A 57,671-nucleotide genomic window follows, 5' to 3' on the forward strand; every position below is an offset into this window, starting at 1 on the left:
GGTGACGGTGGAGTCTGGCACCGTGAAGGACGCGACGTGGTATCGCGTGCTGGTGGGGCCGTTCAGCAACCGTGAACAACTGACCGTGGCGCAGAAACAATTGGCTGGAGCAGGGTTTAGCAACCTGTTGTTACAACAACGCCAGAGCCGCTGATTCAGGCTCAACATGGATCAAAATGTGGGAGGGGCTTGCCCTCGATGGCGGGCTGTCAGTCGATGAATCTGGTGACTGACACACCGCTATCGGGAGCAAGCCCCCTCCCACATTGGCTTCTCGGTGTTCTCGAAAGGGTGTCAGACCAATAGACACCATTCGTCCGCACTAAGCACTCAAGGTTGAAATCACCCCCACCACCCCCATATGAGTTTCCATCAGGGCATTTTCGCCCCGCTGCGTGGAGACTCTCCCCTTGACCACCATCGTTTCAGTACGTCGCCACGGCAAAGTCGTCATGGGCGGCGACGGCCAGGTTTCCCTGGGTAATACCGTGATGAAAGGCAACGCGAAAAAAGTGCGTCGCCTGTACCACGGTCAGGTACTCGCCGGCTTCGCGGGCGCCACCGCCGATGCCTTTACCCTTTTTGAGCGTTTCGAAGGCCAGCTTGAAAAACATCAGGGCCACCTCGTGCGCGCTGCCGTCGAACTCGCCAAAGAGTGGCGCACCGACCGCTCCCTCAGCCGCCTGGAAGCCATGCTGGCCGTGGCCAACAAAGACGCGTCCTTGATCATCACCGGCAATGGCGATGTGGTTGAGCCTGAACATGGCCTGATCGCCATGGGTTCCGGCGGTGGTTACGCCCAGGCCGCGGCCAGCGCACTGCTGAAGAAAACCGACCTGTCGGCCCGGGAAATCGTCGAGACCGCCCTGGGCATCGCCGGCGATATCTGCGTGTTCACCAACCACAACCAGACCATTGAGGAGCAGGACCTCGCCGAGTAAGCCGTAGGCTTATTCCTGCTTGAGGCCGCCAAACACTATGTCCATGACTCCCCGCGAAATCGTCCACGAACTTAACCGCCATATCATCGGCCAGGACGATGCCAAGCGCGCCGTTGCCATCGCCCTGCGTAACCGCTGGCGCCGGATGCAACTGCCCGAAGAACTGCGCGTTGAAGTGACGCCCAAGAACATCCTGATGATCGGCCCGACCGGTGTCGGTAAAACCGAGATTGCCCGGCGCCTGGCCAAACTGGCCAATGCACCGTTCATCAAGGTCGAAGCGACCAAGTTCACCGAAGTCGGCTATGTGGGCCGGGACGTCGAGTCGATCATCCGTGATCTGGCCGACGCCGCCCTGAAGATGCTGCGCGAACAGGAAGTGACCAAGGTCAGCCACCGCGCCGAAGACGCCGCCGAAGAGCGCATCCTCGATGCCCTGCTGCCACCGGCGCGCATGGGCTTCAACGAAGATGCCGCGCCGTCGTCGGATTCCAACACCCGCCAACTGTTCCGCAAGCGCCTGCGCGAAGGCCAGTTGGATGACAAGGAAATCGAGATCGAAGTTGCCGAAGTGTCTGGCGTGGACATCTCCGCACCGCCTGGCATGGAAGAAATGACCAGCCAGTTGCAGAACCTGTTCGCCAACATGGGCAAGGGCAAGAAGAAAAGCCGCAAGCTCAAGGTGAAAGAGGCGCTCAAGCTGGTGCGCGATGAAGAAGCCGGGCGCCTGGTGAACGAGGAAGAGCTCAAGGTCAAGGCCCTCGAAGCGGTCGAACAACATGGCATCGTGTTTATCGATGAGATCGACAAGGTGGCCAAGCGCGGCAATTCCGGCGGCGTCGACGTGTCCCGCGAAGGCGTGCAGCGTGACCTGCTGCCGCTGATCGAAGGCTGCACCGTCAACACCAAGCTGGGCATGGTCAAGACCGACCACATCCTGTTCATCGCCTCCGGCGCGTTCCACCTGAGCAAGCCAAGCGACCTGGTGCCGGAGTTGCAAGGCCGCCTGCCGATCCGCGTGGAGCTCAAGGCCCTGACCCCGGGCGACTTCGAACGCATCCTCAGCGAACCGCATGCCTCGCTGACCGAGCAATACCGCGAACTGCTGAAAACCGAAGGGCTGGGCATCGAGTTCCAGGCCGACGGCATCAAGCGCCTGGCGGAGATCGCCTGGCAGGTCAATGAAAAGACCGAGAACATCGGTGCCCGTCGCCTGCACACACTGCTTGAGCGCCTGCTTGAGGAAGTGTCCTTCAGCGCAGGCGACATGGCTGGTGCGCAGAATGGCGAGGCGATCAAGATCGACGCTGACTACGTCAACAGCCACTTGGGCGAATTGGCGCAGAACGAAGATTTGTCGCGGTATATCCTGTAAGCCGCACACCGAACTGCTTTGCTTCAATGTGGGAGGGGGCTTGCTCCCACATTTCAGGGTTATCTCCAATGTCCAAATTTCCGACTGCCGTAAACCTGCACAAAACCTCCAACACCCTCAGCCTCACTTACGGGCCGGATGAAACCTACCAACTGCCCGCCGAATTCCTGCGAGTGCACTCCCCTTCCGCCGAGGTCCAGGGCCACGGCAAACCCATCCTGCAATACGGCAAGCTCAACGTCAGGTTGATCAAGCTGGAACCGGCCGGTCAGTACGCACTGAAATTGACCTTCGACGATGGGCATGACAGCGGGCTGTTCACGTGGGACTACCTCTACCAATTGGCCGTGCGTCAGGACGCGCTGTGGGCCGATTATCTCGCCGAGCTCAAGGCTGCCGGAAAAACCCGCGACCCGAGTCAGTCGGTCGTGCGGCTGATGCTCTAGCCCAGGCTTCTTGCTCTTTAGAGGGCATTTTCTAATTTCATCTGCTTGAATGCCCTGTCTCGTGGCCAACGATTGGCCCGCTTGCGAAAAAAATTAAACTCGGGTAACCAATGGAACTGGCAAGTTCCCTGCATTTGACGATGCGGTATCAACGGTCACCCGAGTCGCAGTACCAGGCTTGTGTTGTGTATCGAAACTTCGTACGCAGCGGTACCCGGTACTCGTCTTTCGGACAATGGAGCGTCGTAGATGAGTAACAAGAACAACGATGACTTGAAACGCCAGGCCTCGGAAAACACCCTGGGGCTGAACCCGATCATCGCGTTACGCAAAAAGGATTTATTGGCCTCGGCGAAGATGGTGCTGACCCAAGCCATCAAGCAACCGTTGCACAGCGTCAAACACGTCGCCCACTTTGGCGTGGAACTCAAGAATGTGATGTTCGGCAAATCCGCGCTGGTGCCCGAGAGCGACGACCGTCGCTTTCACGACCCGGCCTGGAGCCAGAACCCGCTCTACAAACGCTACCTGCAAACCTACCTGGCGTGGCGCAAGGAACTGCACGACTGGATCGGTGACAGTAACCTTCCCGCACAGGACATCAGCCGCGGCCACTTCGTGATCAACCTGATGACCGAAGCCATGGCACCGACCAACAGCGCGGCCAACCCGGCGGCGGTCAAACGCTTCTTCGAAACCGGCGGCAAGAGCCTGCTCGACGGTCTGTCGCACCTGGCCAAAGACATGGTGCACAACGGCGGCATGCCGAGCCAGGTCAATATGGGCGCCTTTGAAGTCGGTAAATCGCTGGGCACCACCGAAGGCGCTGTGGTGTTTCGCAATGACGTGCTGGAGCTGATCCAGTACAAGCCGATCACCGAGCAGGTGCACGAGCGCCCGCTGCTGGTGGTGCCGCCGCAAATCAACAAATTCTATGTGTTCGACCTGAGCCCGGATAAAAGCCTGGCGCGCTTCTGCCTGCGCAATGGGCAGCAGACGTTTATCGTCAGCTGGCGCAACCCGACCAAGGCCCAGCGTGAATGGGGCCTGTCGACCTATATCGAGGCGCTCAAGGAAGCGGTGGATGTGGTCACGGCGATCACCGGCAGCAAAGACATCAACATGCTCGGCGCCTGCTCCGGCGGCATCACCTGCACGGCCCTGCTCGGTCACTACGCCGCGCTGGGGGAGAAAAAGGTCAACGCCCTGACCCTGCTGGTCAGCGTGCTCGACACCACCCTGGACACTCAGGTGGCCTTGTTCGTCGACGAGCAAACCCTGGAAGCAGCCAAGCGCCACTCCTACCAGGCCGGCGTGCTGGAAGGCCGCGACATGGCCAAAGTGTTCGCCTGGATGCGCCCCAACGACCTGATCTGGAATTACTGGGTCAACAACTACCTGCTGGGCAACGAGCCGCCGGTGTTCGACATCCTGTTCTGGAACAACGACACCACGCGCTTGCCCGCGGCGTTCCACGGTGACCTGATCGAGCTGTTCAAGAACAACCCGCTGGTGCGCCCCAACGCGCTGGAAGTGTGCGGCACCCCCATCGACCTCAAGCAAGTGACCGCCGATATCTATTCACTGGCCGGTACCAACGACCACATCACGCCGTGGCAGTCTTGCTACAAGTCGGCGCAGCTGTTTGGCGGCAAGGTGGAGTTCGTGCTGTCCAGCAGCGGGCATATCCAGAGCATCCTCAACCCGCCCGGCAACCCCAAGGCACGCTATCAGACCAGCGACAGCCTGGCGGGCAAGCCGCTGGAATGGCAAGAAAACGCGACCAAGCACACGGATTCGTGGTGGCTGCATTGGCAGGCCTGGCAGGCGGAACGGGCGGGCAAGCTGAAGAAGGCGCCGACGTCATTAGGCAATAAAACCTACGTCGCAGCCGAAGCGGCACCTGGAACCTATGTACACGAGCGCTAGATTGAAATGGGATCAAATGTGGGAGGGGGCTTGCTCCCGATAGCGGTGTGTCAGTCAGTTGATCCATTGGCTGAGCAATTGCAATCGGGAGCAAGCCCCCTCCCCCATTTGGACCGCACTCCGGCTGTAACACTTCACAGGGCTTGAGCATGCCGCAACCGTTCATCTTCCGTACCATCGACCTGGATGGCCAGACCATCCGCACGGCGGTACGCCCAGGCAAGCCTCACTTGACGCCGCTGCTGATTTTCAACGGCATCGGCGCCAACCTTGAGCTGGTGTTTCCGTTCGTACAGGCGCTGGACCCGGACCTGGAAGTGATCGCCTTCGATGTACCGGGCGTGGGCGGTTCGTCCACGCCCAAGCGGCCCTACCGCTTTCCCGGCCTGGCCAAACTCACCGCGCGCATGCTCGATTACCTGGATTATGGCCAGGTGAATGCGGTTGGGGTGTCCTGGGGCGGGGCGCTGGCGCAGCAGTTTGCCTATGACTACCCGGAGCGCTGCAAGAAGTTGATTCTGGCCGCCACCGCGGCCGGCGCCTTTATGGTGCCGGGCAAGCCCAAGGTGCTGTGGCTGATGGCCAGCCCACGCCGCTACATCCAGCCGTCCCACGTGGTGCGCATCGCGCCGATGATTTATGGCGGCTCATTCCGCCGCGATTCCAAGCTGGCCGCCGAGCATGCCAGCAAAGTGCGCTCGGCCGGCAAGCTCGGCTATTACTGGCAACTGTTCGCCGGGCTGGGCTGGACCAGCATCCACTGGCTGCACAAGATCCGCCAGCCAACCCTGGTACTGGCGGGGGACGACGACCCGCTGATCCCGCTGGTCAACATGCGCATGCTCGCCTGGCGCATTCCCAACGCACAGTTGCACATCATCGATGACGGGCATCTGTTCCTGATCACCCGGGCCGAGGCCGTGGCACCGATCATCATGAAGTTTCTGGAGGAGGAGCGCCTGCGCGCCGTGATTCACCCAAGACCCGCGGTGTAAGGACCACACCGCCGCGCAACTTGCCGGGAACCGGCTATGGTTCTGAATTGGCGTGCCTGTTGATGGTTTGACGAAGGAGTGTTGGCTCATGCGAGAAAGACCCGTGACGAACCCGGCGCCCACCCCTGCCGCGTTTATCAATGCGCAAAACGCAATCACCGGCCTGCGCGGCCGGGATTTGCTGTCCACGCTGCGCAGCGTTGCCGCTCACGGCCTGCGCAACCCGGTGCATACCGCCCGTCACGCCCTGGCCCTGGGTGGCCAATTGGGTCGCGTGCTGCTCGGGGAGACGGTGCATGAACCCAACCCGCGCGACAGCCGCTTCGTCGACCCCACCTGGACGCTCAACCCCTTCTACCGGCGCAGCCTGCAAGCCTATCTGAGCTGGCAGAAGCAGACTCGCCACTGGATCGATGACAGCGCCCTGAGCGCCGACGACCAGGCCCGCGCGCACTTTGCCTTGGCCCTGATCAATGACGCGGTGTCGCCCTCCAATACCCTGCTCAACCCGCTGGCGATCAAGGAACTGCTCAACTCCGGCGGCAACAGCGTGGTGCGCGGTGTGAGCAACCTGTTCGACGACCTGCTGCACAACAATGGCCTGCCGCGCCAAATCAGCAAGCATGCATTCGAAGTGGGCAAGACCGTCGCCACCACCCCAGGCTCGGTGGTGTTTCGCAATGAGCTGCTGGAGCTGATCCAGTACAAGCCCATGAGCGAAAAACAGTACGCCAGGCCGCTGTTGATCGTGCCGCCGCAGATCAACAAGTACTACATTTTCGACCTGAGCCCGGCCAACAGCTTTGTGCAATACGCGCTCAAGAATGGCTTGCAGACGTTCATGGTCAGCTGGCGCAACCCCGACGTGCGGCATCGCGAATGGGGTCTTTCCACTTATGTGGCGGCGCTGGAGGAAGCACTCAACGTGTGCCGGGCGATCACCGGTGCCCGCGAGGTCAACCTGATGGGCGCCTGCGCCGGCGGCCTGACCATCGCCGCCCTGCAAGGCCACCTGCAAGCCAAGCGTCAGTTGCGACGCGTCTCCAGCGCCAGCTACCTGGTGAGCCTGCTCGACAGCCAGATCGACGGCCCGGCCATGCTGTTCGCCGATGAGCAGACCCTGGAAGCCGCCAAGCGCCGCTCCTACCAGCAAGGCGTGCTGGACGGCCGCGACATGGCCAAGGTGTTCGCCTGGATGCGCCCCAATGACCTGATCTGGAACTACTGGATCAACAACTACCTGCTGGGCAAGGAACCGCCGGCCTTCGACATCCTGTACTGGAACAACGACAACACCCGCCTGCCCGCTGCGCTGCATGGCGACCTGCTGGATTTCTTCAAGCACAACCCACTGACCCACGCGGGCGGCCTGGAGGTGTGCGGCACGCCCATCGACTTGCAGAAAGTCACGGTGGACAGCTTCAGCGTCGCCGGGATCAACGACCACATAACGCCGTGGGACGCGGTGTACCGCTCCACGCAATTGCTCGGGGGCGACCGGCGCTTCGTGCTGTCCAACAGCGGGCATATCCAGAGCATCCTCAACCCGCCGGGCAACCCCAAGGCCAACTACGTCGAGAACCCCAAGCTGAGCAGCGACCCGCGCGCCTGGTACTACGACGCCAATCATGTCGAAGGCAGCTGGTGGCCGCAGTGGCTGGACTGGATCCAGCAGCGCTCGGGCGTGCAACGCGAAACCCTCACCGCCCTGGGCAACCAGAATTACCCACCGATGGAAGCGGCGCCGGGCACTTACGTGCGTGTGCGCTGAGCTCAACGATCACATTAAGAAGACTGGATGAAGACCCGCGACCGTATCCTTGAATGCGCCCTGCAGTTGTTCAACCAAAAGGGCGAGCCGAACGTGTCGACCATGGAAGTCGCCAACGAAATGGGGATCAGCCCCGGCAACCTCTACTACCACTTCCATGGCAAGGAGCCGCTGGTACTTGGGTTGTTCGAGCGCTTTCAAAACGAGCTGGCGCCGCTGCTCGACCCACCGGCGGACGCACAGCTGGAGGCCCAGGATTACTGGCTGTTCCTGCACCTGATCGTCGAACGTTTGGCCCATTACCGGTTTTTGTTCCAGGACCTGTCCAACCTGGCCGGGCGCCTGCCGAAACTGGCCAAGGGCATTCGCCACCTGCTCACCGCGCTCAAGCGCACCCTGGCGTCATTGCTGGCGCGGCTGAAGGCGGCCGGGCAGTTGGTCAGCGACACCCAGGCGCTGGGGCAGTTGGTGGAACAGATCACCATGACCTTGCTGTTTTCCCTGGACTACCAGCGCATCCTCGACCGCGAAGGCGAGGTGCGGGTGGTGGTCTACCAGATCATGATGCTGGTGGCGCCCCATCTGTTGCCGCCCGCACGCCAGGCAACGCAACGCCTGGCGCTGCGTTATCTGGACGATCCGACTTGACCGGCGGTTATGCCGGCTTGCCGAACTGCTGAGTGAACTTGAACAGTTCACTGTCGCTGGAAATACCCAGCTTTCGATAAGCCGATTGTTTTTGCGTGCTGATCGTACTTGCGCTGCGCGAAAACTTGGCGGCAATTGAATTGACGCTCATCCCGTCCAGAAAACACCTTAGTACTTCCTGTTCCTTGGGCGTGAGGCCGCTACTGAGTTGCAGAGCGCTCGCCAAGTCCGCCTGTTTATTTGCAACATCACGCCCCGCGTGCAGGTCTTGCAGTGCCAATACACTACTGGGCTGTAGATAAAGACGCCCCTGGGCAACCGTTCGAATAGCCGTGAACAGGTCCGCCAGGTTTTGCGTTTTACCCAGGATCCCCCAGCACCCGGCCTTCAATGACAATGAAACGGTGGCCGGCGTGCAGTGCGAAAACACCACCAACGGCCGGCAACTGCTAAAGCGCCTGTGCAGCGCTTTGATCAGGCTGAGGCCATCGAGGTCCGACGGCGCCAGGGCGAAGTCCATGACCACCACATCCGCCAACCGCCGGGATAGCGCCTCCAGCAGGTCTCGCGCCGTGGCGAAGGAACCGATCACTTCGATATCGGACTCTTTACTCAGGCTCAGCTCAATGCCTTGGCGAACCATTTCATGGTCATCCAACAACATCACGGTATACGCAGTGGAAGTACGCATCTGAACACCTGCGTCGGTAAATACAACACGCTGAGCCCGGTATAGCTCAGCACTTGAGCGGCTTCAATATTAAGGCAGGTTATTTAATGCCGCGCCTTACAGTAATAACTGAAGGAAACAGCTGAGTCGTTTTCTTACACACAGAAACGCAACTTCAAAATCAATAAACAAAACAACACGATTTCGAACAATCACGAACGGTTATTCGTAGGTTTTCTATAGAGCGCGTTCAACTTTTGATACAAATTGTCCTCAACGCCAATCCAGAAAGATGCGATCGCCAAGACCCAGGCCGCATTAACCGGAGGCGAGTTACACCTCACTTAATAACTGGACATACGATGAACCTTTACGCTCTCTCCACCGCCGCGGCCGTTCTTGCCTTGAGTGCTGCGGCAAATGCCGCTGACGGTGTGATCAACTTCACCGGGCTTGTCTCCGATGTGACCTGCACAATCGAAAGTGCAACGGCGGGCACCCGCGCAGTGGTCAAAAACGTCAACCTGGGCGGCGTGAGCGCTTCGCGACTGGCAACCGCGGGCAGTCGCTCCAACCTGACCGGTTTCACGATTCGTATCGGTGCGCCCGGCGAGGCCAGTTGCACCAATGGGCGCACCGCCATGGTTGCCTTCGACCCCACCAGCCCGGCCATCGATGTAGCCACCGGGCGCCTGAATATCGATGGTCACGACGACCCGGCCGACACCACCACCGCCAAGAACGTGCAAGTTGAAATAACGCGCCGCGACGGCGTCCCGATCAATGTCTACACCGATAAATCCGATGGCGTGGTGATTGCCGACAACCAGGCCATCATCCCCCTGGCAGCACAAATGTTCGCCAGTGGCGCCGCGACCGAAGGCACGGTCAAGACGCGTGTCGGCTTTATGGTCGAGTACGCCGAGTAGAGCGCCGCCAGGAGCGCGAAGCGATCACCATGATGAAAATAATCACCGCCCTCGTGCTTGCCTGCTGTGCCGTTGCAGGCCTGCCCGCGTTTGCGCCGCCCGCCATGGCCGGCGTGATTGTGCATGGCACTCGGGTGATCTACCCCGCCGAGCGGCAGGAGGTGATTGTGCGCCTGGAGAACAAGGGAGACCGCCCGACGCTGGTACAGACGTGGCTCGACAGCGGTGACCGACACTCCACCCCGGCAACCGCCCAGACGCCGTTCGCCCTTTCACCGCCCTTGTTTCGCATCGAGCCCAACCAGCAGCAGGCACTGCGCCTGCGCTATACCGGCGAACCGCTGCCCGTCGACCGCGAACGGCTGTTCTGGCTCAACGTGCTGGAGGTGCCGCCGCTGTCGGCCGATGCCGCGCAGAACAACCAGCTCGAAATGTCGTTTCGCACGCGTTTGCGGGTGTTCCTGCGGCCGGCGTCGCTGCCTTATCCGGTCACGGCGGCCGCCTCAAAATTGCAGTGGCGCCTGGTGGCCCATGATCGCGGGTTCGCCCTGCAGGCCAGCAACCCCACGCCGTACCATATTTCGTTGGCCACGGTGGTATTGGTCAGCGGCGCCAAGCGGTTCAGCAAGGCACCGAACCAGGCCGCCGACGACAGCCTGATGCTGCCGGCAGGCGACGTGAAGCGGTTTGTATTGCCCCAATTGCGCAACCCCCCCAGCCACGCGGCCAGGGTGGAGTTCACCACGGTCAGCGACTTTGGCGCCCGAGTGCAGCACTCGGCTGACCTGACCTACAGCGGCGGATAACCCATGCAGGCGATGTCGGTTTTACCTGTGCTGGCGAGCATTGTGCTGATGAGCGCGCTCACGGCACACGCCGGTGTTGTCATCAACAGCACGCGGATTATTTACCCCCAGAACGACAAAGAGGTAACGGTCAGGCTGGAAAGCAAAAACCAGGTGCCGGTATTGGTCCAGGTCTGGCTGGATCGCGGCGATGAGCATTCAACCCCGGGGCTGACCGACATCCCCTTCGTCGCCACACCGCCGATTTTTCGCATGGAACCCGGCAAGCAACACGTGGTGCGCCTGGCCTACACAGGTGAAGCCTTAGCGCCTGCGCAAGAAAGCCTGTTCTGGTTCAACGTGCTGGAGGTGCCCTCACAGCCCCACGGCGCTCGGCACAGCAATCAATTGCAGTTGGCCTTCCGCACTCGTATCAAGCTGTTTTTGCGCCCACACAACTTGCCTTACGCGGTCGAGGCGGCGCCGGCAAAACTGCAGTGGCGACGCGTCTCGGGTGAGCACGGCCAAGCGCTGGAGGTCTTTAATCCGACGCCCTATCACCTGACCTTCGAACAGATCGACGTGCAGGTCTCGGGCCAGCGTCACCCCCGCAAATCGGCGGCGTCGGGCCCCGAAAACATGGTGATGCCCGGCGGGCGCAGGCGTTTCGAGCTGCCGACGCTCAGCTCTTTTCCAGGCCGCACGACCAACGTGGTGTTCCAGACCCTGGATGACTTTGGCGTAACGGTCTCCCACAACGCCGAGGTATTGCCATGACCGCGCACGGCCTTAGGGCATAGCCGGCTGGCGCCAATCATGGCCTGTCGCGGCAGGCCGGCCAGGTGATTCGCACCGCTTCGGTTGATGCCCATTGGCTTGGGCAGGGGCTCCCCATGCCCACATTTGCACAACCACTGTTTGAGTACGCTAAACATGAGTTTGAAGACAGCATCGGTGAGACACCAACGGTTCAAGCGTTCGGTGCGCGGCGTGTTGCTGGCGGGAAGCGCCCACGCACTGAGCGGCCACTGCGCCGAGCATGTCGAGTTCAACCCGGCGTTCTTCCCGGATGGCGCCGCCGGCTTGCAGGTTGATATTTCACGCTTCAACCAAGGCAATGTGGTGCTGCCCGGCAGCTATCGCACCGAGGTCTACCTCAACGGCCAGTGGATCGGCCGCGAGACATTGGCCTTTGCGGCCGTCGCCGGCCACAAGTCGGCGCAATTGTGCCTGGAGCGCGATGCGCTGCTCAGGTTCGGGATTGATCTGGCGGCGGTGCAAGCTTCCGCGCTTTCCAGCTGCGCTGACATCGCCGCGTACTTGCCAGGCGCCAGCAGCCAGTTTGAATCGGGCGAAAGCCGCCTGGACCTGCAAGTCCCGCAGATCTACCTCAAACGTCAGCCACGGGGTTATGTTGACCCCCAGCACTGGGACAGCGGCATCAATGCCGCTTTTGTGCGCTATAACGCCAATACCTTTGCCACACAGGCCGGTGATCGTTCGCTGAGTTCCAGCTACTTGGGCGTGAATGCGGGGCTCAATCTCGGCGATTGGCATTGGCGCCACAACGGCAGCTACACCCGCACCCAGACGACCTCCGGCTACCAACGCAGCGCCACGTATGTGCAGCGTGAAATCAGCGCATTGCAGGCCCAACTGACGGTGGGCGAACTCTACACGCCGGGTGAACTGTTCGACAGCGTACGCCTGCGCGGCACCAGCCTGGCCAGTGATGATCGGATGTTGCCTGACGCCCGGACCGGCTTTGCCCCGGTGGTGCGCGGCATCGCCGAAACCAACGCACGGGTCAGCGTGCGCCAGCGCGGGGTGCTATTGGACGAGGTGTCCGTGGCGCCCGGCCCGTTCGTGCTCAATGACCTGTTCCCCACCGGTTACGGCGGCGACCTCAGCGTGACGATCACCGAGGCCGACGGCCGCACCCGTGAATTCATCGTGCCGTTTGCCGCCAACGCCAACCTGCTGCGCCCCGGCTATCAACGCTACTCAGTCAGTGTCGGCACGCTGGATGAGATCGGCCTGCGCCACCCGCCTTCGCTGGCCCAGGCGACGTATCAACAAGGCCTGAGCAACCTGCTGACCGGCTACACCGGCGCGGTGCTCAGCGACGACTACCAATCGCAGTTGCTGGGCGCGGCCTTCAATACCCCGCTGGGTGCGCTGTCGCTCGACCTGACCCGCTCCAACGCTCGCCTGCCGGGCCACGGCTCGCGCGAGGGGCGAAGCGTACAGGTGCGCTACAGCAAGAACTTCGCCGACACAGGCACCCACTTTGCCCTCGGTGCATACCGTTACTCCACCGCCGGTTTCCTCAGCGTGAGCGACGCCGCCCGCGTTCGCGACCTGGCTATCGACGGGTTCAAAGGCGACAGCGTCTCGCGCCTGCGCGACCGGATGGACATCAGCCTCAACCAGAGCCTGGGCAACGGCTCGGTTTTTTTGACCGGTTCCTCGCAGCACTATTGGAACCGCACCAATGGCAACCTGACCTTCACGGCCGGCTACAGCAGCCATTGGCAAAAGCTGCATTACACCGTCAGCGTGCAGCGCACCCGCGACCTGCTCAGCGAACGGGTCGACCAGCAGTTTGACCTGTCATTCAGCCTGCCATTGGGCCGCGGTGCGCGTTCACCGACCCTGACCACCACCGTCTATCGGGGCGACCAGAGCAGTGGCGAGCGCGTGAGCCTGGGCGGCAGCATGGGTGAGCGCAGCGAACTCAGTTATGGTTTGAACGCCAGCCGGGCCGACGGCAGCGGCAACGCCACCAGCGCCGACATGAAATACCAGACCAGCCATGGCGTGCTGTCCGCCGGCTACGGCCAGAGCAATGCCTATCGCTCGACATCGTTCGGCATGACCGGCGGCATCGTGGCCCATGCGGGCGGCGTGACGTTCGCCCCCGAACTGGGCGATACGGTTGGCATCGTCCAGGCACCGGGTGCGGTCGGCGCGCGCATCAATGGCAACCACGGCGCCCAGATTGGCCGGCGCGGCTTTGCCGTAGTGCCCCATCTCACGCCCTACCGCAAGAATGTCGTGGAGTTGGACCCCAAAGACCTTGCCGTCGACATAGAACTCAAGACCGCGTCGCACAACGTGGCACCCCGCGCCGGCGCGGTGGTGAAGCTGCAATTTGCGACCGTGAGCGGCCAGGCCCTGTTGATTACTGCACGGCGCGACGATGGCAGCGCGCTGCCGTTCGGCTCGGACGTATTCGATGAGGATGGCGCCAGCGTCGGGATTGTTGGCCAGGGCGGCAAAGCCTTTGTGCGCGTGTCCCGCCCGCAAGGGCAACTGACGGTCAAGTGGGGCGCGGGTGCGCAAACCCTGTGTCGGTTGACCTATGGCGCAGGCACGCCAGTTTCCAGCGATAACACCCAGCGGTTACGCCACCTGAACGCGGGCACCTGTGAAGCCGGCGCCAACCCTGTCTGAAAAACTCATTTTGCGAGGCCCAGCATGAAACACTCGATCACACTCGTTTTGACGCTATTGGGTTGTGGCGGGTCGATAGCGGCCCACGCGGCATGCGACAGCTACCCCAGCGCCACGACCCATACCCTCACGCTCGCCGCGACGATCACCGTGCCGGACAATCTTCCCGTGGGCAGCCTGATTACCCGACAGCCGTTCAGCGGGACCGCACCCGGCCTGTTTATCCGCTGCCCCACCTCTACCCAGGTAACGGTCATTGGCAAATACCCCAACTTACGAGACCCGGGCACGCTCACCTATCTCACCGAAGTGCCAGGCATCGGCCTGCGCATCTTCATGAAAGACGCACGCGGAGTGACTACGGCCTTTGCCATACACAATCAAGCGGCCTTCGCGAACGAGGGAACCTGGGTAACCCTCACCAATGCGGAGGCGGCGTTCTACAAAATCGGACCGACGCCCGCCGGGGTCATGAACAGCGGTGAGATCTTCAGGTACTACTGGCATACGGAGCCGAACATGATCCTGCGGCTCGGCAACTCGGTACGTTTCGTCAGCCCCGTGGCCACCTGCGACTTGGCGGCCGGTGACGTCAACCGCACGGTTTCCCTTGACCCGGTGCAAGTCAGCGCCTTTCAACATGCGCTGTACACCGGTGCGCGCGAGTTTGAGTTAACGGCCCACTGCAGCAATGCCGCCACTGTGACCTTCAGTTTTTCCGGCACCCCCGCGCCAGGCGATGACCGGCTCTTTGCCAATACAGGCACGGCCGGCGGCGTTGCGCTATGGCTGTACTCGCGCGTGGGTGGGAGAACCCAGAATATCCTCGCGAACGGCACCGAAAACACACGCACGGTAGCGGTCTCCGGCAATCGAGCGGTGTTGCCGCTCGGCGCGGCTTATCACCGAAACGGCACGGTCAGCCAAGGTACCCTCGCCAGCACCGCTACCGTCACCATCACCTACAACTGAACCCCGAGAACGACCCATGAGCTTCCTTAAACTGCCCCTGCTGCTGGCAATCAATGTGAGCCTGGCGAGCCAAACGGTGCTCGCCACCACCACGGGTACGCTGACCTTTGCCGGTCAGGTCAACGGTGGCACCTGTGACCTCAGCGCCGGCGACGTGAACCGCACCATCACCTTGCCGGCCATCAAAATTTCGGACTTTGACGCAAGCCCAAGTGCGGGTTCGCTTGATTTCGAGGTCTCCGCCGATTGCGAGTCGGACATACGCACGGTGGTTTTCCAATTCGCCGGCACGCCCGCGCACGAGAACCCCATTCTGTTTTCCAATACGGGCACCTCGAGCGGTACCGCGTTGTGGCTGATACACCGGGCCTCTCCCTTGTATGCCATCCCTGCCAACGGCACGGAGGCTCAGCGCAGCCGTACCGTGACCACGAGCGGTAACAAAGCTGTGCTGCCACTCAGTGCGGCCTACTATAAAACCGGCGCAGCGGTCACCCAGGGCACCCTGGCCAGCGCCGTCACCGTGTCGATTACCTACAATTGAGCACGCAAAAAAATGCCCGGACTTCACAGGCCGGGCATTTTTATATCCTGGAAAAAATCAGGACTGACTGGAGGGCGTCGGCGTAACCGGCGTTGCAGTAGGAGCCGTAGCCGCGTGCGTCGGCGCGGAGACCGAGTTGGCCGTGGAAACGGCAGGGGTGGCAGGCTTGGCCGCGACAGCCGGCTTGGGCGCTGCTGGTTTTTTCGCGGCCACAGGCTTCTTCGCGGCAGCGGGTTTTGCCGCTGGCTTGGCGGCGGCAGGTTTGGCGGCAACCGCTTTAGCCGCAGGTTTGGCGGCAGGTTTTGCAACCGCCTTGGCCGCAGGTTTTGCAGCGGCTTTAGCGGCGGGTTTCGCGGCCGGCTTGGCAGCTGGTTTAGCGGCGGGCTTGGCAGTCGCTTTTGCAGCGACTGGCTTAGCGGCCGGTTTTGCCGCAGGCTTGGCTGCCGCGGTTTTGGCCGCTGGTTTGACGGCGGCCTTCGCGGGTGCCTTGGCCGCTGGTTTGGCCGCAGCTTTTACCAGGGGTTTGGCGGCGGCTTTAGCGGCTGGCTTGGCGGCAGCCGTTTTAGCGGCAGGCTTAGCCGCGGCGGTTTTCACTGGAGCCACTTTGGCGCCGGTGAGTTTTTCGATTTGCTTGGTCAGGGTATCGACCTTACTGTGCAGCGCCTTCAGTTCCGCTTTGCTGGGAACGCCCAAGCGTGAAATGGCACTGTTAAGGCGCTTGTCCAACGCCCCTTCGAGTTCGCCCCAAGTCCCCAATACCTGTTTCTTCGCATCGCTGATGCGTGAACCGGCGGTCGCTTTAGCAGCACCCACTTGTTTACCCACTGCGCTCTTGGTCAACTTCTCGGCCTTTTCGCCGTCTTTAACCAAAGTCTCGAAGAGTTTGCTGCCGTCACTGTCGATCTTCGAGTACACGCCTAAACCAGCGAGCCAGATTTTGCGGGAATATTCTTCAACTTTCCCGACCCACGAGCTGCCTTCTTTCTGAGTAGTCTTTTTAACAGCCATCCCGATGTCTCCTTAGTGTTTACGCGCGACACGTTCGAGCAATGCCGTCAGCTCTTCGAGCTTAGCAGAGAGTGTCTCCACGTCATGTTTAGACGCAATGCCGATTCGATTCAAGGCACTTGCAACGCGAGTATCAAAAGCTTTTTCAACTTTATCCAGCTGAACTTCTACCAGACCTTTGACAACGGAGACATTACTCTTGACTTGGTCAATCTGACTGTTGGCGGCATCAAGTTGTTCAACGGCAACTTTTTTACCTTTACTTTCAACATGTTGACCACTCTTAACGAGCTCTTTGAAGTACTCGCCGCCCTCGCTGCCGACCTTGGCATAGGCACCAAGACCCGCCAGCCAGATCTTGCGTGCGTAGGTTTTAACGTCAGTCAGGGCGCCGGTTTGTACGTCGATTTTTTTCTTCAGGATAACTTTGGCCATGGTGCACCTCACGCAGGATAGGGTGGAGGAACGGCCCGCAGGAGTTGAGGGCGTGGGCACAAAGTAGGGTTAAAAATTAGAATCGGCACCCTAAGAACACGCGCTCAGGCCAATGCCTTATCCAGGGCTTTCTCGATTTCGGACTTGATAGTGCCGCTCATGGCCGACATCAACAGGCCCAGTTCCACATCGATGCGCAGAGAATCATCGGCCACTAATACTGTGCCTTTCACCCCGGAGCGCTTGAGGTTCAAGGTATCGCCAGACCACGACGGCTCCAGGCCATATTGCTCCTTGAGTTTGAGCGCCAACTTCTCGGCCTTCGCTCGCGCCCCTTCTTTACCCAGGGCATGTGCCCGCTCAACGGTTATACGGGCCATCGCGATGATTCCTCTTTATAGGGATTTGAATACCTTCGATGCGGCAAAAGGTCTCGGTGGGTAGCTATCTTACCTGCAGCCTTGCCAAGACAAAGCAGGCCTTGGGGATTATCATGTCCCGCATTCTCTTTTGGTGACAGCGATATGACTGATCAGCGCAAAGGCAGCGATGCCGAACCCACCACTCACTTCGGCTTCAAGAACGTCCCGGAAAGCCAAAAAGCGGAAAAAGTCGCTGAGGTGTTCCACTCAGTCGCCGCCAAGTACGACCTGATGAATGACGTGCTTTCCGGCGGCATGCACCGCCTGTGGAAGCGGTTCACCATCGAGTTGTCGGGCGTGCGCACTGGCAACCGCGTGCTCGACATCGCCGGCGGCACGGGCGACCTGGCGGCCAAGTTCTCCAAGCTCGTCGGCCCCACCGGCCAGGTGGTGCTGGCGGACATCAACGGTTCGATGCTCAAGGTCGGCCGCGACCGCCTGCTCGACAAAGGCGTCGCCGGCAATATCGAGTTCGTCCAGGCCGATGCCGAAAAGCTGCCGTTCCCCGACAACCATTTCGACTGCGTGACCATCGCCTTCGGCCTGCGTAACGTCACCCACAAGGAGGACGCGATCCGCTCGATGCTGCGCGTGCTCAAGCCGGGTGGGCGCCTGTTGGTGCTGGAGTTCTCCAAGCCGACCAACGCGCTGATGTCCAAGGTCTACGACACCTACTCCTTCGCGTTCATGCCGTTGATGGGCAAGCTGATCACCAATGACGCCGAGAGCTATCGCTACCTGGCCGAGTCGATCCGCATGCACCCCGACCAGGAAACCCTGAAGTCGATGATGGTAGAAGCCGGTTTTGACCGTGTGACCTACCACAACATGACTTCCGGCATCGTCGCCCTGCACCGCGGTATCAAGCCCTGATGCTGCTGCAAGGCCTGCTCGCCAGCGTCGAACACGGCCTTAACCGTGTGCTGCGCCTGGACAGTACCGCCCTGGCTCGGCTCGCGCATCTGAACGGCAAGATCATCGCCGTCGACTGCACGAGCCCCGCCTTGCAGCTGTTTATCCTGCCCAGCGATGAAGGCCTGTTGCTAGCCAGCCACTGGGCCGCCGACGCCGACTGCACCCTGCGCGCGCCGGCGTCGAGCCTGCTGCACCTGGCGCTGAGTCGCAACAAGACCGCCATCCTGCATAGCGCCGAAGTGGCACTGGAAGGCGACAGCTCGGTGCTGATGGACCTCGCCGCCGTGCTGCAAGACCTGGAGCTGGATTGGGAATACGAGCTGTCACGCTGGATCGGCCCCGTCGCCACCCACTTGATCAGCGGGCACCTGCGCAGCCGCTCGCGCTGGTACCAGCAAGGGTTCGCCAGCCTCAACCAGAACCTCGCCGAATACCTGAGCGAAGAATCGCGCACCCTGGTCGGGCAGCGGGAAGCGCAAGCGCGCTTTCGCGAACTCGACAAGGCCAAAATCGACCTGGAACGCCTTGAGGCGCGCTTCGAGCGCCTGAGCCGTTCCCTTGATCCAAGCGATAACGCATGAAGCTGCTCGCCGTCCGCCGTTTGTTTCGTATCCAGCGCGTCGTAATCCGCTACCGTCTCGATGACCTGCTGTTCGCCCTGCCCCTGCCGTGGTTCCTGCTGGCGGTGCGCTACGTGCTGCCGTGGCGCTGGTTCCCGCGCAAACAGCTGGAGCTGAGCCGTGGCGCGCGCCTGCGCCTGGCGTTGCAGGACCTGGGGCCGATCTTTATCAAGTTCGGGCAGATCCTCTCCACGCGTCGCGATCTGCTGCCCGAAGACATCGCCGATGAGCTGATGCTGCTGCAGGACCGCGTACCGCCGTTCGATTCCAAGCAGTCGATGGCGTTGATCGAGGCACAACTGGGCAAGCCGATCAGCGACGTGTTCAGCCGCTTCGATGTCGAGCCGCTGGCCTCGGCCTCGGTGGCGCAAGTGCACGCCGCGCAGCTCAAGAGCGGTGAAGAAGTGGTGGTGAAAGTGATCCGCCCCGGCCTCAAGCCGATCATCGGCCAGGACCTGGCATGGCTGTTCATCCTCGCCCGCGCCGCCGAACGTTTCAGCGCCGATGCTCGCCTGCTGCACCCGGTGGACGTGGTCGCCGACTACGAAAAAACCATCTACGACGAACTCGACCTGCTACGCGAAGCCGCCAACGCCAGCCAGCTCAAGCGCAACTTCGAAGGCTCACCACTGCTCTACGTGCCGCAGGTGTATTGGGACTGGTGCCGCCCCAAGGTGCTGGTGATGGAGCGCATCTACGGCGTGCAGGTCACCGACCTCGCCACCCTGGCCGACCAGCGCACCGACATGAAGATGCTCGCCGAGCGCGGCGTGGAGATCTTCTTCACCCAGGTATTTCGCGACAGTTTCTTCCACGCCGACATGCACCCAGGCAACATTTTCGTCAGCACCGTCAACCCGTGGAGCCCGCAGTACATCGCGATCGACTGCGGCATCGTCGGCAGCCTCACCCCGGAAGACCAGGACTACCTGGCGCGTAACCTGTTTGCCTTCTTCAAGCGCGACTATCGCCGCGTGGCGCAGTTGCACATCGATTCCGGCTGGGTGCCGGCGGAAACCAAACTCAACGAATTCGAAGCGGCGATCCGTACGGTGTGCGAACCGATCTTCGAAAAACCGTTAAAAGATATTTCGTTCGGTCAGGTGTTGATGCGCCTGTTCCAGACCGCGCGGCGCTTCAACATGGAAGTGCAACCGCAGTTGGTCTTGCTGCAAAAAACCTTGCTCAACATCGAGGGCCTGGGCCGCCAGTTGTACCCGGATCTAGACCTGTGGAACACCGCCCAGCCGTTCCTGGAACGCTGGATGCGCGAGCGCATGAGCCCCAAGACTGTGCTGGGCAACCTGCACAGCCAGATGGAACAACTGCCGCACCTGGCCAACATGACCCGCGACCTGTTGGAGCGCATGTCCCAACCCCACGCCAAGGACCCGGAGCCGCCGTGGCGCAAGCGCAAGGACGACTGGTTCCTGCGCCTGCTCGGCGCCGCGCACCTGGTGGGCGGGGTCATGCTGGCGATTGGCGGCCCGTTGAATCAGTTGGGCCATTGGCCGGCCGGCATCATGGTCGCCGTGGGCGTTTATCTGATCGTGCGTCGATAGCCGATCCGGTTATACACTGTTGCAAATTGCCGGAGCCGAACATGAAAGACTGGCTGGACGAGATCAAATGGGACAGTGACGGCCTGGTGCCGGCCATCGCCCAGGACTACAAGACCGGGCGCGTGCTGATGATGGCCTGGATGAACCGCGAGGCCCTGAGCCTCACCGCCACTGAGCAGCGCGCCATTTACTGGTCACGTTCGCGTGGCAAACTGTGGCGCAAGGGCGAAGAGTCCGGACATGTGCAGACCCTGCATGAGATACGCCTGGACTGCGACGCCGACGTGGTAATCCTCAAGGTCGAGCAGATCGGCGGCATCGCTTGCCACACCGGCCGTCACAGCTGCTTCTATCGCGTGTTCGAGAACGGCGAGTGGAAGGTTGTAGAACCGGTGCTCAAAGACCCGCACGCCATTTATTCCGCAGGACACTGACCATGAGCGATACCCTGAACCGCGTGGCCCAGGTACTGGAAGACCGCAAAGGCGCGGACGCCGACAGCTCCTACGTCGCCAGCCTGTACCACAAGGGCCTGAACAAGATCCTGGAAAAGCTCGGCGAAGAATCCGTCGAGACCATCATTGCCGCCAAGGACGCACAGATCAGCGGCGACTGCAGTGATGTGATCTACGAAACCGCCGACCTGTGGTTTCACAGCCTGGTCATGCTCGCCCAACTGGGGCAGCATCCACAGGCCGTACTGGATGAACTGGACCGTCGCTTCGGCTTGTCCGGGCACGCTGAGAAGGCCTCGCGTCCGTCCGCCTGAATAATTTTTATCGAGGATTTGCAGCATGGGCATTTTTGACTGGAAACACTGGATCGTCATTCTGGTAGTGGTGGTACTGGTGTTCGGCACCAAGAAACTCAAAAACCTGGGCACCGATGTCGGCGAGTCGATCAAGGGCTTTCGTAAAGCCATGAACGACGACGAAAAACCCGCCGACCCTGCGGCCAATCCCGTACCGCCGGCCCAGCCTGCACACCCGCAGGCCAGCCAGCCGATCACCGAGCGTCGTACCTTCGACGTGCAGGCTGAGAAAGTCGAAGAGCCGACCCGCAAAGACTCGTGAGCACTGACTAATGTTTGGTATCAGCTTCTCTGAACTGCTGCTCGTCGGCCTCGTGGCCCTGCTGGTACTGGGGCCGGAACGCCTGCCCGGTGCCGCGCGCACCGCCGGCCTGTGGATCGGGCGCCTGAAACGCAGTTTCAACGCGATCAAACAGGAAGTTGAACGGGAAATCGGCGCCGACGAGATCCGCCGGCAACTGCATAACGAACATATCCTGTCGTTGGAGCAGGAGGCGCGCAAGATTCTCTCGCCGGTGCAGGAGCCGGCCAAGCCGGTGGAGCCTGTGCCTGAGCAGGCCGCCCCGCACGTCGTCGACGCCACGCCAGCCGCGCCCCACCCCAACGAGCCTGCGCCGACGCCCGTTGCGTCGCCCGCCCCCCATGACCCAACATTGCCGCCGCGAGCCCCATGAGCGCTGATAAACCGGAAAACGACCAGCACATGCCGCTGGTCTCGCACCTCACCGAGCTGCGTACCCGCCTGCTGCGTTGCGTAGCGGCCATCTTCATCATCTTTGCCGGGCTGTTCGCCTTTACCCAGCAGATCTACACCTTCGTCTCCACGCCACTGCGCCAGTATCTGCCGGCCGGCGCGACGATGATCGCCACCGACGTCTCATCACCGTTCCTCACACCGTTGAAGCTGACGATGATGGTCTCGCTGTTCCTGGCGATCCCGGTGATCCTGCATCAGATCTGGGGCTTTATCGCGCCGGGCCTGTACAAGCACGAGAAACGCATTGCGGTCCCGTTGCTGGTGTCGAGCATCCTGCTGTTCTACACCGGCATGGCGTTCGCCTACTTCCTGGTGTTCCCGTTGATCTTCAAGTTCTTCGCCGCCGCCACCCCGGCCGGCGTGGAGATGATGACCGACATCACCAGCTACCTCGACTTTGTGATGACGCTGTTCTTCGCCTTTGGCGTGGCCTTCGAGATCCCGGTGGCCGTGGTGCTGCTGGTGTGGATCGGCGTGGTCAACGTGCAGTACCTGAAGAAGATCCGCCCGTATGTGATCATCGGCTGCTTCGTAGTCGGCATGATCCTGACCCCGCCGGACATTTTCTCCCAGACCCTGCTGGCCGTGCCGATGTGGATGCTGTTCGAGATCGGCATTCTGTTCAGCGGCCTGATCAGCAAGCGCGGCGAACACCCGGATGACAGACCCGCCGACGACGACCAGCCGCCAGCGACCCAGCCGTGAACCTGCTGCTACTGGAAGAGGCCGACTTTATAGCGGCCGACCGCGTGGTGCTGCGTGATCGGCGCCTGGTGCATATGCAGGAAGTCCACCGCGCCGCCGTAGGCGACAACCTGCGGGTTGGGCGCATGGGTGGCTTGATGGGCAATGCACACTTGCTGCGCCTGGAAGCCAGCGAAGCCGAGCTGCAGGTGAGCTTCGACCAGCCGCCCCCGGCCAAACTGCCGCTGACCCTGTTGCTGGCCCTGCCGCGCCCGAAAATGCTGCGTCGTGTGCTGCAAACCGTGGCGGCGATGGGCGTGCCGAAGGTGGTGCTGGTCAACAGCTACCGGGTGGAAAAAAGCTTCTGGCAAACTCCGTTTCTGGAACCCGAGGCGGTTCGCGAACAACTGATCCTCGGCCTGGAACAGGCGCGGGACACGGTGCTGCCCGAGATCATCATCGAGAAGCGCTTCAAGCCATTCGTCGAAGACCGCCTGCCGGCGATGACGCAAGGCACCCGGGGCCTGGTCGGCCACCCCGGCGACTACCCACCCTGCCCGCGTGGCCTGGATGAACCGGTCACATTGGCCATCGGCCCCGAAGGCGGCTGGATCCCCTACGAAGTCGACCTGCTGACCAAGGCCGGCCTGCAACCGGTGCAGCTCGGCGCACGCATCCTGCGGGTTGAAACCGCCGTGACCGCGTTGCTCGCCCGACTGTTCTAACCACAGCACAGATCCGATGTGGCTATAGATTCCTGCGCTCATGCCGATAACCCCTGCAATAAGTCCAAGCCGTGCTCCAGGGGAGTTTGCAACATGTACCGTGCGTTAGCCGAAAAGCTGGGTAATGTCAGCGTCAAGACCAAGCTGGGCGTGGGCTTTGGCCTGGTATTGCTGTTGACGCTGATCACGACGTTCACCGGCTGGACCGGGCTCTCCGGGGTGATCAGCCGTGGCGACAAGCTGGGTTATATCGCCAGCCTCAACGACCTGACCAAGGACCTGCGCATCGCGCGCCTGGACTTCGAAATGCGTCGCGGCGAGCAGGGCCCGACAGCGGTCAATGGCTTCCTTGGCCAACTGGAAAGCGGCTTGAAAACCGCGCGCACATTGATCGAGCAACCCGCCGACATCGTCTTGATCGACGACCAACTCGCTGCCGTCGACCAATACAAACGCGCCTTCGACGCCATGGTCCAGGCCGGGGCCAACCGCGAAAACGCCCGCAGCAAACTGGGCGACACTGCCGACAACGCGGTAATCAAGGTCGGCGAAGTGGAAAAAACCCTGTTGCAGGGCGACAGTGTCAGCCAGTTCAACAGCATCGTCGGCCTGAGCAAACTGATCCAACAGGCGCGTTTCCAAGTGCGCGGCTACACCTACAGCGGCAAGGTCGAGGCGGAACAGCCCGCGCTGGACGCCATCGACAACGCCTTGAAGAAAGCCACTGAGCTGACCGGCCAACTGCCTGAACAATTTTCGACCAACCTGCAACAGGCCGGCGTTTCGCTGCAAGCCTACCGCGCAGCGGTCAGCCAGTACCGCGACTCTCAGGTGGCGAGCGCCGCCGCACTGAAAATCATGAGCGCCCAGGGCGATGTCCTGCTGGATCGCAGCAACAAACTTACCGTTTCGCAGACCGTGGTCCGCGACAACGACGCCGCACAAGCCAAACAACTGCTGGCGCTGGCCACCACCCTGGCGTTGATCTTCGGCCTGGTTGCCGCATGGGCCATCACCCGCCAGATCATCATTCCGCTGAACCAGACCCTGCAAGTGGCCGAACGCGTCGCCTCGGGCGACCTGAGCCACAACCTGAACTCGCTGCGCCAGGACGAACTGGGCCAACTGCAACGGGCCATGCAAAGCATGACCCTGGGCCTGCGGGAACTGATCGGTGGTATCAGCGATGGCGTCACCCAGATCGCCAGCGCCGCCGAGCAGCTGTCGTCCGTGACCGAACAGACCAGCGCCGGGGTCAACAGCCAGAAGATCGAGACCGATCAGGTCGCCACCGCCATGAACGAAATGGCTGCGACCGTACAGGAAGTGGCACGCAACGCCGAAGAGGCCTCGGAAGCCGCCGTCGCGGCGGACCAGCAGGCTCGCGAGGGCGACAAAGTGGTCGGCGAAGCCATCGCCCAGATCGAGCGCCTGGCCACTGAAGTCGGTAATTCCACGGTTGCCATGGCCGACCTGAAGCAGGAAAGCGACAAGATCGGCAGCGTACTCGACGTGATCAAATCCGTGGCCCAGCAAACCAACCTGCTGGCCCTCAACGCGGCCATCGAAGCCGCGCGAGCCGGTGAAGCCGGGCGCGGTTTCGCCGTAGTGGCCGACGAAGTACGCAGCCTGGCCCAGCGTACCCAGAAGTCCACCGAAGAGATCGAAGAGCTGATTGTCGGCCTGCAGAGCGGCACCCAGCAGGTGGCGACCATCATGGACAACAGCCGCAGCCTCACCGACAGTAGCGTCGAGTTGACCCGCCGCGCCGGCAGCGCCCTGGAAAACATCACCCGTACCGTCTCGACCATCCAGGCGATGAACTCGCAGATCGCCACCGCCGCCGAACAGCAAAGCGCCGTGGCGGAAGAGATCAACCGGAGCGTGCTGAACGTGCGCGATGTGTCGGAACAAACCTCGTCGGCCAGCGAAGAGACCGCCGCATCCAGCGCCGAACTGGCGCGCCTGGGTGTCTACCTGCAAACCCTGGTCGGTCGCTTCCGCATCTGACCGACGCTGCGCGGCGGCCGATCAAGGCCGCCGCACATTGCGAAAGTTCCTACGCAGTTATCAGCCCGCGATCACCCCGAATCGATTTAGCGTTTCTGCTCGAAGCGCTTTTTCAGATTAGGAGGTGCAGCATGTTTGCTCGACTGACCCGCTTACTGGCCAACGCCAGCATTCGTCTCAAACTCGCCCTGGGCTTTGGCCAAGTGCTGATGCTGAGCCTGATCATCGCCATGACCGGCTGGCAGGCCCTCAATGCTGTGCTTGCTCGATCAGCCAAGCTCTCGACGCTGGGGCAGCTGGCGGTTGCGGCCGAAACCATGCGTGCCGACTGCATTGTGTATCGCACCCTGACGGACACCAGCAGCCTGGGAAAAATCGGCGTAGAGATTGAAAAGATCGAACAGCATCTGGCCGTCCTCTCAAGCCGCATGGGAGACCCGGCCGACCAGCAACGCCTGGAGCAAGCCACCCGTTTGGTGACGGGTTTCAAAGCGGCTCTTGCCGAGTTGCCGTCTTTGATCGAACGTCGTGAGCGCGCGCGCAGCCCCCTGCAAAACAGTGCGCTTCAGGCCAGCGACACCCTGGCCCAGTTCGCCAGTGACCTGCCCAACCAGGAAGACCAGAAAGCCCTGGATGCGATCGAAGACCTGCGCCAAGCGATGGCACTTGCCGACGACGGCACGCAAAAACCCGCGTGGGCGGCCGAGTCACTGCAAGCCTATGCCGAAGCCGTCGGCAAGGCGCTCGACGCCCTGGAGGTCGCGCAGTCGGCCGTCATGGACCTGCCCGTCGATTCCGCCCAGCTCAAAGCCGACCTGGCGACCTACCGCGAGCAATTGGTGGCGCTCAAAGACGCTCAGTTCAACACCGAGACGATGCAAAACCGACTCGAACAGCACGTCGACCAGTTGCTGGAGCAAAGCGACCTACTGAGTCAGGCGCAAATCTTCAAACGTGACCGCGAGGCCAGCCAAACGCGCACCCTGCTGATCAGTGTCACCCTCGCCTGCGTAGTGCTCGGCGCCCTGACCGCCGGGTGGATCGGCCGCCAGATTGCGCTGCCGTTGCGCCAGGTGCTGGCGGTTGCCGGCCGTATCGCCAAGGGCGATCTCAGCCATGACGTGAAGGTGGAACGTCGGGATGAGGTGGGCCAGTTGCAACACAGCATCAGCCTGATGACGCGCAATTTGCGCGACCTGATCAGCGGCATCGGGGACAGCGCTGGGCAAATCGCCAGTGCCGCCGGGCAACTCACGGCCGTGACCGAACAGACCCGCGACGGGGCCAACAACCAGAAAGACGAAACCGATCAGGTCGCCACGGCCATGAATGAAATGCTCGCCACCGCCCACGAAGTCGCCCGGCACGCCGAACAAGCGTCGTTGGCGGCGAATGAGGCAGACCAGCAGGTCAGCGCCGCAGACAAGGTGGTCGCATTGGCCATTGAACAGATTGGTAACCTGGCCAGCGAAATGACCCTGTCGGGCCGGGCCATGCTGACGCTGCAGCAAGAGAGCAAAAAAATCGGCAGCGTGCTGGACGTGATCAAATCCGTGTCCCAGCAGACCAACTTGCTGGCGCTGAACGCCGCCATTGAAGCCGCACGCGCAGGCAGCGCCGGCGAAGGCTTTGCCGTGGTGGCCGACGAAGTGCGCAGCCTGGCCCAGCGCACTCAGGAGTCAGCCGAAGAAATCGAGGCGTTGATTCTGGGCCTGAATAAAGGCACCCAACAGGTGGCAGACATCATGGACAGCAGCGGCAACCTGACCGACTACAGCGTCAGCCTGACCCGCGACGCCGGCGAGGCGCTGGCGGCCATTACTCGCACGGTGTCGGTCATCCAGGAAATGAACCCGCAGATCGCCGCCGCCGCCGAACAGCAGAGCGCCGTGGTCGAAGAGATCAATCGCAGCGTGTTGAAGGTACGGGATGTGTCTGAACAAACCGCCGCCGCCAGTGAGGAGACGGCGGCGGCCAGTGTTCAACTGACAAGGCTGAGCCTGGATCTACAAACGCTGGTCGGTAAATTCAGGCTATGAGGTTTACCCCATGACCCCTTACTCAGGACCTTGGTGTTACAGGACCTGACGCAGGAACGCCTGGGCACGCGGGTCTTTCGGGCTGTCGAAGAATTCGGCCGGGGCGGCGTCTTCCAGCAACTTGCCATGGTCGAAGAACAGCACCCGGTCGGCCACTTCACGGGCAAAGCCCATTTCGTGGGTGACGCACACCATGGTCATGCCTTCCAGGGCCAGGGTCTTCATCACGTCGAGTACTTCGCCGACCATTTCCGGGTCGAGGGCCGAGGTGGGCTCGTCGAACAGCATCACCTTGGGCTCCATCGCCAGGGCGCGGGCAATCGCCACACGCTGTTGCTGGCCGCCGGACAGCCGCGAGGGGAACTCGTTGGCCTTCTGCGCAATGCCGACTTTTTCCAGCAGCGCCAGGGCCTTGGTTTCGCGCTCTTTCTTGCCGCGCTTGCGCACCACTTTTTGCGCCAGGCACAGGTTTTCCAGCACGGTCATATGGGGGAACAGGTTGAAGTGCTGGAACACCATGCCGACTTCGCGGCGATAGGCGTTCACGTCGGTTTTCGGATCAGCCAGTTGCAGACCGTCGATGCTCACCGAGCCGGAGTCGAACTCCTCCAGGCCATTGAGGCAGCGCAGGAACGTGGATTTACCCGAGCCGGACGGCCCGATCACCACCAGCACCTCACCCTTGGCCACCTGAGTGGTGACGTGGTCCACCGCGCGCACCACCTGGCCACGGGTGTCGAAGACTTTTACCAGATCGCGGACTTCAATCACTTTGGGCGAGCCTCCGCTCAAGCCGGCTGGCCATTTTCGACAGCGGCAGGTTGATCAGCAGGTACAGGCTCTGCAACGCAGAACAGGATTTCAAACGGCGAGAACGAGGTGGTGATCACCTCGCGGCCGCTCTTGAGCAATTCGGTAATTGCGATCACCGACACCAGCGAGGTGTCTTTCACCAGGCTGATAAATTGCCCGGCCAGGGGCGGCAGCACGCGCTTGAATGCCTGCGGCAGCACCACATGGCGCATCGACTGGCCGGCACTCAGGCCCAGGGAACGCGCGGCTTCGTTCTGGCCACGGGTGATGGACTGCACGCCGGCGCGGACGATTTCCGCCACGTAGGCGCCGGTGAACAGCGACAGCGCGGCGATCCCGGCGAATTCCCGGGACAGGTTGAGCACCGTGCCGATAAAGAAATAGAAAATGAAGATCTGCACCAATAACGGCGTGCCGCGCACAAGTTCGACGTAGATTGTCGACAGATCGCGCAGGGTCGGGTTGCTGGACAGCCGGCACAGCCCGGTGGCCAGGCCAATAGCCAGGCCCAGGACGCCGGACACCACCGACAGCCACAGCGTGGTCCACAAGCCCCACATCAGCGGGCCCAATGCCCAATGGCGGTTCACACCGATGACATCGCCCTCGGCCACGTCATCGCCGCGCGCCACTTGCAGGCTGTTGTCGGCAACCATCACTCGTTGTTCGGTACCGGCGTCGTTGCGCAGGGTCACTTCGGCAACGTCGCCTTTGCGGACCAACTCGATGACGGTGGAGATATCCGCCGCCCGCTGAGCCTCTTCGGCCTGATAGGCGAAGTACTGCGGCACACGGTTCCAGCGCCATTCGTAGGACATCAGCGAGGTGGCGTAATACAAGGCGCCCGCCAGGCCAACCAGCACGACCACGGTCAGCAGGTGCCAGGGCCATTGGGCTTTTTTCTGTTTCATTTCAGGTTCCGGGATTGGTGTCGCCTGTGAGGCCGCTTGCGCGAGCAAGCCCGCTCCCACACTTGACCGAGTTCCAACATGAGAATGCGGTCGAATGTGAGAGCGGGCTTGCTCGCGAAGGGCGCGCCTCGGTCTAAAGCCTTATTCCATGTCCTTGAGCCACTCGGAGCTCTTGAACCACTTGTCATGGATGCGATCGTAGGTGCCGTCATTCTTGATCTGGTGCAGGAAGTTATTGATGAAGTTGACGCTGTCGTAGTCGCCCTTCTTCAGGCCAAAGGCCAATGGCTCAAACGTGAAGGGTTCGTCGAGGAACACCAGCTTGCCGTTACCCACCTTCTTCTCGGCCACCACGTTGTACGGTGCGTCGTAGACAAACGCGTCAGCCTTGCCGTTGACCACGTCCAGCACGCCTTCCTGCTCATTGTCATAGCCGTGGTACTTGGCTTTGGCGATCAACTTCTTGGCGACCATCTCACCGGTGGTGCCCAGCTTGGAGGTCAGGCGGTATTTCTCGTCGTTGAGGTCTTTGTAGGACTTGATGGTGCCTTCCAACTCTTTGCGGATCAGCAGGGTCTGGCCGACCACGATGAAGGGTTCGCTGAAATTCAGGCGCAGGTTGCGTTCCTGGGTCAGGGTCATGCCGCTGCCGATCATGTCGAACTTGCCGGTCAGGAAGGCCGGGATGATGCCGTCATAACCGGTGGACACCAGCTCCAGCTTGACGCCCATGGACTTGGCCATGGCCTTGAGGATGTCGACTTCAAAACCGATGATGTCACCGCGCTTGTCTGTCATTTCGAACGGCATGTAGGTCGGGTCCATGCCGACTTTCAATGTGCCGCGCTTGACCGCATCGTCGATGGCACCGGCCTGCGCCGCGTTGACCGCCATCAGCGCGGTGATGCCTAGCAGCAGCATCGAAAGATACTTTTTCATCATCAAATCCCCTGAACGTTTCTTATAAGATCGGCGCGCAAAAGGGCCGCACCCAGTCGGGGTGCGATGCTAACCCACTCGCTGTCTGCCACAAAGGTTTCACGGGTAATTGTTGTCGGCATATGTCGCAAAAGCCCCACAAGGGTGCAGCCAAGCGCACGAGGTAGACACCTGCCCGTATCGCGTCGGTATCGGACGGTTATGTAAGCAGTTATGACTTCGAGTCGATTTCGCCGAGCCAGGCGGTGTCCTTGAACCACTTGTCATGCAGCCGATCGTAGGTGCCGTCCTGGGCCACTTGGTTGAGGAAATGGTTGATCCAGTTGAGGCTGTCGAAATCACCTTTTTTCACGCCAAACGCCAAGGGTTCGAAGGTGAAAGGTTGCTCCAGTAAAAGCAGCGCGCTGTTTTCCGGGCGGCTCAGGGCGATCAGGTTGTAGGGCGCATCGTGAACAAACGCATCAGCCGCACCGATCACAACCTGGCGCACGCCTTCTTCCGGCGTCGCAAAGCTGCTCACCCGCGCCGCGCCCAGAAAGCGCTGCGCCGCGGACTCGCCGGTGGTGCCTTCGGTGGCAGCGATCCGGTAGCTGGCATCGTCGAGGTCTTCAACACTGGCAACTTTGCCGAGCAGGTCGGGGCGCAACAGCACGGTCTGGCCCACCACGATGAAGGAGTCACTGAAGTTCAGCGCCAGGTTGCGCTCCTGGGTAACCGTCATGCCGCTGCCGATCAGGTCGAAGTGCTTGGCCTGCAGGCCCTTTATCAGCTCGGTGTAGGGCACCGAGACCAGTTCCAGCTCCACGCCAAGGGCCTGGCTCATCACCTTGAGCAGGTCGATTTCAAAGCCGACGATGCGCCCCTGCTTATCGGTCATTTCGAAGGGGACATAGGTGGGTGTGGTGCCCACTTTGAGCACCCCGCGCCGCACCGCGTCATCGATGGCACCGGCCAGCGCCTGGCCAGTGTGAATTAATGCAACAGCGCCAAGCAGCAAGGCCGAACAATACCTTTTGATCATGGATCCCCCTGTGACCGAGTCAATTTTGGGGGGCGATCCTACCCCAGCCGCACGCAGGCAAATACGCCTCGAACGAGGGTCTTTTGTTTCGAAATAACAGAGGGTCAGAACGACAAAGAAGAGACGCAAAACGCTGTAGGACCAGCGTTTGAAACACCCCCGAGGTGAGCCCTCGGGGGTGTCTGAATCAGGCCGGTTGGGCCTGGGACGACAGCGGTTGCAGCGGCAGCAACGGCGCGTGCGGGTCGGCTTTGATCGAGTCACGCCAGGCGGCCAGCCACTCGGCATGCCCTTCGCTCCAGACCTGCTCGTGCAGGCGGCCCAGGGCCACCGGATCACTGAGCAAGGCAACGCGCTCGGCGTTGTTGAGGCCGGCAGGGCCGACTTTCAACGCATGGCGAACGCGCTCGGTACGCAGGTATTCGATCGGCTCGGCCTCACGGTGACGCGAAGTCGCCAGGGCACACGCCAGGGCGTTCTGCTGCGGGTCGACCACCGAACGCACAAACCCGTCGTGCAAGGCGTGCCAGCGGTTTTCGTGGGTGTACTTCTCGGTCGACTGCAGCGCTTGCGGCGGGTTGTATTCCTCAGGAATCAGGAACAGGCTCTCGTCGCGAGACTTGAGGCCCAGGTTCACACGGCTGGAGATCACCGATACCGGAATCGACAGCATCAGCGAACCGACGATCGGCACCAGCCACCACAGGAAGCTTGGGTTCAACCACACCACCAGCAGGGCCCACAGGAAGCCCAGCAAGGTCTGGGTCCCGTGACGCTTGAACGCCTCGCCCCAGGTGGTCGAGTCGTCGTCACGCTTGGGCGAGTTCCAGGTGGCGGCCCAGCCGAGGAACGCGGCAAGCACGAAACGGGTGTGGAAAATCATCCGCACCGGCGCCAGCAGCATGGAAAACAGCATCTCCAGCAGCATCGACATGGTGACCTTGAACTTGCCGCCGAACTCTTTCGCGCCCTTTGCCCAGATCAGGATGATGCTCAGCAGTTTAGGCAGGAACAGCAGCACGATGGTGGTGGAAAACAGCGCCACCGCCTTGTCCGGATGCCATTGCGGCCACAGTGGGTACAACTGGCGGGGTGCCATGAAGTACTGGGGTTCCATCAGGGTGTTCACCGCCAGCAAGGCCGTGGACAACACCAGGAACAGAAACCACAACGGTGCCGACAGGTACGACATCACGCCGGTCAGGAACACCGCACGGTGCACCGGGTGCATGCCTTTGACCAGGAACAGGCGGAAGTTCATCAGGTTACCGTGGCACCAGCGACGGTCACGCTTGAGTTCGTCCAGCAGGTTGGGCGGCAGTTCTTCGTAGCTGCCCGGCAGGTCGTAGGCAATCCACACGCCCCAGCCGGCACGGCGCATCAGCGCCGCTTCAACGAAGTCGTGGGACAGGATGGAGCCGGCGAACGCGCCTTTACCGGGCAAAGGCGCCAGGGCGCAGTGCTCGATAAACGGCTTCATGCGGATGATCGCGTTGTGACCCCAGTAGTGGGATTCACCCAGCTGCCAGAAGTGCAGACCGGCGGTGAACAGCGGGCCGTACACACGGGTGGCAAACTGCTGCATGCGCGCATACAGGGTGTCCATGCCCGACGCACGTGGCGCGGTCTGGATAATCCCGGCATCCGGCGTGGCTTCCATCAGGCGCACCAGGCTGGTCAGGCATTCGCCGCTCATCACGGAGTCCGCGTCGAGCACGACCATGTACTTGTAGTCACCGCCCCAACGACGGCAGAAGTCGTCCAGGTTGCCGCTCTTGCGCTTTACGCGACGGCGACGACGGCGATAGAAGATCTTGCCGAAGCCACCGGCTTCGCGGCACACGTCGAGCCAGGCTTGCTGTTCGGCGATACAAATGTCGGCGTCATTGCTGTCGCTGAGCACGAAGAAGTCGAAGCGATCGAGGTCACCGGTGGCGGCCACCGATTCGAACGTCGCCCGCAGGCCGGCGAATACACGCGGCACGTCTTCGTTGCAGATCGGCATCACCAGCGCGGTACGCGCCTCTTTCGGAATCGGCTCGTCGCCGGCACTTTTACCGGAGATGCGGTATTTATCGTGACCGGTGAGCAGTTCAAGAAAGCCCATCAAGGCCGTCCAGAAACCCGCCGACACCCAGCAGAACAAAATCCCGAACATGATCAGGATGCTGGTTTGCAGGGCGTAAGGCAGAACCTGGGTAGCCGTTTGCAGCAGGGTCTGGTTGCGGATCTCGTCGAAGTCGACCAGCGACCAGCCCTGGTACGGCATGATGCCTTTCATGTACCAGCCGGCCACGATGGTCTGGCCGAGCATCAGCACCAGCAGGATGTAACGACGGATCGAACCGACCGTACGCCAGCGCGCGGCCGGCAATACGCGTTCATCCTTCGGTGGTTTGGGCGGGTTGCTGCGGCCGGTGATACGACGCCAGCCACGCACCAGGATGTTGGTGCGCCACGGCTCCGGTACCACGCGAGTGCGACGAATCGGCGGCGTGGCCTTGAGGCACACACGGCCGCTCGCGTCGAGCGCGAGCATTTCGGCGTCTTGCAACTCTTCGGCCGTGCTGAGGTTCAACCGGCTGCCAACCGACGCTTGGGCGGCGTCGGCTGGCGCATCGAAGGTCGATGACGACAACCGCTCGTGCAACTCGCTGAAGGATGCGCAGCCCGCCAATTCGGCACGCTGCTCAGCGGTCATCGGTAGATGCGCCAGATACTCGGAGAGCGTCTCTGGCCGGGCTTGAGAATTACTCATCGGCAGGCAACTGATAGCTCCAGGTTTCGGTCAGGACTTGCTCGGTCTTGATCGGCTCCGGTGTGGCTGGGGCAGCTTCTGGCTGCTTGGCTTCCTTGTCTTTCGCGTCTTTCTTGGCCTGTTTCTCGTGCTGCTTGGCCAAGACCTTGTCGGCCTTGAGCACCTGGGTAGAAACATGCTCAGGCTCGACCTGGGGAACGTCCTGCACCAGGGCCGCACGCATTTCGGTCGGTTTGCTTGCGTCCTTGATCTTCATGCGCAGGGTCAGGCGCCAGCCTTTGGTGTGTTCGTTGTAACGCACGCTGTTTTCCACCAGTTCAGCGTTGTCACCCACGCTCACCTGGCTGCGCACCGGGGCGTCCGGCAGCAGTCGCTTCAGGGCCGGGCCCTCGAAATCGACCAGGTAAGCCACGCTGCCGTCCGGCTGACGGATCAGGTTGGATTGCTTCACATCGCCAGTGGAACGCAAGGTCTGCTTGACCCAGGCGCTGTCCGGCGAGTGGAACGCGGCGTCGTCGAGGGTCCAGTGCAGGCGGTAGGCCACTTCGAGCGGCTGACCGACTTCCGGCAATTTCTCCGGGCTCCAGAAGGCAACGATGTTGTCGTTGGTTTCATCGGCGGTCGGGATCTCGACCAGGTCGACGGAACCCTTGCCCCAGTCGCCTTCAGGCTCGATCCAGGCGCTTGGACGCTTGTCGTAGTTGTCGTCCAGGTCTTCGTAGTGGCTGAAGTTGCGGCCACGTTGCAGCAGGCCGAAACCGCGCGGGTTTTCCACGCTGAAATTGCTCACCGACAGGTGTTTCGGATTGTTCAGCGGGCGCCAGATCCACTCGCCGTTGCCGGCATGAATCGACAGGCCACTGGAGTCATGCAACTCGCGACGGTAGTTGAGCACCTTGGACGGCTGGTTCGCGCCGAACAGGAACATGCTGGTCAGCGGGGCAACGCCCAGCTTGCTGACCTTGTCGCGCAGGAACATCTGGGATTTGACATCGACAACCGTGTCGGTACCCGGGCGCAGGATCAGGCGATAAGCGCCGGTCGCGCGTGGCGAATCCAACAGGGCAAAGATCACCAGGTGCTTGTCACCCGGTTTTGGACGCTCGATCCAGAACTCGGTGAAGCGCGGGAATTCTTCGCCGGACGGCAGCGCAGTGTCGATTGCCATGCCACGCGCGGACAGGCCATACACCTGGTCCTTGCCGACAACGCGGAAATAGCTCGCGCCGAGCATGGTCATGATTTCGTCTTGCTTGTCGTTCTTGTTGATCGGGTACAGCACACGAAAGCCGGCATAACCCAGCTGTTCGGTGGCTTTAGGATCAAACTTCACGTCACCGAAATCGAAACGCGACGGGTCGTATTTGATTTCCTGGACGCTGTCAGCGGTGACTTCGTTGATTTTCACCGGTGTATCAAAGTGCATACCCTGGTGATAGAAGGACAGCTTGAACGGGGTGTTCTGATCGGCCCATTCGGCTTTTTCGTTGCGGAAACGAATCTTCTGGTAGTCCGCGAACTTCATTTCACGGAATTCGTTCGGCAGATTGCTGCGCGGAGCTTCGTACTTCTGCCCGGCCAGCTCTTTTGCCTTGGCCGACACATCATCCAGACTGAATGCCCACAGTTGACCCGCGCCGAACAGGCAAAACAGGGCAGAGCCCGTCACCAGTGCGTTTCGTAACCGTTTGGCAGACAATTTTGGTGCATTACAGGGACTAACAATCACGAGCAACCCTCGCCGAAAACAGATCAAAAAACCAACGGCCAGCTATCTATATGCCAGGTTGGCGAGCATTGTTCCGACTCCCATGGGTCAAAATGATTCCCCAATGGTTGTCGGACAAGTCTCTACCTAAGTCAAAAATGGACCAAACAACGCTGATCCCCGTAGCGCGCGATTATCTAGTAGCCCGCGAGACAACGCATCAGGGGCAACGAAGTATTTGTAGCGAAAACCTGCGTTTTTAGGCATTAAAAGTCGTTTTTAATACATTCACGTCTGTAAGAGAAAGGTCACAGGGCCATCATTGACCAAATGCACCTGCATATCGGCGCCAAAACGCCCCGACGCCACCTTGCCATGCAATTGTTGCGCTTGTAACAACAGGTGCTCAAAAAGCGCCTCTCCCAAGGCCGGCGGTGCGGCTTTCGAGAAACTTGGCCGCAGCCCGCTCTTGGTGTCCGCCGCCAGGGTGAACTGCGACACCAGCAGCAAACCGCCGTCGATATCCTTGAGCGACAGGTTCATCTTGCCTTGGTCATCGCTGAACACTCGGTAGTTCAGCAATTTGTGCAGCAGCTTATCGGCGCTCTCCGGGGTATCTGAAGGTTCGACCGCCACCAGCACCAGCACCCCCTGGTCAACCGACCCGATGACTTCGCCCGCCACCTCGACCCGGGCGCCACGCACCCGCTGTAACAAACCTTTCATGCTTCTTCAGGCGGAAGATCAAGCAGGCGCCGTGCCATCTCGCTGGTCGCACGGACCAATGCATCGGTGATGCCAGGCTCGGAGGCCGCATGGCCCGCCTCGCGAATTACCTGCAGCTCGCTGTTCGGCCAAGCTTGATGCAGCTCCCAGGCGTTATCCAGCGGGCAGATCATATCGTAGCGGCCGTGGATGATTACGCCAGGCAGATGGGCGATCTTGTGCATATCGCGGATCAGTTGGTTGGGCTCAAGGAATGAGTTGTTGGTGAAGTAGTGGCACTCGATACGCGCGATGGACAGGGCGCGCTGCGGCTCGGAAAACCGCTCCACATGCTGCGGGCTCGGGCACAGGCCCAGCATGCGACCTTCCCACCCGGACCAGGCTTTGGCGGCGTGCATCTGCGCGATCTGGTCGTTGCCGGTGAGGCGCTTGTGGTAGGCGGCGATCATGTCGTGGCGCTCTTCCGGTGGGATCGGCGCGAGGTAATCCTGCCAGTAGTCCGGGAACAGACGGCTCGCGCCCTCCTGGTAGAACCAATGGATGTCCTGCGGGCGGGCGAGGAAAATGCCCCGCACGATCAGGCCGTGTACACGCTCCGGATGGGTTTGCGCGTAGGCCAGGGACAGGGTCGAGCCCCAGGAACCGCCGAACAGCACCCACTTTTCGATGCCCAGGTGCTCGCGGATGCGCTCAAGGTCGGCGACCAGGTCCCAGGTGGTGTTGTTTTCCAGGCTGGCGCGGGGGGTGGAACGCCCGCAGCCACGCTGGTCGAAGGTGACGATGCGGTACAGGTTCGGGTCGAAATAGCAGCGGCTCTGGGCATCACAACCGGAACCAGGGCCACCATGGATGAATACGACGGGCAAGCCTTCGGGAGAGCCACTTTCATCGACGTACAGCGTGTGGGTGTCATCGACTGCCAGATCGTGCCGGGCGTAGGGTTTGATCTGCGGGTACCAAGTCTGCATTGCGCGCTCCGTAGGGGTTCGGGTTCATCCCTGGGGGGACATCTTTTATTGTGCCGTCCGGCACTATAAACCCGAATTGTGCAATGAGCATGTCCTTGCGCACTCAGACCTGTGTCAGCTCGCGCCTGTTCGGCCTCCCTTACCGGTAGCGGTTTTGCCCCCAAGCCAACAAACCCTCCAGCAATTGCTTAAGCACCACCCGAGTCGGCTCGGCCAGGTCAGGTCGATAGCGAAACGGCTCCATTTCTTCCATATAGGTGCTTTGACACAACTCCAGCTGCACCGCATGAATATCCTGCGCCGGGTTGCCGTAGTGCCGGGTGATGTGGCCGCCCTTGAAGCGCCCGTTCAGCACATGGGTGTACGGGGGATGCTGGGCGCAGATGGCTTCCAACTGACTGGCCAATTCCGGGTCACAGGCGACGCCGTTGAAGGTGCCGAGGTTGAAGTCCGGTAATTTGCCTTCGAACAGGTGCGGGATCACCGAACGGATCGAGTGGGCGTCAAACAGCAGCGCGTAACCGAACTCAGCCTTGAGGCGTGCCAGTTCTTCCTGCAGTTGGCGGTGATACGGGCCCCAGATTTTTTGCAGGTAGCTGGCACGTTCCTCCTCGGAGGGCGCCTGCCCTTCACGGAACAACGGCACGCCGTCAAACAGCGTCTGCGGATAGAGGCCGGTGGTGGCACCGGCATAGAGCGGTTTGTTATCGGAGGGCCGGTTCAAGTCGATGACAAACCGTGAGTACTGTGCCGAGAGCGTGCTGGCGCCCAGCTCTTCGGCAAAGTCATATAACCGCGGGATATGCCAGTCCGTATCCGGCAGGCTTTGCGCCTCGGCAATCAGCCCGGCCTCGACCGCAGGGGTAAGGCGCAGCCCGGCGTGGGGCATGCTGATTAGCAGCGGCACACGGCCTTGTTTGAAATTCAGAACCTTATCCACAGCAATGCTCCTTAAACGGTGACGTCGACGCCATGGCGCACGACGCGTTTATCCAGTTCGCCGCCCAGCCAGTAGGCCAGGTCGGCGGGGCGATCGATCTGCCAGGCGACAAAGTCGGCAACCTTGCCCACTTCCAGCGAACCGTGGGTGTCGCCCATGCCCAACGCGGTCGCCGCATGTTGCGTGGCGCCGGCCAGGACTTCTTCCGGGGTCATTCGGAACAGGGTGCAGGCCATGTTCAACATCAGGCGCACCGACAGCGCCGGCGAGGTGCCAGGGTTGAGGTCGCTGGCGATGGCGATCTTCACGCCGTGCTTGCGCAACGCGTCCATCGGCGGCAACTGGGTTTCACGCAGGAAGTAAAACGCACCCGGCAGCAAGACCGCGACGGTGCCGGCGGCGGCCATGGCGATGGCATCTTCTTCAGTCATGAATTCCAGGTGGTCCGCCGACAACGCCTGGTAACGCGCCGCCAGGCTGGAGCCGTGCAGCGACGACAGTTGCTCGGCGTGCAGCTTCACCGGCAGGCCCAGTTGCCGCGCAACCTGGAAGACTCGCTCCACCTGCTCGGTGGAAAACGCCAGGTATTCGCAGAACGCATCCACCGCATCCACCAGCCCTTCAGCCGCCAGCGCCGGAAGCATCTCGTTGCAGATGTGCTCGATGTAATCGTCGGCATGGTCCTTGTACTCGGGCGGTAACGCATGGGCCGCCAGGCAGGTGGCGCGCACGCTGACCGGCAACGCTTCACCCAGGCGACGGGCCACGCGCAGCATCTTGCGTTCGTTGGCCAGGTCCAGGCCGTAGCCGGACTTGATCTCCACGGTGGTCACGCCATCACGCAGCAAACTGCGCAGGCGCTTGTGCGCGCCGGCAAACAGTTCGTCTTCGGTGGCAGCGCGGGTGGCACGCACGGTGCTGGCAATACCGCCGCCCTGGGCCGCGATCTCGGCGTAGCTCACGCCCTGAAGGCGTTGCTCGAATTCGCCGCTGCGATTGCCGCCGAACACCGTGTGGGTGTGGCAGTCAATCAGCCCGGGGGTGACCCACGCGCCTTGCAGGTCGTGCCGTTGGGCGTAATCCGCCACCGGTACTTCGCTGCGCGGGCCGATCCACTCAATCAGCGAGCCGGCAGTGACCATGGCGGCATCCTCGATGATCGAGTAGTTGCCGCCTGCCATGGTTGCGACGTGGCAGTGTTGCCAAAGGGTTTTCATCAACGCCTCCCTAAGTTATCGATGAGACACAGCCGGTTCGTAATGGACCCTGGCCGCTTGCCCGGCGGCGGGTTTTACCCACAGCAGGTAGGCAACGACCAACAGCACGATCCACACGGCACCGACCAGCAAGGCAGCCTGGGTGTCGGGGAAGTAACCGAGCACGCCAAACACGAACAGCATGAAAACAATGGCCGCTGCCGGTGCATAGGGCCAGAACGGCACCGGGAATGCCAGTTCGGCGACCTGTGCCTTGGTCATCGAGCGGCGCATCGCGACTTGGGTGACCAAAATCATCAGCCATACCCACACCGTGGCGAACGTCGCGATGGAGGCGATCACCAGGAACACTTTTTCAGGGATCACATAGTTGAGCACCACACCGCCCAGCAGCGCCGCGCCCATCACCACCACGGTCATCCACGGCACGCCCTGCCTGGACAACCGCGCAAAGCCCTTGGGCGCCTGCCCTTGCTGGGCCAGGCCGTACATCATGCGGCCAGCGCCGAAGATGTCGCTGTTGATGGCCGAGACCGCCGCCGAGATCACCACAATATTGAGGATGGTCGCCGCCGAACCGATGCCCAGGTTGCTGAAGATCTGCACGAACGGGCTGCCCTGGCTGCCGATCTGCGGCCATGGGTAGATGGCCATCAGCACAAACAGCGTCAGCACGTAGAACAAGAGAATGCGCAGCGGCACGGCATTGATCGCCTTGGGGATCACCCGTTGCGGGTCCTTGGCTTCACCGGCGGTGATGCCGATGATTTCGATGCCGCCGAACGCGAACATCACCACCGCGAACGAAGCGATCAGGCCGCCGACGCCATTGGGCATGAACCCACCGTGGGCCCACAGGTTGCTCAGGCCGACGGCCTGGGTTTCGCCCGCCGAATGGATGCCGAACAGCATGATGCCAAAGCCGCCGAGGATCATCGCGACAATCGCGCCGACCTTGAGCAGCGACAGCCAGAATTCCATCTCGCCAAAGACCTTGACGTTGCACAGGTTCAGGCCGCCGATCAGGAACACGATACCGAGCACCCAGACCCAACGCGCCACCTCGGGAAACCAAAAGCCCATGTAGATACCGAACGCGGTGACGTCGGCCAGGCAGACGATGATCATTTCAAACGCGTAGGTCCACCCCAGGATAAAACCGGCCATAGGCCCCAGATAGGTGCTGGCGTACTGGCCGAAGGAGCCGGCCACTGGGTTGTGCACGGCCATCTCGCCAAGGGCGCGCATCACCATGAACACCGCGGCACCGCCGATCAGGTAGGCCAGCAGCACGGCGGGGCCGGCCATCTGGATGGCCGAGGCGGAGCCGTAGAACAGCCCGGTGCCGATCGCCGACCCCAGTGCCATGAAGCGAATATGTCGGGCGCTCAGCCCGCGTTTCAAAGCCTTTTCTTGCTGGTGCATTTCTCGTCCCTATTATTTTTATCCTGAGAAAATTAAAAGCCACGCGCGTGACAACGGCTATTTCCGTGGTGAGCAGGCCTGCTCACCACAGAAGTGCCAGGGTGCCTTACAGGCTCGGCAGCAGCTCGGCCGGCACCAGCTCATTCAGGCAGCGGCTGGCGAGCAGTTCGCTGGCGGCGATGATGTCCGGGGCGAAGAAGCGGTCCTTTTCATAGAACGCCACTTTGTCACGCAGGATGCCGCGGGCCTTTTCCAGCTTGGGCGAGGTTTTCAGGCCTTCGCGCAGGTCCAGGCCCTGGCATGCCGCCAGCCATTCGACGGCCAGGATGCCACGGGTGTTCTCGGCCATTTCCCACAGGCGCTTGCCCGCAGCCGGGGCCATCGACACGTGGTCTTCCTGGTTGGCGGAGGTCGGCAGGCTGTCGACGCTATGGGGATGGGCCAGTGCCTTGTTCTCGCTGGCCAATGCGGCTGCGGTGACCTGGGCGATCATGAAACCGGAGTTCACGCCGCCATTGCCGACCAGGAACGGCGGCAGTTGCGACATGTGCTTGTCCATCATCAACGAGATGCGACGCTCACTGAGCGAGCCGATTTCGGCGATGGCCAGCGCCATGTTGTCAGCCGCCATGGCCACCGGTTCGGCGTGGAAGTTGCCGCCGGAGATCACGTCACCTTCGGCCGCGAAGACCAACGGGTTATCCGACACGGCGTTGGCTTCGACCACCAGCACCTCGGCAGCCTGGCGCAATTGGGTGAGGCAGGCGCCCATCACTTGTGGCTGGCAGCGCAGGGAGTACGGGTCTTGAACCTTGTCGCAGTTCTGGTGCGACTGCGAGACCTGGCTGCTTTCGCCGAGCAGATCGCGGTAGGCGGCGGCCGAATCGATCTGCCCACGCTGGCCACGGGCGGCGTGAATGCGTGCGTCGAACGGCGAGCGCGAACCGAGCACCGCTTCCACGGTGAGGCCGCCACACGCCAGGGCGCCGGCGAACAGGTCTTCGCCTTCGAACAGGCCGCGCAAGGCATAGGCCGTGGAGACCTGGGTGCCGTTGAGCAGCGCCAGGCCTTCTTTGGCGGCCAGGGTCAGCGGCGTGAGGCCGGCGACTTTCAGCGCTTGCGTCGCCTCCAGCCATTCACCTTTGTAGCGCGCCTTGCCTTCGCCGAGCAGTACCAAGGACATGTGGGCCAACGGCGCCAGGTCACCGGAAGCGCCCACCGAGCCTTTCAACGGAATATGCGGGTACACCTCGGCATTGATCAGCGCGATCAACGCATCGATCACCTGCCGACGAATCCCCGAAAACCCACGGCTCAAGCTGTTGACCTTGAGCACCATGACCAGCCGCACCAGCGCATCGCTGATCGGCTCGCCGACGCCGGCGGCATGGGACAGCACTAGGGAGCGCTGCAGGTTTTCCAGGTCTTCGCTGGCGATGCGGGTGGACGCAAGCAAGCCGAAACCGGTGTTGATGCCATAGGCCGTGCGGTTCTCGGCGAGAATCTGCTCCACGCACGCAACGCTGGCTTCGATCTGGGCCGTGGCGCTGTCATCCAGGCTGAGGGTTACCGGCTGCTGGTAGATGGCACGCAGTTGGGCGAGGCTCAATTGGCCTGGAATCAGGTTTAGCGCAGTCACATTCGTTCTCCTTGTGAATTATTTTTTTTGAATACGTACTTAGTGCAAATTCGGTAGTGCGGTGTCTTTGAGCAATGTGGCGGCCGCCGCGATATCCGGCGCCAGCCAGCGGTCTTCTGCATAGGCCGGCACGACCTCACGCAGCAGGCGCCAGGCGCGGTCGGTGCCGACGCCAAAGCGCTGGCTCTTGAGGAACTCGAACGCCTGGGCCGCCAGCAGATATTCGATGGCAAGAATCTGGGTAACGTTGGCCAATACCTGGTGCAGCTTGAGCGCGGCGTTGGTGCCCATGCTCAGGTGGTCTTCCTGCAGGCCCGAGGTGACGAAGTTGTCGAGTACCGCCGGCTGCGCCAACTGGCGGTTTTGCCCGCACAGCGAAGCAGCGACGTACTGCACGATCATCATTCCGGAATTGACCCCGGGGTGACTCACCAGGAACGCCGGCAAACCGCTGACGTGCGGGTTGATCAAACGGTCCAGGCGACGTTCGGCCACCGAGCCGATTTCGGCCATGGCAATGGCGAGCATATCGGCGGCCAGCGCCACGGACTGGCCGTGCGGGTTGGCCTGGGACACCACGCGGTAATGGGCCGGGGTGCCGAGCACCAGCGGGTTGTCGGTGGCACTGTTGAGTTCGGTCTCGATCTGACGCGTGGCGTGTTCCACCTGGTCACGCGCGGCGCCGTGGATCTGCGGGATCGAACGGATGCTCAAGGCGTCCTGGGTGCGAATGCCTTGGCTGCCGGCGATCACTTCGCTGCCATCGAGCAGCGCCCGCAGGTTGCTGCCGACGAGCTGCATGCCGGGGTGCGGTTTGAGGGCGATGATCTGTGCATCGAACGCGTCGATCTGACCGCGCTGGGCCTCGAAGCTCATGGCGCCGATCACGTCGGCCCATTGCAGCAAGTGATGGGCGTCGGCCAGGGCCAGGCAGCTCAGGCCAGTCATGCACGGCGTGCCGTTGACCAGGCACAGGCCGTCCTTGGCGCCGAGTACCACAGGCGGTAAACCTTCGGCTTGCAATGCGTGCTGCGCCGAAACGACCTGGCCGCGATAGCTCACGTTGCCCACACCCAGCAAGGCCACGCCGACATGGGCCATGTGGGTCAGGTAACCCACCGAGCCCTGGGAGGGCACTTGCGGCGTGATGCTGTGATTCAGCAGGGCCAGCAAGGCCTGCACCACCTGCGGGTGTACGCCGGACTTGCCGTGGCTGTAGTTGATGACCGCCGCGCAGATGATCGCGCGGGTTTGCTCATCGCTGAGTACCGGGCCAACGCCACAGGCATGGCTGAGCAAGGTATTGCGCGACAGCTGGCTGAGTTGCTCGCCTTCGAGCGAGACATTGCACAGCGCGCCCAGGCCGGTATTCACGCCGTAGGCGCGTTCGCCGCTGCTGACGATGCGCTGCACGATGGCCTGGGCATTGTCGATGCGCGCCCAGGCCTGGCCCGAGAGTTCGAGCGCCGCGCCGTGGCGGGCGACGGCGACTACGTCCTGCCAGCGCAAGGGCGTATCGGCGATGATGATTTTTGCTGCCTGGGACATGGTTGACCTCTTCATATTCTCTACAGCTTTGCCGGCCTCATCGGGAGCAAGCCCCCGATGAGGCCAGTAGCCCCACCACAAAACCTGGATCAGACCACCGCCGCCCGCCGCTGAACAAACCGGTCCACATATTCATCCGCCGGCGAATGCAGGATCTCCCGCGGCGTGCCGACCTGGATCAGCTTGCCGTCCTTGAGGATGGCAATGCGGTTGCCTATGCGTACGGCCTCATCGAGGTCGTGGGTGATAAATACGATGGTCTTGTGCAGGGTCTTTTGCAGCTCCAGCAACTGGTCCTGCATCTCGGCGCGGATCAGCGGGTCGAGGGCGCTGAAGGCTTCGTCCATCAGGATGATGTCGGTATCGGCCGCCAAGGCACGGGCCAGGCCGACGCGCTGGCGCATGCCGCCGGAAAGCTGGTGCGGGTATTTGTTTTCGTAGCCCTTGAGGCCCACGGTTTCGATCCAGTGCAACGCGCGTTCGGCGCACACCTGTTTGGTTTCGCCACGCACCTTGAGGCCGTAGGCAACGTTGTCGAGCACGGTTTTGTGCGGCAACAGGCCGAAACTCTGGAACACCATGCTGATTTTGTGCCGACGAAATTGGCGCAGGGCGTCCATGTCCAGCTGCAGGATGTCTTCGCCGTCCACCAGGATCGCGCCGCTGGTGGGGTCGATCAGGCGGTTGAAGTGGCGCACCAGGGTGGATTTGCCGGAGCCCGACAGGCCCATGATCACAAAGATCTCACCGGTATCGATGCTCAGGGACAGATCGTTCACGCCAACCACACAACCGGTCTCGGCCAACACCTGGTCCTTGGTCTTGCCCTGGCCAACCAGCGCCAGCGCTTCTTGGGAACGGTTGCCGAAAATCTTGAAGACGTTTTTGACTTCGATTTTGCTGACGGTAGTCATTTGTTCGCCTCATGCCGTGGACGACCATAGGCCTGGGTAATGCGGTCGATGACCACTGCAAGAATCACGATTGCCAGCCCGGCCTCAAGGCCACGGCCGACGTTCAGCGTCTGGATGCCGACCAGGACGTCTTCACCCAAGCCACGGGCGCCGATCATCGAGGCAATCACCACCATCGACAGCGCCATCATGGTGGTCTGGTTGATGCCGGCCATGATGCTCGGCAGCGCCAGCGGCAGTTGTACGCCGAACAGTTGCTGCCAGCGGTTGGCGCCGAAGGCGTTGATGGCTTCCATGACTTCGCCGTCGACCTGGCGAATCCCCAGGTCGGTGAGGCGAATCAAGGGCGGTGCTGCGTAGATCACCGTGGCGAAAATCGCCGGGACTTTGCCCAGGCCGAACAGCATCAGCACCGGGATCAGGTACACGAAACTGGGCATGGTTTGCATGATGTCGAGCAGCGGCATCAGCACCGAACGCAGACGATTGCTGCGCGCCGACAGGATGCCCAGCGGAATGCCGATCAGCACCGAGATCACCGTGGCGACCATCATCAGCGCCAGGGTTTGCATCAGCTTGTCCCACAGGCCAACCGCGCCCACCAGGAACAGCAGGCCGACAATTACCGCAGTGGTCAGTACTTTGCGCGTGGCGTGCCAGGCAATGCCGCCGACAATCGCCAGCATCAGCCACCACGGCGCTGCGCGCAGCAGGCCTTCCAGGTTGACGATGGCCCACAGCAGCGTGTCGGAGATGTGCCGGAACACATCGCCGTAATTGGTGACCAGTGAATCCACCCAACCGTTGACCCAGTCGGCGATGGAAAACGTAAAACTCTCAGGAAACATAGCGTGCTCTCGATCCAGTGGGTTGTAGCCAGGCGCCCGGCCACCCCTCAGGGTAGCCGCGCACACTTGACCTACAAGGCCGCGTCGATTTTCTTGGCTGCGTCTTCACTGACCCAGGCGTGCCAGACTTCAGGATGTTCCTTGAGGAAAACCTTCGCCAATTTCGGCGAGTCGATTCGCTCTTTGGCCATGCGCCCCAGGTTCTGGTTCAGCAGGTCGATCGGCAGGTTGACCTTCTCCAGCACGGCCACCAGTTCCGGGGCTTGCTCGTGGAAAGTCTTGGACAGGCCGACCTTGATGCTCACGGTCTTGTCCACACCGGGTTTTTCTTCGAGTTTGACCAGGTCGACCTGGCCCATCAGCGGGGTAGGCGACCAGTAGTAGAACAGGATCGGCTCGCCACGCTTGTAGCTCGACAGCACCGCCGCATCCAGCGCCGGGCCGGTGCCTGGGCGGAAGTTGGTGTAGCTGCTTTCCAGGCCATAGCTTTTGAGCATTTCGCTGTTGTCGAGCTCGCAGGTCCAGCCGGCCGGGCAGTTATAGAAACGACCTTTGGAGGGTTCTTCCTGGTCTTTGAACACCGAGGCGTATTTGGCCAGGTCAGCGATGTTTTTCAGGTCCGGCGCCTTGGCTGCAAGCTTGCGCTTGGCGTCGCCTTCGATTACGTAGCGCGGCACGTACCAACCTTCAATCGCACCCACCACCGGCGCGCCGACGCCGACGACTTTGCCGGCCTTCTCGGCCTTGTTCCAGACTTCGCTGCGGCCCACCCATTCTTCGGCAAACACCTGGATGTCGTTGCTGCTCAGGGCATTTTCCATGGTGATGGAGTTACCCGGCAGGCTGTCGGTTTTACAGTCGTAGCCTTTTTCCAGCACGGTTTGCAGGATGTCCGTGAGCAACATGCCGCTTTCCCAGTTCAGGCCGGCGAATTTCACCGGTTTGCCGGACTCGCACCACCCCGCCGCCTGGGCGCCGGCGCTGGCCAGCAAGCCCGCAGAAAGCAAGGTGGTGAGCAGGGTCTTATGCATTTTCATTGTGTGACGCTCCCAATCATGAAATGGATTACGGCAGTCAAAAGGCGTCCTGCCTTGTCCACGTCCTGTCAGGCCTGCGCCGCAGCGCGACCGGCTCCGCTTGTTTTCGTGGCTACAGCGCTGTCCTGCTCGACCGGCAGGATCAGTTGATCGGGCACGCTGGCGTGCCATTTTTTCGCACACAGGTAATACAGGGCGGCGGGAAGCACCAGGCCGATGATCCAGGAGATATCCACGTCACCCAACGCGGCCACCAGAGGCCCTGTGTAGAACTTGGTAGAGATGAACGGCAACTGCACCAGCACGCCGAACACATACACGCTGATACCCAGCGCGTTCCAGCGGCCGTAGCGACCGTTCGGATCGGCCAACGCCGGCACGTCATAGCGCTCGCGGGTGATGCAGTAGTAATCCACCAGGTTGATCGCGCTCCATGGCGTGAAGAACGCCAGCAGGAACAGGATGAAAGATTTGAACGCCCCCAGGAACGAGTGCTGGCCGAGCAAGGCAATCAGGGTCGCCGTACCGACGATGGCCAACACGAACACCAGGCGCTGCAGGCGCGTGACCTCCAGCCGACCACGAAAGCCGCTGATGATGGTCGCGATGCACATGAAGCTGCCATAGGAGTTAAGCGTCGAGATGGTGACCTTGCCGAACGCAATGCTGAAATACAGCAGGGCAGCGGTAGCACCTGTACCACTCAGGCCCACGATGTAAGCCACCTCGTGACCAGCGAATTGCCCATTGGACATGGCGGCGGCAAACACACCGAGAATCATCGCCACCTGCGCGCCGATGACCGAACCCGCGCCGGCGGCCAGAAAGGTTTTCACCGAGGACGTATTGCTTGGCAGGTAGCGTGAATAGTCCGCCACATAAGGGCCGAACGCGATTTGCCAGGAGGCCGCGAGCGACACCGCCAGCAGGAAACTGCTCCAACTGAAATGGCGGATCTGCAGGAGTGCGCCCACGTCGGTCTGGCTCATCAGGCGGCTGAACAGGTACACAAAGGCAATCACCCCAACCACGCTGGCGACGCGCCCGATGAAGTGGATCACCCGGTAGCCAAGCACCGTGACCAGCACGATGACACTGGCGAAGATCAGGATGCCAACGCTGTCGCTGACGCCAAACAACTGGCCCAGCGCCTGACCGGAAAGCACCGTGCCGGTTGCGGTGAACCCCAGGTACATCAGACACACCAGCACGATCGGAATGGCCGCGCCATACACGCCAAATTGCACGCGACTGGAGATCATCTGCGGCAGGCCAAGCTTGGGCCCTTGCGCCGCATGCAAGGCCATGACGCCGCCGCCGATCAGTTGGCCGACCAACAGACCGATCAGCGACCAGAACACATCACCGCCCAGCACCACGGCCAGGGCGCCGGTGACAATCGCGGTGATTTGCAGGTTGGCCCCCATCCACAGGGTGAACTGACTCAAGAGACGACCATGTCTTTCCGCTTCCGGGATGTAGTCGATCGAACGCCTTTCGATCAACGGGGTGGTGTCGTTTGCAGCCATGGGTATTCAACCTCTGATGGATTGTCTACAGATCCAGTGTGGGAGGGGGCTTGCTCCCTCCCACATTGGGTTATTTGATCATTGGGAGATTGAGGCCCTGCTCCTTGGCGCAGTCGATGGCGATCTGGTAACCGGCGTCTGCGTGACGCATCACCCCGGTCGCCGGGTCGTTGTGCAACACGCGCGCAATCCGCTCGGCCGCTTCGTCGGTGCCGTCACACACGATGACCATGCCCGAATGTTGCGAGAAGCCCATGCCGACGCCACCACCGTGGTGCAGCGAGACCCAGGTCGCGCCGCTCGCAGTGTTGAGCAAGGCGTTAAGCAGCGGCCAGTCGGACACGGCGTCGGAGCCGTCCTGCATGGATTCGGTTTCGCGGTTGGGGCTGGCGACCGAGCCGGAGTCGAGGTGATCGCGGCCGATGACCACCGGTGCCGAGAGCTCGCCGCTGCGTACCATTTCGTTGAACGCAAGGCCCAGCTTGGCGCGCTGGCCCAAGCCGACCCAACAAATGCGCGCCGGCAAGCCCTGGAAGCTGATGCGCTCGCGGGCCATGTCCAGCCAATTGTGCAGGTGGGCGTCGTCGGGGATCAGTTCTTTGACTTTGGCGTCGGTCTTGTAGATGTCCTGCGGGTCGCCGGACAGCGCCGCCCAACGGAACGGGCCGATACCACGGCAGAACAGTGGGCGGATATACGCCGGTACGAAACCTGGGAAATCAAAGGCGTTTTCCACGCCTTCTTCCTGGGCCATCTGGCGAATGTTGTTGCCGTAGTCGAAGGTCGGGATGCCTTGTTTCTGGAATTCCAGCATGGCCTTGACGTGCACGGCCATCGACTGTTTGGCCGCCTTGATCACGGCAGCCGGCTCGGTCTTGGCGCGGGCGCGGTATTCGTCCCAGGTCCAGCCGGCCGGCAGGTAACCGTTGAGCGGGTCGTGGGCGCTGGTCTGGTCGGTGACCATGTCCGGGCGCACGCCGCGCTTGACCAGCTCCGGCAAAATTTCTGCCGCGTTACCCAACAGGGCGATCGAGATGGCCTTGCCTTCCTGGGTGTACTTGGCGATGCGGGCCAAGGCGTCGTCGAGGTCAGTGGCTTGCTCGTCGACATAGCGGCTGGCCAGGCGGAAATCGATGCTGACCTGCTGGCACTCGATGTTCAGCGAGCACGCACCGGCCAGGGTTGCAGCCAGAGGTTGCGCCCCGCCCATGCCGCCGAGGCCGGCGGTGAGTACCCAGCGACCTTTGAGGTTGCTGTCGTAATGCTGGCGACCGGCCTCGACGAAGGTTTCGTAGGTGCCTTGCACGATGCCTTGGCTGCCGATGTAGATCCAGCTGCCAGCGGTCATCTGGCCGTACATGGCCAGGCCCTTGGCATCCAGTTCGTTAAAGTGTTCCCAGCTCGCCCAGTGCGGCACCAGGTTGGAGTTGGCGATCAGCACGCGCGGCGCATTGCTGTGGGTCTTGAACACGCCGACCGGCTTGCCCGATTGCACCAGCAGGGTTTCGTCGTCGTTCAGATGGGTGAGGCTCTCGACGATCTGGTCGTAGCACTCCCAGTTACGCGCGGCACGGCCGATACCGCCATACACCACCAGTTCTTTCGGGTTTTCGGCTACCTGCGGGTCGAGGTTGTTCATCAGCATGCGCAGCGGCGCTTCGGTCAGCCAGCTTTTGGCGGTGAGCTTGTTACCGCGGGCGGCGCGGATTTCAACGTCACGGTATTTTGTAGGCTTGGTCACAACTCGGACTCCTCGGCGATCAATGCACGAACAGAAATGGTGCGAAGCAGGGTCTTACGCACACATCTTTACTTGTATGTACAAGCATATGCAATCAAGCGGCCAACTTGAGGAGCGGGTTGTGGAAATTTTTTTTGAGGGCGTCTGTAAGCCTTGGAAATTAAGGCTTCGGGGCTTGATGAAATTTCTTAGGGAAGGGTTTTGCGGCGAAGGGAATGTGTGATGACCGCATGACATTGCGTCACGCTGGGGCATTCGGTAACAAATTGGTGCGCGGGTTGGAAACAGTTTTTAGGAACGACACAAAACAAATGTGGAAGGGGGCTTGCTCCCGATAGCGGTGTATCAGTCAGTCCACTCGGCACTGACGTACCGCAATCGAGGGCAAGCCCCCTCCCACATTTTTTACCCGCGCGGGGTCAGTTCGATGATGCAGCAGCGGCCAGTGACGCAGACGTCCAGCAGCTCGTTGTCACCGTCAACCTGCAGGCAATCGTGATGGCCCAGCTTCTCGCCCAGCACCTTCACCTCATCCGCCACGCTGAACACCAACACCGTCTGCGCCGTACTGAAAAACCGCTGCACGCCGTCAACCCACTGCAAGCGCGCGTGGTAACGCTGGGGCGAATAGATCAGGTTGAAATCGCGGATCGGCCCGGTGATCAGGCGGCACGACACTTGGCTGTCGCCCTTGAATGCGAACGGCTGCAGCGGTAACAGGTCGCGCTGCTCTTCTGCGTCCACGGTCAACACCATGCCGGCACCCTGGATAACGGTAATCACGCGCTGATAACCGGCAAACGTGGAAAAACCGCCCGACTCGCCAATATCGGCAATCGACAGGCGCCAGCCAAAGCCATCCAGGCCGGTGCCGGCGTCACGGGCGATTTCTTCGGTGCTGCCGCCGCCGTTTTTCCACGGCATGCTTACGTAATCGGCAGCGCGCCAGACCTTTACCGCACTCATTTGCTGAAACGTCCTTCGAGGCTGTGACGAGAGCCGGGATGGATCAGCCGTGCGGCGGTCACCGGCTGGCGACCCGACCACGTGCGGCGGCGAATCAACAGGCAGGGTTCGGTGGGTTCGATTTGCAGCAGCTTGCACTCGTCAGCGTCGGCAAGAATCGCTTCGACGACGTGCTCACCTTCCGTCAGCGGTGCAACCTGGTTCAGGTAGGCATAGGGCGTTTGCTGGGTGAAGTCTTGCTGCAAATATTCCGGAGCGACCAGGGCGTTGACGAAACGGTCTTCGATTTGCACGGGAATGTCATTTTCGAAATGCACGATCAGCGAATGAAACACCCGCCCGCCTTCGCGCATTTCCAGGGCAACAGCGCGCTCGGAACCGGCCGCTTCTTCGCCCAGATGAATGACTTGGCAGGTATGCCGATGACCACGGGAGGCGATTTCATCGGCAATGTTGTGCACCTCGAACAGCGCCGACTGGCTCTTGGGCTCGGCGACAAACGTGCCGACGCCTTGCATGCGCACCAGCAAACCTTCGGCGGTGAGCTCGCGCAGGGCGCGGTTGATGGTCATGCGGCTGAAGCCCAGTTGGCTGACCAGTTCACTCTCCGACGGCACGCGATAATGCGGCGGCCAGTTGCCGTTGAGGATCTGCTGGCTGATCATTTGTTTGACGCGGGCATACAAGGGCGCCGGACTTTCGTCCATGTGGGCAGCCAGCGAAGAGTTGGCGGGCGGAGTCGGCACAGGGAATCCTTGCAGAGGGAAAAGATGCATAGATTGCCGGAGTTTACCGAGCAGGCAAACGTCTGTATATGTATATACAAATAAACACACGACCGGAGTGTTCTGATCATGTCCGCTTTTTTTGCCGAACGCGCGCTGCTGCCTAGTGGATGGGCCAACGATGTACGCCTTGAAGTCAGCGCCGACGGGCGACTGACACAGGTCACGGCCAATGCCAGTTCCGCTGCCGCCGAACGGTTGAGAGGCCCGGTTTTGGCGGGCATGCCTAACCTGCATTCCCATGCTTTCCAGCGCGCCATGGCAGGCTTGGCCGAAGTGGCCGGCAACCCGAATGACAGCTTCTGGACCTGGCGCGAGCTGATGTACCGCATGGTTGGCAAGATCAGCCCGGAGCAATTGCAGATCATCGCGCGCCAGCTGTATATCGAGATGCTCAAGGCTGGCTACACCTCGGTGGCCGAGTTTCACTATGTGCATCACGATGTCAGCGGCCAGCCGTATGCCGACCGCACGGAGCTGTCGCGCCAGATCAGCCAGGCGGCGGCCAGCAGTGGGATGGGGCTGACGTTGCTGCCGGTGCTCTATACCCACTCCGGATTTGGTGGCCAGGCACCGAATGAAGGCCAGCGGCGGTTTATCAACAGCACCGAACATTATCTGGACTTGCAGGCGCGCTTGCAGCCGATCCTCGCGGCGCAACCGGCGCAGCAACTGGGCCTGTGTTTCCACTCCCTGCGCGCAGTCACGCCACAACAGATCGAGGAAGTGCTGGCTGCCAGTGACAAAGCGTGCCCGGTGCACATCCACATCGCCGAACAGCAAAAAGAAGTCGACGACTGCCTGACCTGGAGCGGCAAGCGCCCCCTGCAATGGCTGTATGACAACGTCGAGGTGGATGAGCGTTGGTGCCTGGTGCACGCCACCCATGCCGATGCCGACGAGGTCACACGCATGGCCAGGAGCCGCGCGATTGCCGGCCTGTGCCTGACCACCGAAGCCAACCTGGGCGATGGGATTTTCCCGGCGGTGGATTTTCTCGCCCAGGGCGGGCGCCTGGGCATTGGCTCCGACAGTCATGTATCGCTGAGTGTGGTAGAGGAATTGCGCTGGCTCGAATACGGCCAGCGCCTGCGCGATCAACGGCGCAACCGTTTGTATCGTAACGATCAAGCGATGGTCGGGCGGACGCTGTTCGATGCCGCGCTGGATGGCGGCGCGCGGGCACTAGGGCAGCCGATTGGTCGGTTGGAAGTGGGTAAACGCGCGGATTGGATTGTGCTGGACGGTAACGATCCATACCTGGCAACGGCCAGCGAGGATGGGATTCTCAATCGCTGGCTGTTCGCCGGTGGCGATCGGCAAGTGCGCGATGTCCTGGTGAACGGCAAGTGGGTGGTGCGCGATGGGCGCCATGCCGGCGAGGAAGAAAGCAACCGCGCATTTACGCAGGTACTGAAGGATTTACTCGGTTAAACAGGTGGGAGGGGGCAAGCCCCCTCCCACCGTTTGATTTGCGTGATGCTGGGTTACTGCGACGTCTTGGCCATCTGCTTATCCGACGTACGCCAGATCAACCGCGTGGTGTCGTACCCCTGCTGCCGCGCCCTGCTCAGCAGGTCTTCGCGGGTATCGGCGCTCACCGTTGGCGTGCGCGATAGAATCCACATGTAGCGCCGGCTCGGGCTGCCGACGATGGCGGTCTTGTAGTCATCGCTGACGTACAGCACCCAGTAATCGCCCTTGGCGACGCCCGGCAACAGCGCGGTAAACCAGTTATTGAATTCCACCCAGAGCTTGTCCGTTTTACCAGGCACTTGCGGCGTCGCGGTGCCCTTGGCTTCTTCCCACTGCCATTCGGTCGTCAAGCAGCGGTTGAATACCGACATGTCGCCATCGGGCAGCAAGGTGTAACGGGCTTCGGACTGCGCACAATTGCGCTGGAAGTACATCGGCAGTCGGGCCAACTCATACCAGGTGCCCTGGTAACGCTTGAGGTTGACGCTACCGGCGGTCTTGGGTTGCAAATCATCGCCAGAATGGCTGGCGCAGCCCGCCAAAAACAGGCTGGCGCAAAGGAACACAACAAAACGCATCATTCTTCTTCTCCCGCAGGCTCTCGCCCCGGTTTACTTCAGGCCTTGCCCGGAAAACATCAGAACTTTGTCACCGGCATATTGAACGCTGATAAAGCTGGTTTTATCGCCCCACGTGCAACTGGACATACCCAGTGCGCCGGAGCAGTCGGTTGGCTTACCCAGCAACGACTCGACCTCAGCCTTGGGCATTCCGGCCGACAACTTCGCATAATTCTCTTGATTGACCTTGCTGCAGGCGGCCAACAGCACGCAGAAAGTCAGCAGGGCAAGACGGCGTAACGACATGGAATAACTCCTGGAGGGACAAAGCAGCGTGGGTATCTGCCAGAAGCTTAGAAGGGAAAACAGGTGTCTGGTTCCCGAGGCGCAAAAACAAAAAAGCCCCGAAAACGCTGAAACGTTTCGGGGCTTCTTTAAGGGTGAACCGGCTCACATTTACGCCGATCACTTGTCACAACGGCTTACTTCTTGTGATAAGCCGTCACACGCTCAACTTCTTCCTTGGAACCCAGGAACACCGCCACCCGCTGGTGCAGGCCTTCAGGCTGGATGTCGAGGATGCGCTGGTGGCCGTCGGTGGACGCGCCGCCCGCCTGCTCAACCAGGAATGACATCGGGTTGGCTTCGTACATCAGGCGCAGCTTGCCCGGTTTGGACGGCTCGCGGCTGTCGCGCGGGTACATGAACAGGCCACCACGGGTGAGGATACGGTGCACGTCAGCCACCATCGCAGCTACCCAGCGCATGTTGAAGTTCTTCTTCAACGGGCCTTCTTCGCCTTCCATCAACTCGTTGACATAGCGCTTGACCGGTTCTTCCCAGTGGCGCTGGTTGGACATGTTGATCGCGAATTCCTGCGTAGAGGCAGGAATGGTGATGTCTTCGTGGGTCAGTACGAAGCTGCCCATTTCACGGTCCAGGGTGAAGCCTTTGACGCCGTCACCCAGGGTCAGCACCAGCATGGTCTGCGGGCCGTAGATCGCGTAGCCGGCAGCCACCTGCTCGGTACCCGGCTGCAGGAACGCCTTTTCGTTCAGGGCTTCATTCTGGCTCAGGTATTCGTTCGGGCAACGCAGCACGGAGAAGATGGTGCCGACCGGTGCGTTGATGTCGATGTTGGACGAGCCGTCCAGCGGGTCGAATACCAGCAGGTAGGCGCCTTTGGGGTACTTGCCGGGGATCTGGTAGGCATTGTCCATTTCTTCGGACGCCATGCCGGCCAGGTGGCCACCCCATTCGTTGGCTTCGAGCAGGATCTCGTTGGAGAGTACGTCGAGCTTCTTCTGCACTTCGCCCTGCACGTTTTCGGTGCCCATGCTGCCCAGGACACCACCCAGTGCGCCTTTGGACACGGCGTGGCTGATTTCCTTGCAAGCACGCGCCACCACTTCGATAAGGAAGCGCAGATCGGCAGGCGTGTTGTTGCTGCGGGTCTGCTCAATCAAATAGCGACTCAAGGTAACGCGGGACATGTAAGGCTCCGAAGAATGGGGGGCTTGAAAACCCGCGCAGTTTAACGCGAGTCGGGGCGTATTTCCTCCTATCAGAGGATTAAAACCCAATAGAGTTCATGGACTTTATTTAACGTGCCACCGGCGGCTTGCGCAGCAAACTGTAGGCCATGGCGCCCAGCGCGGCCACGCCGAGCAATAATACGGCCCAGAGCCCGAGCTTTTTCCAGTTCGGCCCACTCTCCACAGCCGCCGTAACCGCAGGCGGCGCAACCGCAACCTCCCCGGCTATTTTGGCTTGCCCCAGCGCCTTGAGACGCTCGAAGCTGTAGTCCGGGATAAGGGTCGACAGCGGCAGGTTCGCGGCCTTCACCGAAGCATTGCCCAGCGCCAGGCTGAACGGTGGCTCCCCTCGCGCCAGGAACACCAGTTGGGTGGTGCGCACGGCAAAACGCAGCGCCGGTGCTTCAGTGCCCAGGCCACCGCCGCGCTCGTCCACCTGCAGCTTGAGCTGGTTGACCACCTGGCCCGGTAACTGCAATTCATCCTGCACCACGTCCTGGCCGTTCTGGGCCAGGCGGTACAGCAAACCATTGCTCAAGGGCTGCCACGCTTGCCTGGCATCACTTCGCCCCGCCAACATCACCGGCGCGAGCGTGTTGGGCTGCTTCAGCTCAATACGCAAGCGTTCCACACTCAGCCCCGTGGGCAGTTGCCAACTGTATTCGCCGGCCTTGAGTCGCGTACCGGCCAAAGGCTGCGACCACACCAGCGGCAGCGGCAAGTTGCTGCTGGTAGCACTTGCCAGTTTGGCCGAGGTCAGCAGCGGCGCCGCCTGACCTTGCCACACCAGGCGCAGGTAACGCGCCGATTGCCCCGGCAGGCTGACGTCATGTTGCTCGACCCGCTCGTCGGCGAACGACAAGCGCGCCACTTGCCCATCGCCCCAGGATTCCCAGTGCTGCAGGTCATCACTGGCTTCAATGCTGAAACGCTGGAAACCGTCTTGCTCGCGGCTCCAGTCCAGGCTCAGTTGCTGCAACGGCGCCTTGATCGCGCTGGCGTCAAGCACCCAGCCGCGCAGCACCTGTTTGCCGGGTTTAGTGGCGGCGGATGGTTTGATTTCCACCAGCGTGCCCTCAGGGGTGGTTTTCATCACCACGCCGGGCAGGGTTTGGCGGGTGTCGGCAGCGTAAAGCGGGAACCACTTCACGTCGACGACGTGGCGGCTTTCCGTGCGCTGGGAGGCCTGTCGCGACAGCGCATACGCCTGGGGCTCACCGGCGGCGTTGAATACGCGCACATCACTGAGGTCCGCCTGACGCGCATTCAATTGCACGGCCAACGGCAGTTCGAGGCGATACCATGGGCCGTTACCGCTGACGCTCAACGGCACCTGGCTGGCGAAATCCGTCGGGGCTTCCTGGGCCCAGGCCGACAACACCGCACTCATGCCGACCACGGCGACGCTCAACTTACCGATCAAGAGGATGCTCCTTGAGTTTGCAGCACAGGTTCGACACGCTTGGGCGGCAGCGGCGCGAAGTAGCCCACCACCAGCAACAGCCCGCCCACGCCGATAAACGACACGATTCGCGCCAAGCCGCCACGGTTGCTCAGCTCGACAAAAAACAACTTGGCCACCACCACGGCAATCAACGCCGCGCCGATCAGCCACACCTCGCGCCGATGACGCAGGTGGCCACCGATCATCAGGCCGAGGGCGATCAGGGTCCAGACAATCGACAGGCCGGCCTGCACCAACATCGATTCGAGCAACGCGTCCAACTGGAAGGGGACGGCGCCCCAATGGTGGGAGGTGCGCATCACCAGCGCGGTGAAGAACGCAAACAGTGAAAGCCCCGCAACGCCCTGGGCGAGCAACTCGGCCCGTGGTCCGCGTTGCGGCGCCACACTGCGCGACCACACGTACACCCCCAGCAAGGCGAACAACAGGCCCAGGTCCAGCGGGTTAAGCAATGGCACATAGGGCAACGGGTTGGCCGTGCCGTCGCTGAAGCTGTTCGCCAGCCAGAACCAACCGAGCATCAACACGGCCAACGGCAGTGCCGCAAGCACGCGATATTCCCGTGGATACGCCGACACCGGCCACGGCCAGTTGCGCGGCGCGGCGGCCAGCACCAGGTAGAGGCTTGGCAGGATCGCCCAGCCCAACCAGCGCCAGGCGTTGTATTCGGCGGAAAAGCGCAGCAAGCCGTAGCGCAATTCCAGCGCCAGCATGCCGATCAGCATCCAGCAGCCCAATACATGGGCGATGCTC

53 protein-coding genes and 3 pseudogenes (2 of these 56 running past the window's edge) are annotated in these 57,671 nt (G+C 61.5%); 27 read left to right on the forward strand and 29 right to left on the reverse strand.

Annotation, left to right across the window (positions count from 1 at the left end; all coding sequences use genetic code 11):
* From AB4O23_RS02055 to AB4O23_RS02090, 8 genes and pseudogenes are all read left to right on the forward strand, one after another.
* Nucleotides 1–154: pseudogene (locus AB4O23_RS02055) on the forward strand (SPOR domain-containing protein); its annotated part reaches 536 nt to the left of the window's first position; the annotation flags it as partial.
* Nucleotides 155–410: 256 nt separating this feature from the next.
* A complete protein-coding gene (hslV, locus tag AB4O23_RS02060; RefSeq protein WP_003171209.1) occupies nt 411–941 on the forward strand; it encodes an ATP-dependent protease subunit HslV in 531 nt (176 codons plus the stop codon).
* A gap of 37 nt (nt 942–978) precedes the next feature.
* Nucleotides 979–2,316, forward strand: coding sequence for an ATP-dependent protease ATPase subunit HslU (hslU, locus tag AB4O23_RS02065; protein WP_460150381.1), 1,338 nt, complete (start codon nt 979–981; stop codon nt 2,314–2,316).
* Nucleotides 2,317–2,384: 68 nt separating this feature from the next.
* Nucleotides 2,385–2,762, forward strand: coding sequence for a gamma-butyrobetaine hydroxylase family protein (locus tag AB4O23_RS02070; RefSeq protein ID WP_017526532.1), 378 nt, complete (start codon nt 2,385–2,387; stop codon nt 2,760–2,762).
* A 249-nt stretch (nt 2,763–3,011) separates the two neighbouring features.
* Nucleotides 3,012–4,691 carry a class II poly(R)-hydroxyalkanoic acid synthase gene (gene phaC, locus AB4O23_RS02075; RefSeq protein WP_017526533.1) on the forward strand — a complete coding sequence of 560 codons (1,680 nt, stop codon included), beginning with the start codon at nt 3,012–3,014 and terminating at the stop codon, nt 4,689–4,691.
* A gap of 149 nt (nt 4,692–4,840) precedes the next feature.
* Nucleotides 4,841–5,686, forward strand: a complete 846-nt coding sequence (gene phaZ / locus AB4O23_RS02080; protein WP_017526534.1) for a poly(3-hydroxyalkanoate) depolymerase — start codon at nt 4,841–4,843, stop codon at nt 5,684–5,686.
* A gap of 88 nt (nt 5,687–5,774) precedes the next feature.
* Nucleotides 5,775–7,457: a class II poly(R)-hydroxyalkanoic acid synthase gene (gene phaC / locus AB4O23_RS02085; protein WP_068935688.1), complete on the forward strand. Its 1,683-nt coding sequence runs from the start codon at nt 5,775–5,777 to the stop codon at nt 7,455–7,457.
* Nucleotides 7,458–7,484: 27 nt separating this feature from the next.
* On the forward strand, nt 7,485–8,105 hold the full coding sequence (locus AB4O23_RS02090; protein WP_065879491.1) for a TetR/AcrR family transcriptional regulator: 621 nt from the start codon (nt 7,485–7,487) through the stop codon (nt 8,103–8,105).
* Nucleotides 8,106–8,112: 7 nt separating this feature from the next.
* Here AB4O23_RS02090 and AB4O23_RS02095 read toward each other — a convergent pair whose 3' ends face one another.
* Nucleotides 8,113–8,796 (reverse strand): response regulator, encoded by a 684-nt coding sequence (locus tag AB4O23_RS02095; RefSeq protein WP_017526537.1) that lies wholly within the window; start codon nt 8,794–8,796, stop codon nt 8,113–8,115.
* 341 nt (nt 8,797–9,137) lie between these two features.
* Between AB4O23_RS02095 and AB4O23_RS02100 the strand changes: the two genes are divergently transcribed.
* The 6 genes from AB4O23_RS02100 (at nt 9,138) to AB4O23_RS02125 (ending at nt 15,461) form a co-directional block, all read left to right on the forward strand.
* The gene (locus tag AB4O23_RS02100) at nt 9,138–9,704 is read left to right on the forward strand and encodes a fimbrial protein (RefSeq protein ID WP_065879492.1); all 567 of its coding nucleotides are present in this window, start codon (nt 9,138–9,140) and stop codon (nt 9,702–9,704) included.
* A gap of 32 nt (nt 9,705–9,736) precedes the next feature.
* Nucleotides 9,737–10,510, forward strand: coding sequence for a fimbrial biogenesis chaperone (locus AB4O23_RS02105; protein ID WP_460085425.1), 774 nt, complete (start codon nt 9,737–9,739; stop codon nt 10,508–10,510).
* A gap of 12 nt (nt 10,511–10,522) precedes the next feature.
* Entirely contained in the window at nt 10,523–11,266 is a 744-nt protein-coding gene (locus AB4O23_RS02110) for a fimbrial biogenesis chaperone (protein WP_032883364.1), read from the forward strand.
* A gap of 156 nt (nt 11,267–11,422) precedes the next feature.
* Entirely contained in the window at nt 11,423–13,945 is a 2,523-nt protein-coding gene (locus AB4O23_RS02115; protein WP_065879493.1) for a fimbria/pilus outer membrane usher protein, read from the forward strand.
* 24 nt (nt 13,946–13,969) lie between these two features.
* The gene (locus AB4O23_RS02120; protein ID WP_065879494.1) at nt 13,970–14,917 is read left to right on the forward strand and encodes a fimbrial protein; all 948 of its coding nucleotides are present in this window, start codon (nt 13,970–13,972) and stop codon (nt 14,915–14,917) included.
* A 16-nt stretch (nt 14,918–14,933) separates the two neighbouring features.
* Entirely contained in the window at nt 14,934–15,461 is a 528-nt protein-coding gene (locus AB4O23_RS02125; protein WP_460061986.1) for a fimbrial protein, read from the forward strand.
* A gap of 57 nt (nt 15,462–15,518) precedes the next feature.
* On the opposite strand, the gene AB4O23_RS02130 is transcribed toward AB4O23_RS02125, so the two are convergent.
* The 3 genes from AB4O23_RS02130 to AB4O23_RS02140 all read right to left on the reverse strand — a co-directional run bounded on the left by AB4O23_RS02130 (nt 15,519) and on the right by AB4O23_RS02140 (nt 17,284).
* Nucleotides 15,519–16,469, reverse strand: a complete 951-nt coding sequence (locus AB4O23_RS02130) for a phasin family protein (protein WP_116078961.1) — start codon at nt 16,467–16,469, stop codon at nt 15,519–15,521.
* 12 nt (nt 16,470–16,481) lie between these two features.
* Nucleotides 16,482–16,904: a phasin family protein gene (locus AB4O23_RS02135; RefSeq protein WP_017526545.1), complete on the reverse strand. Its 423-nt coding sequence runs from the start codon at nt 16,902–16,904 to the stop codon at nt 16,482–16,484.
* Between the two features lie 104 nt (nt 16,905–17,008).
* The gene (locus tag AB4O23_RS02140; RefSeq protein WP_017526546.1) at nt 17,009–17,284 is read right to left on the reverse strand and encodes a polyhydroxyalkanoic acid system family protein; all 276 of its coding nucleotides are present in this window, start codon (nt 17,282–17,284) and stop codon (nt 17,009–17,011) included.
* Between the two features lie 144 nt (nt 17,285–17,428).
* On the opposite strand from AB4O23_RS02140, the gene ubiE reads away from it, so the two are divergent.
* The 12 genes and pseudogenes from ubiE (at nt 17,429) to AB4O23_RS02200 (ending at nt 27,449) form a co-directional block, all read left to right on the forward strand.
* Entirely contained in the window at nt 17,429–18,199 is a 771-nt protein-coding gene (gene ubiE, locus AB4O23_RS02145; protein ID WP_003171186.1) for a bifunctional demethylmenaquinone methyltransferase/2-methoxy-6-polyprenyl-1,4-benzoquinol methylase UbiE, read from the forward strand.
* Nucleotides 18,199–18,822, forward strand: coding sequence for a ubiquinone biosynthesis accessory factor UbiJ (locus AB4O23_RS02150; protein ID WP_017526548.1), 624 nt, complete (start codon nt 18,199–18,201; stop codon nt 18,820–18,822). The genes ubiE and AB4O23_RS02150 overlap by 1 nt, the downstream gene beginning before the upstream one ends.
* Nucleotides 18,819–20,423: a ubiquinone biosynthesis regulatory protein kinase UbiB gene (ubiB, locus tag AB4O23_RS02155; RefSeq protein ID WP_017526549.1), complete on the forward strand. Its 1,605-nt coding sequence runs from the start codon at nt 18,819–18,821 to the stop codon at nt 20,421–20,423. The genes AB4O23_RS02150 and ubiB overlap by 4 nt, the downstream gene beginning before the upstream one ends.
* Before the next feature lie 41 nt (nt 20,424–20,464).
* Entirely contained in the window at nt 20,465–20,857 is a 393-nt protein-coding gene (hisI, locus tag AB4O23_RS02160) for a phosphoribosyl-AMP cyclohydrolase (RefSeq protein ID WP_017526550.1), read from the forward strand.
* 2 nt (nt 20,858–20,859) lie between these two features.
* Nucleotides 20,860–21,192: a phosphoribosyl-ATP diphosphatase gene (locus AB4O23_RS02165; RefSeq protein WP_003209299.1), complete on the forward strand. Its 333-nt coding sequence runs from the start codon at nt 20,860–20,862 to the stop codon at nt 21,190–21,192.
* 25 nt (nt 21,193–21,217) lie between these two features.
* Nucleotides 21,218–21,496, forward strand: a complete 279-nt coding sequence (locus AB4O23_RS02170; RefSeq protein WP_017526551.1) for a twin-arginine translocase TatA/TatE family subunit — start codon at nt 21,218–21,220, stop codon at nt 21,494–21,496.
* A gap of 10 nt (nt 21,497–21,506) precedes the next feature.
* Nucleotides 21,507–21,908 carry a Sec-independent protein translocase protein TatB gene (gene tatB, locus AB4O23_RS02175; protein WP_017526552.1) on the forward strand — a complete coding sequence of 134 codons (402 nt, stop codon included), beginning with the start codon at nt 21,507–21,509 and terminating at the stop codon, nt 21,906–21,908.
* Nucleotides 21,905–22,696, forward strand: a complete 792-nt coding sequence (gene tatC / locus AB4O23_RS02180) for a twin-arginine translocase subunit TatC (RefSeq protein ID WP_017526553.1) — start codon at nt 21,905–21,907, stop codon at nt 22,694–22,696. The genes tatB and tatC overlap by 4 nt, the downstream gene beginning before the upstream one ends.
* The gene (locus tag AB4O23_RS02185; protein WP_017526554.1) at nt 22,693–23,400 is read left to right on the forward strand and encodes a 16S rRNA (uracil(1498)-N(3))-methyltransferase; all 708 of its coding nucleotides are present in this window, start codon (nt 22,693–22,695) and stop codon (nt 23,398–23,400) included. The genes tatC and AB4O23_RS02185 overlap by 4 nt, the downstream gene beginning before the upstream one ends.
* 93 nt (nt 23,401–23,493) lie before the next feature.
* Nucleotides 23,494–24,504: pseudogene (locus AB4O23_RS02190) on the forward strand (methyl-accepting chemotaxis protein); the annotation flags it as partial.
* A gap of 201 nt (nt 24,505–24,705) precedes the next feature.
* Nucleotides 24,706–25,410, forward strand: a complete 705-nt coding sequence (locus AB4O23_RS02195; RefSeq protein ID WP_460063875.1) for a methyl-accepting chemotaxis protein — start codon at nt 24,706–24,708, stop codon at nt 25,408–25,410.
* Between the two features lie 131 nt (nt 25,411–25,541).
* A complete protein-coding gene (locus AB4O23_RS02200) occupies nt 25,542–27,449 on the forward strand; it encodes a methyl-accepting chemotaxis protein (RefSeq protein ID WP_460070188.1) in 1,908 nt (635 codons plus the stop codon).
* Between the two features lie 36 nt (nt 27,450–27,485).
* Here the strand turns inward: AB4O23_RS02200 and AB4O23_RS02205 are convergent, their stop codons facing one another.
* The 20 genes and pseudogenes from AB4O23_RS02205 to hutC form a co-directional block, all read right to left on the reverse strand.
* Entirely contained in the window at nt 27,486–28,220 is a 735-nt protein-coding gene (locus AB4O23_RS02205; protein ID WP_017526557.1) for an amino acid ABC transporter ATP-binding protein, read from the reverse strand.
* Nucleotides 28,213–29,173: pseudogene (locus AB4O23_RS02210) on the reverse strand (amino acid ABC transporter permease). Before AB4O23_RS02210 ends, AB4O23_RS02205 begins: the two are co-directional and overlap by 8 nt.
* A 141-nt stretch (nt 29,174–29,314) precedes the next feature.
* On the reverse strand, nt 29,315–30,112 hold the full coding sequence (locus AB4O23_RS02215) for a transporter substrate-binding domain-containing protein (RefSeq protein ID WP_065879499.1): 798 nt from the start codon (nt 30,110–30,112) through the stop codon (nt 29,315–29,317).
* Nucleotides 30,113–30,323: 211 nt separating this feature from the next.
* Nucleotides 30,324–31,133, reverse strand: coding sequence for a transporter substrate-binding domain-containing protein (locus AB4O23_RS02220; protein WP_068935696.1), 810 nt, complete (start codon nt 31,131–31,133; stop codon nt 30,324–30,326).
* 187 nt (nt 31,134–31,320) lie between these two features.
* Nucleotides 31,321–33,891 carry a glucans biosynthesis glucosyltransferase MdoH gene (mdoH, locus tag AB4O23_RS02225; RefSeq protein WP_017526561.1) on the reverse strand — a complete coding sequence of 857 codons (2,571 nt, stop codon included), beginning with the start codon at nt 33,889–33,891 and terminating at the stop codon, nt 31,321–31,323.
* Complete coding sequence (locus AB4O23_RS02230) at nt 33,884–35,563, reverse strand: glucan biosynthesis protein G (RefSeq protein ID WP_460063878.1); 1,680 nt, start codon at nt 35,561–35,563, stop codon at nt 33,884–33,886. Before AB4O23_RS02230 ends, mdoH begins: the two co-directional genes overlap by 8 nt.
* A gap of 324 nt (nt 35,564–35,887) precedes the next feature.
* A complete protein-coding gene (gene dtd, locus AB4O23_RS02235) occupies nt 35,888–36,325 on the reverse strand; it encodes a D-aminoacyl-tRNA deacylase (RefSeq protein ID WP_017526563.1) in 438 nt (145 codons plus the stop codon).
* Entirely contained in the window at nt 36,322–37,293 is a 972-nt protein-coding gene (pip, locus tag AB4O23_RS02240; RefSeq protein ID WP_017526564.1) for a prolyl aminopeptidase, read from the reverse strand. The genes dtd and pip overlap by 4 nt, the downstream gene beginning before the upstream one ends.
* A gap of 139 nt (nt 37,294–37,432) precedes the next feature.
* Nucleotides 37,433–38,233, reverse strand: a complete 801-nt coding sequence (gene hutG, locus AB4O23_RS02245; RefSeq protein WP_017526565.1) for an N-formylglutamate deformylase — start codon at nt 38,231–38,233, stop codon at nt 37,433–37,435.
* 11 nt (nt 38,234–38,244) lie between these two features.
* Nucleotides 38,245–39,450, reverse strand: coding sequence for an imidazolonepropionase (gene hutI, locus AB4O23_RS02250; RefSeq protein ID WP_065879502.1), 1,206 nt, complete (start codon nt 39,448–39,450; stop codon nt 38,245–38,247).
* A 15-nt stretch (nt 39,451–39,465) separates the two neighbouring features.
* A complete protein-coding gene (locus AB4O23_RS02255; RefSeq protein WP_460062001.1) occupies nt 39,466–40,875 on the reverse strand; it encodes an amino acid permease in 1,410 nt (469 codons plus the stop codon).
* Between the two features lie 106 nt (nt 40,876–40,981).
* Complete coding sequence (gene hutH / locus AB4O23_RS02260) at nt 40,982–42,514, reverse strand: histidine ammonia-lyase (RefSeq protein WP_017526568.1); 1,533 nt, start codon at nt 42,512–42,514, stop codon at nt 40,982–40,984.
* A 39-nt stretch (nt 42,515–42,553) separates the two neighbouring features.
* A complete protein-coding gene (locus AB4O23_RS02265; RefSeq protein WP_065879504.1) occupies nt 42,554–44,062 on the reverse strand; it encodes an HAL/PAL/TAL family ammonia-lyase in 1,509 nt (502 codons plus the stop codon).
* A gap of 89 nt (nt 44,063–44,151) precedes the next feature.
* Nucleotides 44,152–44,976, reverse strand: a complete 825-nt coding sequence (locus AB4O23_RS02270; RefSeq protein ID WP_017529530.1) for a quaternary amine ABC transporter ATP-binding protein — start codon at nt 44,974–44,976, stop codon at nt 44,152–44,154.
* Entirely contained in the window at nt 44,973–45,824 is an 852-nt protein-coding gene (locus AB4O23_RS02275; protein WP_065879505.1) for an ABC transporter permease, read from the reverse strand. The genes AB4O23_RS02270 and AB4O23_RS02275 overlap by 4 nt, the downstream gene beginning before the upstream one ends.
* Before the next feature lie 71 nt (nt 45,825–45,895).
* On the reverse strand, nt 45,896–46,861 hold the full coding sequence (locus AB4O23_RS02280; RefSeq protein WP_065879506.1) for an ABC transporter substrate-binding protein: 966 nt from the start codon (nt 46,859–46,861) through the stop codon (nt 45,896–45,898).
* A gap of 68 nt (nt 46,862–46,929) precedes the next feature.
* Nucleotides 46,930–48,390: a purine-cytosine permease family protein gene (locus tag AB4O23_RS02285; RefSeq protein WP_065879507.1), complete on the reverse strand. Its 1,461-nt coding sequence runs from the start codon at nt 48,388–48,390 to the stop codon at nt 46,930–46,932.
* A 70-nt stretch (nt 48,391–48,460) separates the two neighbouring features.
* Nucleotides 48,461–50,131, reverse strand: coding sequence for a urocanate hydratase (gene hutU, locus AB4O23_RS02290; RefSeq protein WP_017529534.1), 1,671 nt, complete (start codon nt 50,129–50,131; stop codon nt 48,461–48,463).
* Between the two features lie 405 nt (nt 50,132–50,536).
* Entirely contained in the window at nt 50,537–51,097 is a 561-nt protein-coding gene (locus tag AB4O23_RS02295) for a HutD/Ves family protein (protein WP_460062008.1), read from the reverse strand.
* Entirely contained in the window at nt 51,094–51,804 is a 711-nt protein-coding gene (gene hutC, locus AB4O23_RS02300; RefSeq protein ID WP_223271435.1) for a histidine utilization repressor, read from the reverse strand. The genes AB4O23_RS02295 and hutC overlap by 4 nt, the downstream gene beginning before the upstream one ends.
* Before the next feature lie 147 nt (nt 51,805–51,951).
* Here hutC and AB4O23_RS02305 point away from each other — a divergent pair, with 147 nt between their 5' ends.
* Entirely contained in the window at nt 51,952–53,316 is a 1,365-nt protein-coding gene (locus tag AB4O23_RS02305; protein ID WP_460062010.1) for a formimidoylglutamate deiminase, read from the forward strand.
* 53 nt (nt 53,317–53,369) lie between these two features.
* Here the strand turns inward: AB4O23_RS02305 and AB4O23_RS02310 are convergent, their stop codons facing one another.
* The 5 genes from AB4O23_RS02310 to AB4O23_RS02330 form a co-directional block, all read right to left on the reverse strand.
* On the reverse strand, nt 53,370–53,939 hold the full coding sequence (locus AB4O23_RS02310; RefSeq protein WP_116078954.1) for a lipocalin family protein: 570 nt from the start codon (nt 53,937–53,939) through the stop codon (nt 53,370–53,372).
* 30 nt (nt 53,940–53,969) lie between these two features.
* Nucleotides 53,970–54,224, reverse strand: coding sequence for a hypothetical protein (locus AB4O23_RS02315; RefSeq protein ID WP_003171143.1), 255 nt, complete (start codon nt 54,222–54,224; stop codon nt 53,970–53,972).
* Between the two features lie 176 nt (nt 54,225–54,400).
* Nucleotides 54,401–55,411, reverse strand: a complete 1,011-nt coding sequence (locus AB4O23_RS02320; protein WP_003171139.1) for a class 1 fructose-bisphosphatase — start codon at nt 55,409–55,411, stop codon at nt 54,401–54,403.
* Nucleotides 55,412–55,520: 109 nt separating this feature from the next.
* The gene (locus AB4O23_RS02325; RefSeq protein ID WP_026067401.1) at nt 55,521–56,873 is read right to left on the reverse strand and encodes a DUF3999 domain-containing protein; all 1,353 of its coding nucleotides are present in this window, start codon (nt 56,871–56,873) and stop codon (nt 55,521–55,523) included.
* On the reverse strand, nt 56,873–57,671 hold the final stretch of the coding sequence (locus AB4O23_RS02330; RefSeq protein ID WP_217855703.1) for a DUF2339 domain-containing protein. 2,717 nt of this gene lie beyond the right edge of the window; 799 of the gene's 3,516 nt are visible here — the last part of the coding sequence; the start codon falls outside the window, past its right edge — the gene reads right to left on this strand; it ends in the stop codon at nt 56,873–56,875. The genes AB4O23_RS02325 and AB4O23_RS02330 overlap by 1 nt, the downstream gene beginning before the upstream one ends.

This window comes from Pseudomonas sp. H2_A10, from assembly GCF_054680085.1.

Coding starts and splice junctions, on each gene's coding strand:
- AB4O23_RS02130 (WP_116078961.1), bottom strand. CDS start 16,469: ATGGCTGTTAAAAAGACTACTCAGAAAGAAGGCAGCTCGTGGGTCGGG.
- AB4O23_RS02070 (WP_017526532.1), top strand. CDS start 2,385: ATGTCCAAATTTCCGACTGCCGTAAACCTGCACAAAACCTCCAACACC.
- AB4O23_RS02095 (WP_017526537.1), bottom strand. CDS start 8,796: ATGCGTACTTCCACTGCGTATACCGTGATGTTGTTGGATGACCATGAA.
- AB4O23_RS02215 (WP_065879499.1), bottom strand. CDS start 30,112: ATGAAAAAGTATCTTTCGATGCTGCTGCTAGGCATCACCGCGCTGATG.
- AB4O23_RS02170 (WP_017526551.1), top strand. CDS start 21,218: ATGGGCATTTTTGACTGGAAACACTGGATCGTCATTCTGGTAGTGGTG.
- AB4O23_RS02100 (WP_065879492.1), top strand. CDS start 9,138: ATGAACCTTTACGCTCTCTCCACCGCCGCGGCCGTTCTTGCCTTGAGT.
- AB4O23_RS02285 (WP_065879507.1), bottom strand. CDS start 48,390: ATGGCTGCAAACGACACCACCCCGTTGATCGAAAGGCGTTCGATCGAC.
- dtd (WP_017526563.1), bottom strand. CDS start 36,325: ATGAAAGGTTTGTTACAGCGGGTGCGTGGCGCCCGGGTCGAGGTGGCG.
- AB4O23_RS02200 (WP_460070188.1), top strand. CDS start 25,542: ATGTTTGCTCGACTGACCCGCTTACTGGCCAACGCCAGCATTCGTCTC.
- AB4O23_RS02140 (WP_017526546.1), bottom strand. CDS start 17,284: ATGGCCCGTATAACCGTTGAGCGGGCACATGCCCTGGGTAAAGAAGGG.
- ubiE (WP_003171186.1), top strand. CDS start 17,429: ATGACTGATCAGCGCAAAGGCAGCGATGCCGAACCCACCACTCACTTC.
- hutC (WP_223271435.1), bottom strand. CDS start 51,804: ATGGACGAAAGTCCGGCGCCCTTGTATGCCCGCGTCAAACAAATGATC.
- AB4O23_RS02115 (WP_065879493.1), top strand. CDS start 11,423: ATGAGTTTGAAGACAGCATCGGTGAGACACCAACGGTTCAAGCGTTCG.
- hutI (WP_065879502.1), bottom strand. CDS start 39,450: ATGAAAACCCTTTGGCAACACTGCCACGTCGCAACCATGGCAGGCGGC.
- phaC (WP_017526533.1), top strand. CDS start 3,012: ATGAGTAACAAGAACAACGATGACTTGAAACGCCAGGCCTCGGAAAAC.
- mdoH (WP_017526561.1), bottom strand. CDS start 33,891: ATGAGTAATTCTCAAGCCCGGCCAGAGACGCTCTCCGAGTATCTGGCG.
- hslU (WP_460150381.1), top strand. CDS start 979: ATGTCCATGACTCCCCGCGAAATCGTCCACGAACTTAACCGCCATATC.
- AB4O23_RS02305 (WP_460062010.1), top strand. CDS start 51,952: ATGTCCGCTTTTTTTGCCGAACGCGCGCTGCTGCCTAGTGGATGGGCC.
- AB4O23_RS02110 (WP_032883364.1), top strand. CDS start 10,523: ATGTCGGTTTTACCTGTGCTGGCGAGCATTGTGCTGATGAGCGCGCTC.
- AB4O23_RS02280 (WP_065879506.1), bottom strand. CDS start 46,861: ATGAAAATGCATAAGACCCTGCTCACCACCTTGCTTTCTGCGGGCTTG.
- AB4O23_RS02120 (WP_065879494.1), top strand. CDS start 13,970: ATGAAACACTCGATCACACTCGTTTTGACGCTATTGGGTTGTGGCGGG.
- AB4O23_RS02265 (WP_065879504.1), bottom strand. CDS start 44,062: ATGTCCCAGGCAGCAAAAATCATCATCGCCGATACGCCCTTGCGCTGG.
- AB4O23_RS02315 (WP_003171143.1), bottom strand. CDS start 54,224: ATGTCGTTACGCCGTCTTGCCCTGCTGACTTTCTGCGTGCTGTTGGCC.
- AB4O23_RS02165 (WP_003209299.1), top strand. CDS start 20,860: ATGAGCGATACCCTGAACCGCGTGGCCCAGGTACTGGAAGACCGCAAA.
- phaC (WP_068935688.1), top strand. CDS start 5,775: ATGCGAGAAAGACCCGTGACGAACCCGGCGCCCACCCCTGCCGCGTTT.
- AB4O23_RS02310 (WP_116078954.1), bottom strand. CDS start 53,939: ATGATGCGTTTTGTTGTGTTCCTTTGCGCCAGCCTGTTTTTGGCGGGC.
- AB4O23_RS02270 (WP_017529530.1), bottom strand. CDS start 44,976: ATGACTACCGTCAGCAAAATCGAAGTCAAAAACGTCTTCAAGATTTTC.
- AB4O23_RS02125 (WP_460061986.1), top strand. CDS start 14,934: ATGAGCTTCCTTAAACTGCCCCTGCTGCTGGCAATCAATGTGAGCCTG.
- ubiB (WP_017526549.1), top strand. CDS start 18,819: ATGAAGCTGCTCGCCGTCCGCCGTTTGTTTCGTATCCAGCGCGTCGTA.
- AB4O23_RS02320 (WP_003171139.1), bottom strand. CDS start 55,411: ATGTCCCGCGTTACCTTGAGTCGCTATTTGATTGAGCAGACCCGCAGC.
- AB4O23_RS02275 (WP_065879505.1), bottom strand. CDS start 45,824: ATGTTTCCTGAGAGTTTTACGTTTTCCATCGCCGACTGGGTCAACGGT.
- AB4O23_RS02220 (WP_068935696.1), bottom strand. CDS start 31,133: ATGATCAAAAGGTATTGTTCGGCCTTGCTGCTTGGCGCTGTTGCATTA.
- AB4O23_RS02150 (WP_017526548.1), top strand. CDS start 18,199: ATGCTGCTGCAAGGCCTGCTCGCCAGCGTCGAACACGGCCTTAACCGT.
- pip (WP_017526564.1), bottom strand. CDS start 37,293: ATGCAGACTTGGTACCCGCAGATCAAACCCTACGCCCGGCACGATCTG.
- tatC (WP_017526553.1), top strand. CDS start 21,905: ATGAGCGCTGATAAACCGGAAAACGACCAGCACATGCCGCTGGTCTCG.
- tatB (WP_017526552.1), top strand. CDS start 21,507: ATGTTTGGTATCAGCTTCTCTGAACTGCTGCTCGTCGGCCTCGTGGCC.
- AB4O23_RS02105 (WP_460085425.1), top strand. CDS start 9,737: ATGAAAATAATCACCGCCCTCGTGCTTGCCTGCTGTGCCGTTGCAGGC.
- AB4O23_RS02090 (WP_065879491.1), top strand. CDS start 7,485: ATGAAGACCCGCGACCGTATCCTTGAATGCGCCCTGCAGTTGTTCAAC.
- hisI (WP_017526550.1), top strand. CDS start 20,465: ATGAAAGACTGGCTGGACGAGATCAAATGGGACAGTGACGGCCTGGTG.
- AB4O23_RS02195 (WP_460063875.1), top strand. CDS start 24,706: ATGGCTGCGACCGTACAGGAAGTGGCACGCAACGCCGAAGAGGCCTCG.
- AB4O23_RS02295 (WP_460062008.1), bottom strand. CDS start 51,097: ATGAGTGCGGTAAAGGTCTGGCGCGCTGCCGATTACGTAAGCATGCCG.
- AB4O23_RS02135 (WP_017526545.1), bottom strand. CDS start 16,904: ATGGCCAAAGTTATCCTGAAGAAAAAAATCGACGTACAAACCGGCGCC.
- phaZ (WP_017526534.1), top strand. CDS start 4,841: ATGCCGCAACCGTTCATCTTCCGTACCATCGACCTGGATGGCCAGACC.
- AB4O23_RS02255 (WP_460062001.1), bottom strand. CDS start 40,875: ATGCACCAGCAAGAAAAGGCTTTGAAACGCGGGCTGAGCGCCCGACAT.